Below are 54,252 nucleotides of genomic sequence, written 5' to 3'. Positions count from 1 at the left end.
GACCTGAAGATGGAGTAGCGACCTATAAAAAACGCTGGGAGATTGAAACGGCATTCCGTGCCATGAAATCTTCGGGCTTCAACATCGAGGACACCCACCTGCGTGACAGAGTGCGTATCACACGTCTGTTTGCGATGGTCTGCATGGCTCTTGTATGGGCGTATCTCGTTGGTGAACATAAAGATATATACGTTAAACCGATAAAAATTCTGAAACATGGGCGAAGGGCTAAGTCATTGGTCAAGTATGGTCTTGAGGAAATCTCAAACGTGCTTTTTCGACCGACATACACACCCAAATTCGATGTATTCAAATTTTTGTCATGTACTTTTCAATTTTATTACAATATTCAGATAAAATAATACTATAATAATTGTCTGCAAAGTATTATTTTTGTAGAAAACTTTAAAGATATGAGAAAAACATTACTTGCTGCTCTCATGCTGATGCAGATGGGAGCATGGGCAAAAGTTGACTTGCCAGAAATATTGAGTGATAACATGGTATTGCAGCAACAAACCGAAGTTAAACTTTGGGGAAAAGCCAAGGCAAATGCCGAAGTAAGTATTAGTCCGTCATGGACAAACAGTATATATACTGTAAAAACCGATAATGACGGAAAGTGGTTGGCAGAGATACAGACACCATCGGCAGGCTATACACCATATACCATAACACTTTCAGACGGAGAGGTGACAACTTTGAATAATATATTGATAGGAGAGGTATGGTTCTGTTCAGGACAGTCGAATATGGAAATGCCTCTGGCAGGTTTCTGGAATTGTCCTATAGAAGATGCTAACGAGACTATAGCGACTGCTTCACAATGGAAGGGAATACGTGTCGCTACAATTGAGAAAAACGGTCAGTTAGAACCTGTAGATAGATGCAAAGGAAACTGGAAGGTAAGTAATCCGGCAAACGCACCGGCATTCAGTGCCACCGCATTCAATTTTGCAATGATGATGAACCGTGTGCTGGATATTCCTGTAGGTATAATAAACTGCAGTTGGGGAGGCAGTACAGTAGAAGGATGGTTGCCTCGTGAAATCGTTGCCCAATACAAGGACATCAATCTGAAAAAAGACATCCGCAAGGAAAACGGTCATGACTGGTGGCATTACATGAGTCCCACACTGATGTATAACGGTATGCTCAAACCGCTCCAGAACTACACCATCAAAGGTTTCCTGTGGTATCAGGGAGAATCAAACGTAGGCAAACATAAGACATACCACGAACGCCTGAAAACCATGGTAGAACTATGGAGAAAGGAGTGGGGGCTCGGCGAGTTGCCATTCTATTATGTAGAAATAGCTCCTTTCGGTTCAAGGGAAACAAACGGCAGTGCATTTCTTCGCGAATCACAGTTCAAGGCACAGTCTATAATCTCTAACAGCGGAATGATTTCTACCAACGACCTTGTGGAAGAGTACGAAAAGGACAATATCCATCCCAAGAACAAGACCGATGTAGGTAAACGTCTGGCATACATGGCATTGAAACGCACATACGGCTTTAAGGGAATAGAAGATATGGGACCTGTCTATAAATCAATGGAAGTGAAAGACGGTGCCGCAATTCTTTCCTTCGAAAATGCGAAGGACGGTTTCAACCGTCTGAATGGTATGGAAGGATTCGAGATAGCAGGAGAGGACAAAGTGTTCTATCCGGCAGAAGCGGAAGTCTATAATAATCTTCAGATTAAGGTTAAATCGGACAAGGTAAAGAATCCTGTTGCCGTACGTTATTGTTTCCGCGATTTCAAACCGGGAAACGTAGCTAATCTTCGCGAGCTGCCTATGTATCCGTTCCGTACTGACAACTGGGAATAATACCGGTCGTGATATATAATTTAAACGCTGTTTAAACGGTATTTAAACATCATTCGAATACCGTTTGAACAGCGTTATAATTTTGTCTATTTTCGTCCGAAATCGGCAGGAATCTCTCCCCACTGGTCAGTTTGCCATTTCAGGATAGGAGTGGAGTAGGAGTTGTTCTTAAGCCAGTTCTCGGCCCTTTCTATATACCTGAACAGTTCCTCTGTTTTGGCATTCCTAACAAGGTTAGTCTTGCATTTCTTCTGCTTCACCCACAGCTGTGCATTTCTGCTGTCGGAATATATAGGCATATCCAGACCTTTCTGTTTCAGCAGTGCCAGACCGTGTACAATTGCTAGAAATTCACCTATGTTATTAGTTCCATACATTGGTCCGAAGTGGAATATCTGTTCTCCTGTTCGAAGATACACCCCTCGATACTCCATCATTCCCGGATTTCCGCTACAGGCTGCATCTACGGCTATACATTCGAAGTTGAAATTCTCCGGCAGATTTGCTTTCTGTTTTTTTGCGACGCTTTCTCCGTTTTTTCTCCCCGGAGGAGCCATGAACTCATGAGCAGGAGAAGCAAAGGCGTGCTCTGCTTCCTCCCTCGTATTGAAGGACTTGTAGAGCGCGCCTTTGAAACCTTTTATCTGGAGCTGGCAGTCAGTCCATGAATCATATACTCCCGGATTGACACCTTTCCAGACTGTATAATATTTCTTTCCGGCCATTATTACATTCTTTCAGGTACTTCGATACCAAGAAGTCCCATAGCCAGTTTTACGACCTTTCCTACGTTCTTGCTCAGTGCAAGGCGGAATATCTTTAGAGCCTCGTTTCCTTCGCGCAGGATGCTGAAATCGTGGTAGAACTGATTGTATTCCTTAACCAGGTCGTAAGCATAGTTGGCTATGATAGAAGGATTGTAGTCGCTTCCTGCCTGTGCCACTACGTTTCTGAAGTCGGCAAGCATCTGAATCAGACCTTCTTCCTTAGTGCTTAGTTCGATACTTGTATTCAGAGTTTCAGGAATGCTGATACCTGCTTCGGCAGCCTTTCTCAAGATAGACTGGATACGTGCGTAAGTATATTGGATGAATGGTCCTGTATTACCGTTGAAGTCGATAGATTCCTTAGGATTGAAAGTCATGTTCTTTCTGGCGTCCACCTTAAGGATGAAGTATTTCAATGCTCCAAGACCAACAATACGAGCTATATCGTCAGCTTCTTCCTTGCTCAGTCCGTCAAGTTTTCCAAGTTCTGCGCTTGTTTCCTTTGCAGTTTCAATCATAGCCTCCATCAGGTCGTCGGCATCTACTACAGTACCTTCGCGACTCTTCATCTTACCTTCCGGAAGTTCCACCATACCGTAAGAGAAGTGTACAAGATCCTTACCCCATTCGAAGCCAAGTTTGTCGAGCAGTATTGAAAGAACCTGGAAGTGATAGTTCTGTTCGTTACCCACAACGTAAATCATCTTGTTGATAGGGTAGTCCTGGAAGCGGAGTTTCGCAGTACCTATATCCTGAGTCATATACACAGAAGTACCGTCGCCACGGAGCAGAAGCTTGTGGTCAAGTCCTTCGGCAGTAAGGTCAGCCCATACTGAGCCGTCTTCTTTCTTGTAGAAGAAACCTTTTTCAAGACCTTCCATAACCTTTTCCTTACCTTCCAGATATGTTTCAGATTCGTAGTATATCTTGTCGAAGCTTACGCCCATCATCTTGTAAGTCTCGTCGAAACCGGCATATACCCAGTCGTTCATCATCTTCCAGAGTCCGCGAACTTCAGGGTCGTTAGCTTCCCATTTACGGAGCATTTCGCGTGCTTCAAGCATCAGTGGAGATTCTGCTTCAGCCTTAGCCTTGGCTTCTTCCTCGTTCATGCCTTCGGCCATGAATTTAGCTGTAAGTTCCTTTACCTCAGCTTTATAGTGCTTGTCGAAAGCCACATAGTAGTCGCCAATCAGGTGGTCGCCCTTCTTGCCTGACGATTCAGGAGTCTCACCGTTACCATATTTCAGCCATGCAAGCATGGACTTACAGATATGGATACCGCGGTCGTTCACGATGTTTGTTTTAACAACCTTGTTGCCGTTTGCTGCCATTACGTTTGCCAGGGCGTTACCCAACAGGTTGTTGCGCACGTGTCCTAAGTGAAGCGGCTTATTTGTGTTAGGCGATGAATACTCAATCATTACCAGAGGAGAAGCATCTGTAGCATCCTTGATTCCCCATTTTTCGTCTTTATTGATAGTGTTCAGCAGTTCTACCCAAACGCCCGATGCTATAGTAATATTCAGGAATCCCTTTATGACATTGAAGTCTGCAACTGCAGGTTCGTTATTCTTGAGATATTCTCCGATTTCCTGTGCAGTCTGTTCAGGACCTTTTTTCGACATCTTCAGGAATGGGAACACAACTAAAGTCAGATGACCTTCAAACTCTTTCTTTGTCTTCTGCAATTGTACCATCTTTTCAGGTACTTCCTGTCCGTACAACTGTTTTATACCTTCAAGTACGGCAGCTGTCAGCTTGTTTTCTATATTCATTTATATTGTGGTTTTATTGTTTCTCGGAAAAATTATTGCCACAAAGATAATGTTTTTAGATTAATTGTATAGTATTATGCTTTAAGTTTTTAGGCTGTTACTTCTTTACGTCCTTCTGTTTGTTCTTTTTTCCATTTTACAGGCGACATTCCTGTTATCATCTTGAATTGTTTACTGAAATGAGCCTGGTCGGCATATCCCGTTATTATTGCAACCTGTCCCATAGACATATCCGATGAACTCAGTATAATCTTTTTAGCTTCTGCTATTCGCATACTGTGCACCCATGTATTGAAATTTAAGTTGTATGTATCGTTTATATAGTTTGAAACATACGTTCTGTTTATACCGATAAGCTTACCTAATTTTTCAATACATATATCATGCTTCAGGTATTCCCGATTCTCTACCCAGTTGTTTATCAGAAGTCTGATTTTTATTGAATCCTTTGCTTTCCTTTTCTTGTTCCCTTCACCCATAATCCCTTGAATTTCGCTATTATAATAGATATATACCACCAATATATTTTAGTCCAAAAGTAGCCCATTGTTTACGCATCTACAAACGCGATTTTGGCGATTTGTGACTATTGTGTCCGTTGCGTGTGCTATCAAGTTAAAAATAACACCTAAGTGGTATAAAAAATTCAGCCTGTATAACTGAACTGCGAAATTTATGGATTTGTATTTACTTGGAAGTCACTGAAAACCGTGATTTTAATTGTAAATCAGTGTAGAAAGCATCTTTTCGTCAAAGATTTCATTTGAAATATCCAGAAGTTCTTCCGATGTAATACGCTCTATGCGCTTGTACACTTCTTCCTTTTCTTCATAACGGTTATAATGAAGGAAGCATTTACCCATGTCCAAAGCACAATTTTCGAAATTGTCCGATGCCACTCCAAGCTGGCCTATTATCTGTTTCTTTGCGGCAGAAAGACGGACATCCGTCATACGGCTGTTCCTAAGCTTCCTCAACTCCTTCATTGTAAGCTCTATACACCTGTCCTTGTCATCCTGGTCGCATCCGAAATATATGCTGAAAACCCCTGTATCGGTATAGGATGTGAGATTTGATTCCACATTGTAGACCAGTGCGTTTCTTTCTCTCAGGACAATATTCAGCAGGCTGTTCATTCCCGGTCCTCCAAGGATATTGTTCAGCAGATAAAGCCCGGTTCGCTTGTTGCTGTGCGCATCATAAGCTCTTGTACCAATCATGACGTGCGACTGATGGGTATCACGGTTGATGACAATATTCTGCGGTATATACGGTTGCGGTGCAATACGTCCCGGTATCGCGTCATTAAAGGCCGGCACGTCCTTCGTCAGTTTTTCAATGGTCCTGATTACCTTTCTGAAGTCGATATCACCCATTATGAAGAACACCATATTGCCGGTCATGTATCTGCCACGGGTGAAACGGAGCGCATCTTCTGTACCAAAACTTCTGAGCAGTTCCGGTTTTCCAAGAATGTTTCTTCCAAGAGGATGTTCAGGGAAGATAAGTTCCTCGAAATCATCGAATATCAGTTCGGCGGGACTGTCCTCATAACTCTGAATCTCGTCGATAATCACCTCTACCTCTTTTTCAATCTGGTTTTCAGGGAATGTGCTGTTGAAAACGATATCTGTAAGAAGCTCTGCCGCACGCATGAAATGCTCTTTCAGAAAAGCCGAGTAGACCACGGTTTCCTCCTTGTTGGTATAGGCATTCAGGTCGCCTCCCACATTCTCCATACGGTTCAGAATATGCCACGCCCGACGGTGTGTGGTACCCTTGAACAATAGGTGTTCAACAAAGTGGGCTATTCCCTGTTCGTTATCCTTTTCGTCGCGTGTGCCGGCATTTATGGCATATCCGCAATAAATCACGTCTGTAGGGCTGGGACAGTGTATTATCCTTAGTCCGTTTTCAAGTGTATATGTAGATATCGTTTTCATTTTTAATTTTTTGACGTGTACAAATTTAAGAAAGGTTTTTCTTATACAAAAAGAATGCAGTAACATATTAAGTAAGAAATATGTTACCGCATTGTAAATATCACCGTCAGTTATTCGTTGTTATTGTTCAAGTCCTAATCTTTTTACCGCTCTGTTGATTTAACAAATAGTCTTTTTCGAACGATTTCCCTCAAGAATCATATTATTTATTTGCTATTTGCATCAAATTTTATATAAAGTTCATTCACCTTAGATGATTCTTTCACTGGGATTTTCTTTTGTCGTTTTACTTATCCAAGAGGAGTAATAAAAAATTCCATCTTTTTTCCTTTAGGTGTGGTAAACGTTCCTCTAAAACCTTGATGGACTTTTATCGCAGAAATAGTACAATTGGGAGTACCATCTTCATAATATTCTGTAAGGTTGAGTTCTTCATCAATCAAAGAATAGTGACCAGCCAAAATGATAGAATTTTCAGGTCCTTTGTCATTATAATAATAAATGCCTGTTACTATCTGTATTCCATTTTCATCAGTTTCATCAAAAGACAAAGTAAATGTACACTCATATTTCCCATCTATACATCCATAAAAATCACCCGACTCCAAAGGCTCTCCCATAAAGCTGTCGTCTTCTGTATTTGTAGTATCAAATAATGGAGAATTAGCCTTTTTAACAACATCTGCAGGTATTGATGTTGTTTCTTCCTGAGTTTCATTTGTTATATATTTCCCTATTGCAAGAACAACAAAGACAATAACTGCCAACCATATTTTCCAGTCATTTGTTTTGTTTTTTACAATTTCAACTTGTGTCTTCCCTTTTTTACAAAGTAAGACGAACAACCAAATAAAACCTATTAATGGTACAAACGAAATAAAAAAATACCATCCACTTTTATTTATATCATGTAATCTGCGTACAACAAAAGCAATGTTAGGAATAATTAATATAACAGAAGCTGATGCTGTAATTAAAAATGGACTATCTATTATAAAGTCTATGCACATCAATACAAACATAAGAATTGTATAACATAAATATCCCATCCAGAATTGTTTACGACTAATTTCTCCTTTAAAGTCAGCATAATGCTTGAAAAAAACATCAATAAAATAATAAGTGAAAAAACTGCGAGAATTATCGTCTTGAGCATCATCTGCTGTATTCTCTAAGTGGTCTGATATAGAAATATTTTGTATCACAAGTTCAGACTCAGACTCTACACTTGTATTTTTTTCTTCCACTAATACTTCATGGCAATAAGGGCAGATTTTTGTACCTTTTTCAATCGTTTCAGCACATACCGGACATAAAATACTATTTCCTGACTGTTTTTCTTCCTGCTCCGGTAACAATTCACCACAGTATTTACATTTCTTTGTCGTAGATAAAATTTCTTCGCCACAAAAAGGGCAACGTTTAAAAATTTCCATTATTCAATTTTTTTAATCAGTTTGTTCTTTCTAATCCATTAATATAAAATCGTCCCATTCCACAAAAGGAATGACAATACCTAAAAAACCAAAACATACCATTGTTCCATCTTCTTCAAATTGACGGTTGTAAATTTTTCCAACAGACCACAACCATTTTGATTCTATTATAATAGTATTATTCTTCTTAAACTGTTCAACAATATCTTTATTAGATACTCCACTATCAAAGAATAAAGAAGCTATTTCACTTGTTTCTTCGCCTAATAGCAAATTGGTATAAGAAGTCATCTTGTCTCTAACGCATTCTTGCATATCTTTAATGATAGCATGTTCCATTCGTTTGTCGGAAGGCACTGTGTAATGAATAATTAAAGCAATTCCACCCCAAAATAATACATTAATAAAAACTATTGATAAAATTCCTATAATGATATTAGTGATATTATTCTCCTGTTTTTGTTTTTCTTCTCGTTCTGCTTTCCATTTTTCAAAGTTGGCTTTTTCCTGTTTGATTTTCTTAATATCGGCAGCCTTTTTGGTTTCTTCTGTTAACCATTCGCCGCAATGTTTGCATTTATAGGCTTCCTTGTGAATTTTTTCTCCACAATAAGGACAACATTTAGTCTCTATATCCATAACATAATAAATTAATAATTAAATTTAGAACGCATAGCAGGTTGATGAAATATGAGAGATATAATAGCACAAATAAGTCCCACCCACCAATAATCTGCGTAATTATCAGTCAATAGTCGGCTTGCGATCTGTAATTCTGATTCGTCAAATAGATAAGGCGCAAGAGCAACGCCAACTGTTCCCCATATTAAAGAAATTCCAATACAATAAAGTACTCTTAAAAAATGAATGCTCAGTAAGATAGAAAATACGCCTAAAAATAGAGCATATCCCCACCATTCCAAATCATAAACATAACCTACTAATGCTGTTATTATAATACTTTCAATATAGAGTAAACATCCTGTATCATTGTTCTCTTTTTCCTCTTCTATTGCTGCTTTCACTTCTTCAACACTAGCTCCTCTTTTAGCTTCTTCCTTTTCTTGTTCGGCTTTTTCTTGAAGACGACGTTGCCACGCATCAAACCAATATCCACAATAACGGCACTTCTTAGCTTCTGCATTAACCCATTCTCCACATTGCGGACATTGTTTTTCTAACCATTTACCACAATGTTTACATTTTTTTGCGCTAATTAAAATTTCTTCTCCACAATAAGGGCATGATTTCATTTCTTCCATGTGATCAAACTTTAATTTTGTTTTTCAATATATAATAATACTACAATTTAAAAGTCACAGGTAATGTATATCTAACTCGTACATTTTTATTGTCTATTCTGCCAGGTTTCCATTTAGGCATTGATGATATTAATCGAATGGCTTCTTTGTCAAGATCAGGATCTACAGAACGCATAACTACAGGGTCAACAATAGAACCGTCCTGATTAACAACGAACTTAACGATTACACGTCCTTGGGTGCCATTCTTCTGAGCGATAGTAGGATATTTGATGTTATTTTCGAGGTATTTCATCAATTCGGACATACCGCCTTGGAATTCAGGCATTGTATCAGCTATGTCAAAGACCTCTTGATTTTCAGAATTTTCGTAAACGACTTCATCTGTTTGTTCTGTTAAGGCTTGGGGCTTTTCTTTTTCTTCTTCTTTTTCAACATTCCACCATTCCCATTTGGCGTTATTTCGTTCTATCATACACTCCAGATCATTATAATTATTTTCTATAATCTTATTGAGCATATAACTAATATCGCCTATTACATTTTCAATGTCTCCAGTGGTTAAATCTTCCCGATAAAACTTCTTACAAATGCCATGCTCATAAATCCCATAGAAATAAATAACATCATCTTGTTGTAATGTCCATTTCCCATCACAATATCCGTTTTCGTCAAATTGACCATTTAATGATTTTAAAGTAGTAATATAATTAGATATGTCTTTTTGGAAACTAAAACTTAAATTTTTTCCATTAACATCTCCTACAAATTTCCCATTTTTTATTGTTAGAGAAATAGAACCTAAATTTGACGTATATTTATATAAACCATTCAATATTCCATTCTTGTATGTAACTTTCAAAGTAGGCATAGACTCCATGAAACCTCTCGTTGAATATGTCCATACTCCATCCTTTTTATCTTTTTTGAATTTTCCTATGACTTTATCAATACCATTACTTCCTACATAAATAAAATTTCCTTCATAGATGCGTCCACCTTTCGGGTTGTCTTTGTATGTATAGGTGGCTGTCCCATATTTATACTTGCCAGAATAAGTTTTCAGCGTTTGAGCATTTGTTATTAGAATATTTGAAAACAATATTAATATACAAAGTAATGATTTGTACATAATTTTCTTGTTAGTAATATTGTCTTCTCTTATTTTACAAATAATTCTTATTGGATATTTGCATACTGAAAGGTGTTTAATATTGATTACAGATAATGTAAGCAAATGGTTAACAGGTCGCATAGGGTTGCTATTCATAATATTAATAAAATTTTATATGTCTTTCTCAGTTCCTTAAAAAAGACCATACTCTATGAAATTAAGAAGCGTGGAACTGTAAATCCACTTCCTTGTGAGAAGGCCCTGAGAAAACCTTTAGAGATAGATGTGGAGATAGCAGCCCCACGCATATGCGCGGAGAACCATCATGCCAAATCTTGTCTCTGTGTATAAGTTTCTCAGGCTTTACTCACGCAAGATGAAGACATAACGCTTCTTTATTTTTTTATATGTATTGGAAAGAATTGTTTCTATCCAAATACAAATATAGTGAATTTTTGTAATGATCTTATCTTCAATGATTTTTTTTTATAAAAAAATGACCTGTCGTTTAAGGTAAAATGCTTTGTCGTTTGAATTAAAATGACAAAGCGTTTTAAAAAAACGTATCAGACGTATGAAAAGTGTCAATTTTTATCTCCATATTTGTAAATAAAATTCATTTTATATGGAACGTATAGCTGTATTTTGTTCTGCATCGCAGAGTATTGACGACATTTATGCAGAAAAGGCACGTGAGCTTGGGGCATGGATGGGAGATAACGGTAAAACTCTGGTTTATGGCGGTACCAGTTCAGGGCTGATGGAGGTAATTGCTGCCGAAGCAAAGGCACATGGAGCAATGGTTATGGGAGTTGTACCTACAATAGTTGAGGAACGTGGAAAGACAAGCGATAATTGCGACGTGGTTTTCCGTACGGACAATCTGAGCGACAGAAAGGACGTAATGTTGCGCGAATCCGAAGTGGCCGTAGCGTTGCCGGGCGGGGTAGGAACATTGGACGAGATATTCACCGTGATGGCTTCGGCTACTATCGGCTATCACCACAAACAGGTGATATTATACAATATAAACGGGTTCTGGGACGGTGTTATTGCTTTCCTCGACGGACTGGAGAAACAGAACTTCGCACATTCACCACTGAAGAATTTCTATAAGGTGGCAAACTCGCTTGAAGAACTGGTTAAATTGCTTCAATAAGAATCCGGCAATCAACAACTAAAAACTAATAACTAAAAACCAATAACTTAGAGCTCAAAGATGCGAAAGATTATAGGAATAGGAGAAACCATCCTCGATATACTTTTCAGAGATGGACAACCTCAGGCGGCAGTGCCCGGAGGTTCGGTATATAATGGTATAGTATCACTCGGGAGAATGGGCATGGATGTAACTTTCATAAGCGAAACGGGCAATGACAGGGTAGGGCAGATTATTCTTGAGAATATGCGTGAGAACGGGGTGAGGACTGACAGCGTAAATGTCTTCCCTGACGGGAAATCACCGGTGTCATTGGCTTTCCTGAACGAAAGAAACGATGCGGAGTATATCTTCTACAAGGATTATCCCAAGTTGAGGCTTGATGTGAAGATGCCCGAGATAGAGAAGGATGATGTACTGATGATAGGGTCATATTATGTCATATCGCCTTTGTTGCGCGACAAGGTGAAGGAAGTGATGGATAAGGCTAAGAAAAACGGGGCAATAATATACTATGATGTGAATTTCAGAAGCAATCACGTGACTGAGGCTATTAAGCTGATGCCTACCGTGCTTGAAAACTTCGAATATGCGGATATACTGCGTGGTTCGACTGAGGATTTTCAGAATCTGTTCAAGATAAACGAACCTGACAAGGTTTATAAGAACAACGTTGGTTTCTATTGCAAGAACTTCATCTGTACGGATGCCGACAAGGATATTCATCTGTACACACGTAATTTTGCGAAAACATACGGTATTGCTCCCATAGAAACTGTAAGTACTATAGGGGCAGGGGATAACTTCAATGCCGGTGTAGTGTACGGACTTATAAAGAACAACATAGGCAAAGACGATTTACAGGGGCTTTCGGAAGCCGACTGGGATAAGATAATACGCTGCGGCATTGACTTCAGCGCTGAAGTGTGCCGCAGTGTACATAATTCTGTTTCTAAAGAGTTTGCTGCTGCATACCGCTGACAATCTTCTTTACTTCGTTCTGGAAGGCTATGAAACCGCCTCCCAGAACGCGGTTGCCGTCGTAGAATACGGCCGACTGTCCAGGAGTGATAGCAGATGCCTCGCTGCTGAAATGTACCATCATGCGTCCGTCTTCGAGTAGGGTAGCGGTGCATGGAATAGGCTTGCTTCTGTAGCGTATTCTAACCGAAAGTTCCGGGCATGTCAATATCTCGTTGATATCGGCAGCATTGATATCTTCTACAAGCATATATTCAGTCTTGAGCTGCTCTGCATCGCCCAACATTACAGTGTTCTTTACAGGGTTTATTTTCAGCACATAGGCAGGCTTTCCGAGCGCTATCTCCAGACCTTTGCGCTGACCTATGGTATAATAGGCAAAACCTTTGTGCTGGCCTAATTTAAGGCCCTTGCTGTCGACAAACCATCCCGGACCTATCTTCTCGTCTATGTCCGGACAGTGTTCTTTAAGGAACTCTCTGTAATCCTTGTCGATAAAGCATATCTCCATGCTTTCTCCGCCTTTCGCCTTGGCTTCAAAACCTTTCGATGCAAGGTATTCCCTTACCTCTACCTTAGTCATTCCACCAAGCGGAAACATCATTATGCGGAGTATCTCCTGAGGGAGTTTCCATAGGAAATACGACTGGTCTTTGATACTGTCGTCACCTGTGAGGATGTATCTGTTGCCGTTTCTTTCCTCCATGCGGCAGTAATGCCCTGTGGAAATGTAGGCACAGTTTGTTCTGTCTGCCCATTCACACAGTATTCTTTCCTTGAACAGCGGGTTGCACATCACGCATGGGTTAGGCGTGCGGCCGCGCATATACTCGTCGATAAAATACTTCACTATCACCTGTTTGAACTCCTCGCGCACGTCTGCCACATGATGTTCTATACCAAGACGATTGGCCAATTCGCGTGCTTCAAGAACGAAGTTCGGTTCTTCCTGTTCCGGAGTAGAGAACTGTGATGCAATGTCCCATGTGCGCATGGTTACTCCCACTACTTCGTATCCTTTTTCCTGCAGCATGATGCATGTGGCAGAACTGTCTATTCCGCCGCTCATTCCTACAAGTACTCTCTTTTCTCTTTCTTTCATACTCAGTGTCATTTTGTCTTATATAACAGAATGCATAGTAAAGATGTTTATCCGTATATGCCTGACTATACTTATTTTATGAACTTTTTGGCTACCTTATGATATGTATCGAGGTTTACTCCAAGTTTTTCGCCAAGCTCTATCATATCGAACAGCATTCCCTGTATCTCCGACTGATGTCCTCTTGCGATATCCTTCTGCATCGAGGCTGTGCTGTGAGGGTCAAGCTTGTCTATTACCTTCAGATTGTACTCCACAGGGTCTTCAGGGAAGACTACACCGAGGCGACGGCCTATCTCGGCACTCTCTGTAGACAGTCCTATGAATGTGTCGCGTACCTCTCCTTCGTGCTGCACTTCACCCATAGGTACATCATGGTAAGCACCGGTACAGGCCATGGCAGATATGAATGCCCATTTGATGAATGTGTCGCGGTTGATATCGTCCGAAACATCGACTTTGATACCACATTTACGCAGAGTATCGGCTATTTCTTCCAACCTTTCTGTGACAACTCCCTGTTCAGGACGGGCACCGAACACGAGGCGGAAAATCTTTCCCATCTGAGTAATCTCACCTTCACCCGATACGAAACCTACTATGTAGATACATCCGTCGAGGACTTTCACCGATGGAGCAAGGCGGCCTATTCTCGGACCTGTGCCATAAACATTAAGTATCGGAACGACAAGTGTGTCCGGAGTGGAAGCGCGTTCGAGGACGTCTTTTATAGAGTCTATGGAATATCCCTTAACGCATACGAAGATAACGTCGGCCTTGTCATTGTATTCCTCTGATGTACAGGCTTTCACGTTCAGAAAGTGTTCTCCCTTAAGGTCGGATTTCAGGTGCAAACCGTTCTTGCGGATTGCTTCAAGATGTGCACCGCGTGCTATGCAGGTGACATCCTCACCGTTTAATGCCAAAAAACCGGCGATGCTGCCTCCAACGCCGCCGGTTCCTATGATTAGATATTTCTTTTGCATATCGTAATTACACATTGAATCTGAAGTGCATGATGTCGCCATCCTGAACCACATAGTCCTTACCTTCCACACTCATCTTGCCGGCTTCTTTTACAGCTGTTTCCGAGCCGTACTTGATATAATCTTCATACTTGATTACTTCGGCACGGATAAAGCCTTTCTCAAAGTCTGTGTGGATTACACCTGCGCACTGTGGAGCTTTCCATCCCTTGCGGTATGTCCAGGCTCTTACTTCCTGTACTCCGGCTGTGATATATGTTTCAAGATCAAGCAGCTTGTAGGCAGCTTTGATAAGGCGTGTCACACCAGATTCTTCCAGACCCACTTCATGAAGGAACATCTGACGGTCTTCGTAAGTTTCAAGTTCGGCGATATCTGCCTCAGTTTTTGCTGCTACGATAAGGATTTCTGCGTTTTCGTTTTTTACAGCCTCGCGTACCTGTTCAACGTATTTGTTGCCGTTCACAGCACTTGCTTCGTCTACGTTGCATACATATAGTACAGGCTTGCTTGTTATCAGGAACAGTTCTCTTGCTATCTTCTGTTCGTCTTTTGTTTCAAACTGTACTGTACGTGCTGATTTTCCCTGTTCAAGAGCTTCCTTGTATTGTACAAGTACTTCGTAAGTCTGTTTGGCAACCTTGTCACCGCCTGTTTGTGCCTGTTTCTGGACTTTCTGTATGCGGCTTTCAATAGTTTCAAGGTCTTTCAGCTGAAGTTCTGTATCTATGATTTCCTTATCGCGTACAGGGTCTACACTTCCGTCTACGTGAGTTACGTTTTCGTCATCGAAGCAACGCAAAACGTGAATGATAGCGTCAGTCTCACGTATGTTTGCAAGGAACTTGTTTCCTAATCCTTCACCTTTGCTGGCTCCTTTTACAAGTCCGGCAATATCAACGATTTCAACGGTTGTTGGAACGATACGCTGAGGATTTATAAGTTCTGCCAGTTTGTTCAGACGTTCGTCCGGAACAGTGATAACACCTACGTTAGGTTCGATAGTACAGAAAGGGAAATTGGCTGCCTGAGCCTTTGCATTAGATAAGCAATTGAAAAGTGTCGATTTACCTACGTTTGGCAATCCGACAATACCGCATTGTAGTGCCATAAATATATATAAGTTTTTTATTTTTAGATTTAAAACTTTGCAAAGGTACTTATTTTATTCAAGTTTCGCAAGTATGTGAAACTTTCAGAATTTAAAGCAGTTATTTATTTCAGTTCATAACCATAATAGCACAAAAAAAGAGGCAATCCGAAACCGGATTGCCTCTATGAAAGAGAGATTTATTTTATTTTTTGTCAGCTATTCTTTCTATTTTACTTATCCATTGTAACTGTCATGTCAGGAATAAGGATGAATGCGCCCTTTTTGCTGTTCCATTTGTAATATTCTGTTGTGACGCTCTTGCTGTCGTATGTATAGCAGATTTTCAGGTCGTTTACCCAACAGTTGTCTTCTGCATTCCATTTCTGTGACATATTTTCAGTCATCTGGTTGTTTGCATCATACTTATAATTGTATTTCATATATTTAGTAAGCAGATTGTTGTCCATCTTATAGACAGTTTCTGCAACTTTCACTCCGTTAACTTCTTCAGCATTGTAAATCAGGTTGTTATTCAACTTGGCAGCTGAGATAGTAGCATTAGCAATAAAAACTGTTACAATTACTAACAAGGTTTTGATAAAATTCATAGCTTTCATATTTTTAATATTTTAGGTTTAACTTACAATTTGTTTTTGATTACGATGCAAATATAGATGTTATTTCTATATCTTGTATAGTTTACCCAAAAATTTAGCTTGAAATTAGCAAAATGTTAGCTATTTAACTTTAGTTTACAATTTAATCACATTAATGTGCTTCAAGCCAATTTTGACCCCAACCACAGTCTGCAAGCAAAGGTACTTTCATTTTGTAAGCAGCCTCCATTTCCGACATCACAATTTGCTGTACTTTTTCTTTTTCTTCTCTCAATACGCTGAAATTGAGTTCGTCGTGTACCTGGAGTATCATTTTCGACTTGATGCCCTCGTCCATGAATCTTTTGTATATTCTCACCATAGCTACCTTTATTATATCGGCCGCACTACCCTGAATAGGTGCATTGATTGCATTTCGTTCGGCATATCCTCTTACAACGGCATTTCTTGAATTTATGTCAGGAAGATACCTTTTGCGCTTGAATATTGTCTCTATGTAACCTTTATCCCTTGCAGAACGCACACTCTCTTCCATATAGGCCTTAACTTTAGGATAGTTTTCGAAATATCCATCGATAAGTTCTTTTGCTTCCTTACGCTCTACATTCAGTCGTTCGGCAAGACCGAAGACAGATATACCATATATAATACCGAAGTTTGCAGTCTTGGCCTTGCTTCGCTGCTCTCTGGTCACATCTTCGATGTTTACCTTATATATCTTTGCAGCAGTAGCAGCATGGATATCCTGCTCCTCCCTGAATGCCTCAATCATGTTCTCATCTTCACTCAGGTGTGCCATTATTCTAAGCTCTATCTGTGAATAGTCGGCAGAGAAGAACTCGCAACCGTCGTCCGGGATGAATGCTTTTCTTATCTCCTTTCCGTCATCATCCCTAATAGGGATATTCTGCAGGTTAGGATTGCTTGAGCTTAATCGTCCTGTAGCCGTTACAGTCTGATTGAAAGATGTGTGTATTCTTCCGGTCTTCGGATTGATAAGCTCAGGCAGGGCATCAATGTATGTACTTAGGAGTTTCTTCAATCCTCGATAGTCAAGAATCTTTTCCACTATCTGATGTTTGCCTTTCAGACTTTCAAGAACCTCCTCTGATGTTACATACTGGCCTGTTTTGGTTTTCTTTGCCTTTTCTACAATCTTCAGTCTGTCGAAGAGTACCTCACCGACCTGCTTTGGTGAAGACACGTTGAATTCCATTCCGGCAAGCTTGTAAATTTCTTCTTCTATTTCGCGCATTCTAATGGTGAAATGCTTCGAGGTTTCCTTAAGTGCTTCGGTGTCTATTCTTACTCCGTTTCTTTCGATATAAGCAAGTACCGGAACCAAAGGCATTTCTATTTCTTCAAACAGTTCCTTTACTCCGTTGGTTTCAAGTTCCTTTTCAAGAATATTCTTCAGTTTGAGAGTTACGTCTGCATCCTCGCACGCGTATTTATATATATCAGTAGGAGAGAGGTCGCGCATGTTACGCTGATTCTTTCCCTTGGCACCAATCAGCTCTTCTATTTTTATGGTATCATATTTCAGGTACACTTCTGCCAGATAGTCCATGCCATGATGCAGTTCAGGCTGCAACACATAGTGTGCAATCATGGTATCGAACATTTTTCCTTTTATAGTGATACCATAGTTGCCAAGAACCATCATATCATATTTTATGTTCTGGCCAACCTTTAGAGAATTTTCATTTTCAAAGACAGGCTTGAATTTGTCTACCAACTTTTGTGCTTCTTCTCTGTCTTTCGGTACAGGAACGTAAAAAGCACTGTTTTCTTCGTAACTGAAGCTCATTCCCACCAGTTCTGCACTCATTGCATCGGTGTCAGTCGTCTCTGTATCTAAACTGAGAATATTCTTTGTAAGGATTATTCTTAAAAAATCATCTATTTTCTCCTCTGTATCAATCAGTTGATAGTCGTAGCTGATGTCTTCAAGCCTTCTGAGATTTGAATTTTTCTGTTCAACTGTATTATCATCAGCAAAAAATCCAAAGAGATCGCCTTGAAGAGGCTGCTTTTCCTGTACTGGTTTGGCTGATGTTTTCTTCTCATTCTTGAAAACTCTGTCAAGCAAGGAACGGAACTCCAGTTCTTCAAAAATGCTTCTTAGTTTTTCTTCATCCGGAGTTTCACGTTTCAGTGAGTCCATGTCAAGTTCTACGGGAACATCAATTTTTATAGTGGCGAGGAATTTGGAAAATTTTATCTTTTCGACATTCGATTCTACCTTTGTCTTTATCGCTCCTTTCAACTGGTCTGTATGTTCAAGCAGATTTTCGATACTTCCGAATTCCGAAATAAGTTTTTGTGCTGTTTTCTCTCCGACTCCCGGACATCCCGGTATATTATCTGACGAGTCGCCCATAAGTCCTAACATATCGATTACCTGACTGGTAGATTCTATATTGAATTTGGCCTTTACTTCCTCTATACCCATTATGTCGAATTCCTTGTCGCCATACTTTGGTCTGTACATGAATACATTCTCGCTCACCAACTGGCCATAGTCTTTGTCAGGAGTCATCATATAAGTAGTGATGCCTCTCTTCCCGGCTTCAGTGGCAAGTGTTCCGATAACATCGTCAGCTTCATATCCCGGAACTTCAAGGATAGGAATCCTGTAGGCTCTGATAATATCCTTTATAATAGGTACAGACTGTCTGATAGCCTCAGGCGTTTCTTCTCTCTGGGCTTTGTATTCCTTATATGCCTCGTGTCTGAATGTCGGGCCTGAAGGGTCGAATGCCACACCTATATGGGTAGGCGATTCTTTTTTCAGCACATCTTCAAGTGTATTTACAAAACCTAATATAGCAGATGTGTTGAAGCCTTTTGAGTTGATTCTTGGGCTTTTGATTAATGCATAATAAGCACGGTAGATTAATGCATAAGCATCGAGTAGAAAAAGTTTATCCATATAGTGTGAATTAATAATGAAATTTCATGTAAAAGTACAAAAAAATACCATATTCCCCGTTTTATTATTACTTTTGTACACTAATTTATTCCCGATGGACAGAGTAGATATTATAAAACAGCCTATTATACATGAATTAGAAGCTTTCAGAGAGCTATTTATATCATCATTGAAAAGTGACAATCCACTTCTTGACAATGTTCTTTCATATATAAAGAATAGAAGTGGAAAGATGATGAGGCCCATATTGGTTATGCTTATAGCCAAGACATATGGTATAATTGATGATTCTGTAAGACACGTTGCTCTGTCGCTTGAACTTCTTCATACAGCGAGTCTGGTTCACGATGATGTGGTGGACGAAAGCAGTGAGCGAAGAGGACAGCAGTCTGTAAATGCTGTTTACAATAACAAACTGTCTGTGTTGGTAGGTGATTATATCCTGGCAACCTGTCTGAAACATGCATCCTTGACAGGAAACATCAAGCTTGTGGAATTAGTTTCCAATCTCGGTCAGGAGCTTTCGTTGGGTGAGGTTATTCAGCTCGCCAACTTGTCAAACAAACAATTTTCTGAAGATGATTATTTCAATGTTATACGCAGAAAAACCGCTGCATTGTTTACTGCTGCTGCAGAATGTGGAGCGGTAGCTGTAGGTGCTTCTGAAAAAGACGCGAAAAGCGCAGCTGCTTTTGGAGAGATGCTCGGTATAGCCTTCCAGATAAAGGATGACATATTCGATTATTATGACGACGATGCCATAGGAAAACCTACCGGAAATGATATGGCTGAAGGTAAACTGACTCTCCCTGCTATATACGTCCTGAATAAGATGAAAGATAAGGCTCTCAATGATGTTGCATTACGAATCAGAGGAATGGAGGCTACGAAGGATGAAATAGGCTCTTTTGTTGAAACGGTAAAAAAAGAGGGTGGGATAGAGTATGCTGAAAAGGTAATGCGCGATTATCGCGACAAGGCTCTATCCGTATTGCCGGAGTATATGCCGCAAGATATCAGAGATGCTCTGACGGCTTATATAGATTATGTAATAGACAGGAAAAAATAATAAAAAAGGACGGTCACCCGTCCTTTTTTAATGCCCGTATATCAAGGTTAGAACAACTTGATATCCTCTCCTTGAATTTCAGAAAGCAGAAGATTTGCAATGCGGCTTGTACCGATTCGGAACAGTCCTTCGTTCAGCCATTCTTCACCTAACACCTCTTTTGCTATAGTGTAATACTTCAGTGCATCTTCCACAGTGTTTATTCCTCCGGCAGCCTTAAAACCTATTTTAATGCCTGTTTCGAGGAAGTATTCCTTAATAGCCTTACACATTACGAAAGCCGCTTCCGAAGTTGCTCCTACGCTTTCTTTTCCGGTAGAAGTCTTGATGAAATCCGCACCGGCATACATAGTCAGAATGGCAGCCTTCTTTATGTTTGAAGCACTTCCCAATACACCTGTTTCAAGAATGACTTTCAGTGTCTTTTCTCCGCATACAGCCTTCAGCTCCTCTATCTCATCGCACATCCCTTCATAATCTCCGCTAAGGAATTTGCCTACAGGCATTACGATGTCTATCTCGTCGGCACCTGCATGTATTGCCATGGCTGTTTCAGCTACTTTAACTTCAGTGAATGTCTGTGATGACGGGAAGCCTCCTGAAACGCATGCTATCTTGACGTCGTCCGCTTCAAGAGCATCGTTCACGATTTCTGCCATATTAGGGTAGACACAGATGGCGGCTACGTTTTTCAGGTCAGGATATTTGTCAACAAACTCATTAACTTTCTCTGTGAATTTAAGTATGCTTTCTTCGCTGTCTGTACATTTCAGACTTGTAAGGTCTACGCTGTTTAATAAAAATTTCTTTACATCTTTTGTATTGTTCTCATGAAGATATTTATTCAGAATATTATCCGTAGCGTATGTTATTTCATCGTCCTTTATGGCGGTGTTATACTTGTTCAGTGCCTCTGTATATTTATCGCTTGTAGGCATCTCATGTTCATGCTCGTGGTCATGTTCCTGTTCAAAATCGTAGATGTTTTCTTCGTTGTAACTCATAAGCATTATAGTTTTGGATTGTTTTTATGTCTGTCTTTATCTCTGGAAGTTTTCTTTTCGATGTTCTTCTTGAATGCTTCAGTAAGGTTCACGCCTGTCTGGTTTGCCAGGCAGAGCAGTACCCATAATACATCGGCCATTTCGTCTGCCGGATCCTGGTTTTCGCCTTCTTTGAACGACTGGTCGCCGTATTTTCTTGACATCACTCTGGCCAGTTCTCCAACCTCTTCGGTAAGAACCGCCATATTGGTAAGCTCGCTGAAGTATCTCACTCCGTATTCCTTTATCCAGTTGTCAACTGTTTTCTGGGCTTCATCAAGTGTCATAAACTATTCCTTATTTTTTGAATCTATCCATATTGTAACAGGACCGTTGTTAAGCAGCTCTACTTTCATGTCTGCCCCGAATTCACCTGTGCCAACTTCTTTACCCAATGCCTTGCTTACTTCGCAGCAGAAGTATTCATAGAGTGGGATAGCGGTCTCATGTCCGGCAGCTCTTATGTACGACGGTCTGTTTCCTTTTTTAGTAGAAGCCATCAGGGTGAATTGGCTTACGATTAGAATCTCACCGTTTATGTCCATGATAGATTTGTTCATCACTCCGTTCTCATCGTCGAACACTCTCAGTCCGATAACCTTTTTGCACAGCCAGTCGGCATCCTCTTTCGTGTCAGCTTCCTCTATACCTACAAGTATCATGAAACCTTCCTTTATTGCCGATTTGCACACACCGTTTATGGTTACGGATGCATAGCTTACTCTCTGTATAACTAGTCTCATATTCTGATAAAATTATTCCTTGTTTAATTCCTCTTTTACGGCCTTAGCTGAGGCTTCTCCTACTACTTTGGATAATTCCTCTATGCTGGCTTCCTTTATTCGCCTGACGCTCTTAAAAGCCTTCAGAAGCGCCGTTTTCTTTTTCTCTCCGATACCCTTGATATTATCAAGTGCAGATGCTATCTGGCTCTTGCTTCTCTTGTCGCGATGGAAGGTGATGGCAAACCTGTGTACCTCGTCCTGGATGTTTTCAAGCAGATGGAATAGGGGAGTTCCCTGTTTTATTCCTATGGTCTGAGGTGGAAATCCTGCAAGTACTTCAGATGTCCTGTGGCGGTTGTCTTTTGCCAGTCCAACGATTGGTATATTCAGGTGAAGTTCGTCTTCTATCACTTGTCTTACAACTTCCATCTGGCCTTTACCGCCATCTGTTAGAATAACGTCCGGTAATTCTCCCTGCTCGTCCAATATACGTGTGTATCTTCGTCTGACCACCTCCTGCATTGAAGCGTAATCGTCCGGTCCTTCCACAGTCTTTATTATGTATTTTCTGTAGTCCTTTTTGCTTGGTTTTGCTTTCTTGAAAACCACGCAGGCGGCTACTGCATCCGACCCCTGAATGTTCGAATTGTCGAAACATTCTATGTGGACAGGCATTTTCTCCAGATGAAGCTGCTCCTGGATTTCCTTCATTAGTCTTACGCTTCTTTGTTCCGGATTAAGCTTTTCTGCCTGTTTCAGGCGGTCTACCTTATACTGTTTTACGTTTAGTATGGACAGTTCTAGAAGATGCTTTTTGTCACCTCTCTGCGGTACTGTGAATGTTACACCATTCATCTCCATATCCAGTTCGAACGGAACGATTATTTCCTTCGATTTGCTCTGGTATCTTTCGCGCATTTCCACAATACCCAACTGCAGAAGCTCCTCTTTCGTTTCGTTCATCCGCACTTTATATTCGAATGTGAAGGCCTGGTTGATACATCCGTTCGTGATGTGCAGATAGTTGATATATGCCACACCCTCGTCGGTTTCTATAGAGAATACATCAATATTATGCAGCACAGAACTTACCACCTCGCTCTTCGATCTGTAGCTTTCCACAAGGTCGTATTTCAGCTTTATCTTATGAGCCTCTTCAAACTTAAGTTCGCTTGCCAGCTTCTGCATCTCGTCCATCAGCTTATCGCTTATGATTCGCGTATTGCCTTTCAGAATCTCTTTTATCTCTGCTATCTGCTTCATGTATTCTTCATGGCTTTGAAGTCCTATGCATGGTCCTTTGCAATTCTTGATATGATATTCCAGGCAAACCTTGAACTTACCCTGCGATATGTTTTCCGGCGTAAGAGCCAGATGACAGGTGCGCAGATTGTATAGCTTCTTTATCAGTTCCAATACGGCCATCATCGAAGGAACATGACTGTACGGACCGAAGTATGTACCTTCTTTTCTGATTATCTTCCGTGTCTTGAAAACACGTGGAAAATACTCGTTGCTGATACAGATGGAAGGGTAACTCTTGTCGTCTTTAAGCAGAACGTTGTATCGTGGCTTGTATTTCTTGATAAGGTTATTTTCCAGCAGTAATGCATCCTCTTCAGAATTTACCACGATGTATTTTATATCCGCAATCTTGCTTACCAGAATCCTTGTCTTTGCAGATTGGTGTTCCTTGGCAAAATACGAATATACACGCCTCTTAAGATTCTTTGCCTTGCCCACATAAATGATGGTACCTTCCGTATTCAGGTATTGATAAATCCCCGGACTGTCCGGCAGGTTCAGGACAATTCCCCTAAGATAGTCGCTCGTTTTAAGTTCCTCTTTCGAATCCATTATTGCTGAAAAATGATTTAGAGTTCAAGTATCGTTGTAACATCAACATCAGAAGGGAAGGCCTTTCTTCCGTTAAGGTCTTTCAGCTCTATAACGAAGTTGATGTATGTTTCTTTTGCTCCGGCTTTCTTTACCAGTCTGTGTGTGGCAGCCATGGTTCCACCTGTAGCAAGAAGGTCATCGTGAAGCAGTACCACATCGTCTTCGCTGATGGCATCCTTGTGAAGCTGGATAGTATCAGTTCCGTACTCCTTTTCGTAAGTCTCTTCTATAACCTCTGCAGGAAGTTTTCCCGGTTTGCGGGCCATGATAAATCCGGCACCAAGTCTTGCAGCCAAGGCACCGCCAAGGATAAATCCTCTTGACTCTATGCCTATCACTTTAGTGATGCCTTTATCCTTGTACATCTCGTACAGTTCGTCTATCAGACCGCTAAGGCACTCGCTGTTTTTGAATAGGGTAGTAACGTCGTAGAACAGTATTCCCGGTTTTGGGAAATCAGGAATCTCACGAAGGTTCTTTCTTAAAGTTTCTTTGTTCATTGATTTGGGTTTTATTTGTTCATGCCTTAAAGTTTTACGTTAACCACGCTTTATGCCTTAAGGCGTTTTCCTTTATTTTCAATGCTTTATGGGTGTTCCTTAAATAAATTGTTTCACGTGAAACATAGCTTTTATCGTCCCATTAGTACTAGTAATACATTGATGTCGCTAGGGGAAATACCCGGTATTCGGCTTGCCTGTGCCAATGTTTCAGGGTCTATCTTCTTTAGCTTCTGTCTTGCCTCGGTTGACAGTGACTGGAGAGTATCATAGTCGAACTTGCCTTTTATCTTGATTGATTCCAGACGGTGTATCTTGTCGGCTATCATTCTCTCACGGTCGATGTATCCCTTGTATTTTATCTGTACTTCGGCAGCCTCGATAATATCTTCCTTGCGGTCTTCTATTCTGTCGAGTACAGCCTTGAATGCCGGCACAAGAGGTGCGATATTTTCTATCGTAATCTGTGGGCGGCTTATCAGGTCTATTAGCTTACATCCGTGAGCCAGTCTTGCAGTTCCTAACGCTTCCAGACCATCGTTTATCTTGTCGGCCTTGATAGAGTAGGTCTTGGTGAATTCCACTATCTTCTCTATCTCTTCACGCTTCTTACAGAGGATGCCGTATCTATCCTGTTTTGCAAGTCCGAGCTTATAAGCTTTTTCTGTAAGTCTGAAGTCGGCATCATCCTGTCTCAGCAAGATTCTGTATTCGGCTCTTGAAGTAAACATACGGTATGGTTCGTCCACACCTTTTGTCACAAGGTCGTCTATCAGTACGCCGATATAAGCTTCGTCTCTTCCCAATACGAAAGGCTCTCCGCCATGACAGTTGATATGAGCGTTTATACCTGCAATGATACCCTGACCGCCTGCTTCCTCGTAACCGGTAGTACCGTTCACCTGACCTGCAAAGAACAGGTTCTTGACGATTTTTGATTCGAGCGTATGCTTGAGTTGGGTAGGGTCGAAGTAGTCGTATTCTATTGCATATCCCGAGCGGTAAAGCACTACATCCTTGAAGCAAGGAATCTTCTTCAGGGCCTCAAACTGGATTTCCATAGGTAGGGAAGAGGAGAACCCGTTGAGGTAGAGTTCCTGGGTAGTTTCTCCTTCCGGTTCCAGGAAAAGCTGGTGTTGCGGTTTGTCCGGGAAAGTTACTATTTTCGTTTCTATACTCGGGCAGTAGCGAGGGCCGATACTCTGGATTTGTCCGTTGTAAAGAGGGGAGTCCGCCAGTCCGTTTCTCAGTGTGGCATGAACCTCTTCGTTAGTAAGACAAGTCCAGCATTGAAGTTGTTTAAGCTGTCTTGGCTCGCTTATGAATGAAAATCTGTGGAAATCATTCTCGCCGTCCTGAGTTTCCATCAGGTCGAAGTGTACGCTTCTTGCGTCTATTCTCACCGGTGTACCTGTTTTCATTCTTCCGGCAGTGATGCCATGTCTGGTTATAGACTCAGTAAGATGATAAGAGGCAGGCTCTGCGCAACGTCCTCCGGCGAGCATCTTGCGTCCTATGTGCATAAGTCCGTTGAGGAACGTACCCGCTGTGAGAACAATACATTTGGCATAGAATGTCACACCCCAGCAAGTGGTCAGTCCTTTAACTTCCCCGTTCTCGATTATAAGTTCTTCCACTGTGTCCTGCCATATATGCAGGTTAGGAATGTTCTCAAGAATCTCTCTCCATGCCCATATGAATTTGCCTCTGTCGCACTGCGCGCGAGGGCTCCACATGGCAGGACCTTTCGAGCGGTTCAGCATGCGGAACTGTATGGCAGTCTTGTCTGTCACCAATCCCATGTATCCGCCCAAAGCGTCAATCTCTCTTACTATCTGTCCCTTTGCAATACCACCTACCGCAGGGTTGCAGCTCATCTGTGCAATCTTGTTCATGTCCATTGTTATCAGACATGTCTTGGACCCAAGATTGGCTGCTGCCGCAGCAGCTTCACAACCTGCATGACCGGCACCGATTACAATAACGTCGTACTTAAATTCCATTGAATTATGATGTTTGTTACTGGTTGCAAAATTAGTGAAAATTATCGTTGTTTTTCCCCTTGCAAATATCATTTAACAAAGTAGGGCGAGAATTTCTCGCCCTACCTGTTTTCGTTCTAATTATTTCATTTCCTTAAGCATATCCAGTGCCTTGTTCTCGGCCGCTTCCATTATCTCTCTTTCTCCCGGTCCCTTGTCGTTTATTCCGCACAGGTGCAGGATTCCGTGGATAATAACGCGGTTCAGTTCCGTATCGTATTCCGCACCGAACTGTTCGGCATTCGTCCTTACTGTGTCAAGGCTGATAAACAGGTCGCCTGATATTCGCTTGCCTTCGCAATAGTCGAAAGTGATGATGTCAGTGTAATAATCATGTTGCAGATACTGTCTGTTCACCTCCAGAATCTTCTCGTCCGAGCAGAAGATGTAGGCAATCTCTCCCACGCGCAAACCGTACGAGGCGGCTACTGCCTTTATCCATTCTGTAGTTTCTCTTTTTTTGATGTCGGGCATTTCAACCCCGTCTGTCTGATAAGTTATCATATGTCGTTTTTTTATTTATAGAATCCTTTTTTTTGCGTGTCTGAACGCCTCAAAAAAAACGCCTCGTCATTTCATTCAAAATGCTTCGTCGTTTTTATTAAAATGACGAAGCGTTTTATCCGAAGAATAAATAGCATATAAATATGGCTGAAATTATTCCTGCCAAGTCTGCCAATAATCCGCAAGGAACAGCATGTCTTGTCTTGCTTATTCCTACACTTCCGAAATAAACGGCAAGGATATAGAAAGTGGTATCTGTAGAGCCTTGGAAGATACAAGCCATACGTCCTACGAACGAATCTGCACCGTATGTTGTCATTGCATCAACCATGAGTCCGCGGGCCCCGCTTCCGCTCAATGGCTTCATAATAGCAGTAGGCAGTGCCGCTACAAACTCGCTGTCTATTCCGCACCAGCCGACCAATGTGGCTACTCCGTTGATGATATAATCCATGCTTCCCGAAGCGCGGAACACCCCTATCGCTACAAGTATGGCTACCAGATATGGTATGATTCTTACGGCTGTGGTAAATCCTTCTTTCGCACCCTCAACAAACGCATCGTAAACATTTACTTTCTTGCGTATTCCTGCAAGAATAAAACCGATAATAATCAGAAACAGGAATACATTTGCAGTCGTAGTGGAATATACGTCAATCATCTCTCTTGAAAGCGTGGTGAAAAAATATATTATACCTGCTATGAACAGGCTGGCTCCACCAAGAAACAGCAGTATAGTTCTGTTCAGAAGATTGATTTTCTGATAAACGCTTACTGCGATAATGCCTGCCAGGGTTGAAAAGAACGTAGCAAGCAGTATCGGCACGAACACATCTGTAGGCTGTGCGGCTCCAAGTTGCGCTCTGTAAACCATTATGCTTATCGGAATAATGGTAAGTCCGGAGGTGTTCAGTACGAGGAACATTATCATCGGATTGCTTGCAGTGTCCTTTTTTGTGTTCAGCTCCTGAAGTCCTTCCATAGCTTTCAGTCCTAACGGAGTGGCGGCATTGTCCAGTCCCAGCATATTGGCTGCAAGATTCATGAATATACTTCCTGTCACAGGATGTCCTTTGGGTATATCGGGAAACAGCTTCGTGAACAGCGGACTCAGTACCCTTGAGAACATATTTATCACTCCCCCAAGTTCCCCTATTTTCATAATACCGAGCCATAAAGACAACACCCCTGTCAGTCCCAGTGAGATGTCGAACGCAGTCTTAGCTGAGTCAAAAGTCGAATTGATGATAGCCGGAAAAACGCCTGTGTCGCCCATAAAGACAAGTCTTACTGCTGCCACTACGAATGCGATAAGGAAAAATGCTATCCAGATGTAGTTCAATACCATAAATCGTTTGTAGTTTTTTTTGTTATAAGTCCGTTAGAAAAATCTTTTACAAAAATAAGTATTTTAATCAGAAAAAGATAATTTTGCCGTTACTTAAACTCGCAAACTTAAAAACTTACAAACTCAAAAATATATGTTCAAGTTTAAATATTTACGTTGGACTCTGCTCCTGCTGCTCTTTCTGTTTGTAATTCTCTCGTCGCTGAATGTCGGTGTCGCAGAGTTTTATTCACGTAGTATTTATCCGTCATTGTCATATGTGCTTTCTGCATTATCATCCGTTGTGCCGTTTTCTCTTGATGAGGTAGGTATATTTTTGATGATATTGTCGGTCGTAGTATTTCCGTTTGTATGGCGGATACGCAGAAAACAGAAATGGAAAACGGTTCTATTGCGTGAGGCAGAAATATTTTTATGGATATACGTGTGGTTTTATATCGGTTGGGGAATAAATTATTATCGTGAGAGTTTTTTCACAAGAGCCGGTGTCTCTCCTGCTAAATACGATGAACATCGTTTTAAAGATTTTCTGTATTCATATACCGACAGTCTGAACAGATACTGTTGCAATATTGATACCGTATCTGCAGAGCATGTTCATGAGGAGATAAAATTATCTTACAAAAAAGTGCCTGATGTCTATGGGCTTACCACTCCCCGTTCGTATCAGCATCCAAAGACACTGCTTTTCAATTCCCTTTATTCCGGTTCCGGAGTTCTCGGATTTATGGGACCGTTCTTTGCCGAGTCGCATATCAATATGCAGATTACTCCATTGGAATATCCATTTACATATGCTCACGAACTTTCCCATCTCTTGGGAATAAGCAGCGAGGCGGAAGCAAACCTTTGGGCATACCAGACTTGTCTTCTTTCTTCCGATGCAGAGATTAAGTACAGTGGTTATTTCGGTCTCTTTCCATATGTGCTGATGAATGCGCGAGGTTTGTTGAACGAGGAGGATTATAAAAACTGGATTTCCTTTGTCCGACCGGAAGTGATAAAACAGTATAAGGAGAAGCGCGAGCATTGGTCCTCTCTCTATAGTCCGTTGCTTGGCGAAATTCAGTCGGCAATGTATGAATTCTATCTGAAGGGTAACAGAATTTCGTCCGGACAGAAAAATTATGCCGAGGTTATCGGTCTTTTGTTGTCGTTGCCCGATGAAGGTATAAAAATGCTTGCTGAGAATTGAAAAAATCGGGTATCTGTACGTGGTGACTCTGATTTTTTAATTCTCGCAAGCCTGTCAATAGCTGTATTATATACTATTTTATAGCATTTTATTAATAAAATATTCGTAATACAGCACTATATGTAACATAAGTATTAAGAATGTTTGCGCGTGGCTGTCTTTTTGATATTATCTGTTTGGGGATAATTATTGGCAATCCGGAGAAAAATCCAGATTCAGCCTTCCGGTTGCCCTTAAATACTCGGTTTCATAAATTTTATACTGTGTTTGTGCTTCGATGAGATTGCTTTTCGCCTGTTTCCACTGCGACTGTGCATCGAGCAAGTCAGTAAGCAATGCCATCGAAACATTGTATTTGTTATTGGTAACTCTCAAATTCTCCTCCGCCTGTTTAAGTCCAACTTCTGCTGTCCTGATAAGTTGGAATCCGTCGTAAACATTTTTCAGAGCGCTTTGAGCTTCCAAAGTCATAAGCCGTGAGTTCCTGCTTAATTCCAGTTCTGCATTCTTGAAATCAAGCTTTGCTTTTTTCACTTTCTTCAGATTTGCACCCCACTCGAATATCGGAATATTCAAAGACAACATTACAGCCCCTAACCCATCGCGGAATTCCTGCGAGTACGGCATCATGGTTCCGTTGCCTGCGTCAACCATACTGTTAAGCTTGATATTGCCGTAATATGTATATCCTGCTACAAGTCCTACTGTCGGCAGCATGTTTGCACGCGACATCTGTATCTGCTTTTGAGTAGCATCCATTTGATGCTTGAGTAGATTGAGTTCAGGTCGTCCGTTAATATCCGCTGTCAGAAGTCCCGGCTCATTAACGTGTATCGTTGTGTCGGTAAGTTCAAGTTCTGCATTTGAGTCAATGCCGGTAATTCTGCATAGTGACATGCGGCATAAGTCCTCTCCGTTCTTAGCCTTCTGTATCTGGTATAAAATGTCACTCCTGCTTGCCTCTATCCTCAGAAGCTCATTCTCTGTGCTCAGCCCTGCCCCGACAGCGGTTTTCACTTGAGAATACAGCGACTCCATCTGTTCTTTATAACTGTCCAGCATTTTTACCTTTTGTCTGACGGCAATCAGTGTCCAGTAAGCATTGTCGGCTTCTACCAGCACGTCCATCATTGTCATCCTTTTCTGTTCGGCTGCTATAGACTCTCCCAGTTTTGAGAGTTTCTTTCCTGTCATTATCTTCCCTCCTGCATACAGTGGTTGAGTAAGGGTTATTCCTGCCATATACATTCCTCGCATTCTGAGGTCCATACCCATCATGTCCATATCCGGAAATACGTATGTTCCAGTGGCTGAAGCCTCAAATTTCGGAAGGAAAGCCGAAGTCGCTATTTTATTGTCCAGTTGCGACTGCTGGTATTTATGTTCAGTCTGTTGCAGAGATTCGCTTTGCGCTAAAGCCATTTCCCGGCATGAAGCCAGGCTTAGCTTTATTGTTTCCTGTGCTTTTACGTTTATATTCTGGATAAACATAAAAACAGTTGTTGTAAATAATATTTGAAAAAGTCTGTTTATCATTTTTATAAAGATTGATGTATGTGATTAAGCTTTCTTTATATTGAAAAGTACCGTATAGAAGATAGGCAACAATATCAATGTGATAAGTGTACCTGCTGCCAATCCTCCCATTATGGTGATAGCCATTGAGCTATACATCGGGTCGGTAATGAGAGGTATCATACCTACAATTGTGGTAAGTGATGCCATCAATACCGGGCGAACTCTGGATACGGTAGCTTCGATTACTGCTGTATATGGCAGTTTCTTTTCTTCTGTCTGCAGTCTGTTAATTTCGTCCACAAGTACAATCGCATTCTTGACCATCATACCTATCAGCCCCATCATACCTATAATTGCCATAAATGTCATAGGCTGGTTTGTTATCAATAACGAAGGAACGATACCGCAAAATACGAACGGGAAGCATATCAGAATGAGTATAACCTTTTTCCAACTGTTGAACAGCAACAGAAGTATGGCAAGTATAATGAAGATGGTAATAGGTACATATTTCATTAGGTTGCTGATAGCTTCTCCCTGTATTTCTCCTTCGCCTACCCATCTCATGCTGTATCCTGCCGGTAAGTCAATAGCTTCAATCTCCTCTTTTATTGATTCCACTACTTTTGCCGGTGTGGCTTCGTCAATTTCTGAGTTAGGGTCACATTCTGCCTCTATAACCCTTTGTCCGTTTAGGCGCATAACGATGTCTTCATCCCATTCCATAGTTATTTCTTCAGCGACACGGCTTAGAGGAGTTGCACGGAATATCTTGTCCTGCAGCTCGCTCATCCCTTTCCCTCCTGCAATGGCCGAGTTAAGCTCGTCATTAGACAGATGAAGGTTCATCATGCTCCATACAGGAATATCATTCAAATCGTCTATACGGCTTCCGTCTTCGTTTCTGACAAGCATGTTTACCACGATAGTCTTGTCCTGATCATTGATTGCCCCTACAGGCATTCCGTCTGTGGCAGCCATAAGGGCATTGGCAATATCACTTCTTCCTACTCCTGAACGCAGCGCATCCTGTTGTAAATATTTTGTGACGTACGATTTACCGTATGGCTTCCAGTTGTTTTGTACGGAATACGGGTCAACGTACTCGCATTTTCTCATTATATCCTCTGCCTTGCTGCTCAATTCTTTCAGCACGGCAGGGTCCGGTCCGGCGAATTCCACCTCTACAGTATGTGATGTGGAGATTGAGAAATTATACTTCCTGCAACGTAAGTATGCGTCAGGATATTTTTCTCTCAATTCACGTCTTACTTCGGGTATCTGTTTCACTACCGTATTATAGTCTTTGCAGTCGATAATCAGTTCACCGTAACAGTCGCCTCCGGATGTCATCGGTCTGACAAGACAATAATGTGCAGGTGCGCTTCCCTGACTGACAGCAATTCTTTCTATATCCTTGCGTTCGGACAACAGATTGCTCATCTCCAGAAGTTTGTTCCGTACCACATCCGGACTGGTGGCGGAAGGGAAAAAGCATTCCACTACATACTGTTTATAGTCGAAATCAGGGAAAAACAGATTTTTGACTTTGTTCATTCCGGCAAAACACAATATAAGTATTGCAAATGCAACTCCTATGGCCGTTTTTTTGTATTCTATAAGTCGTGATATAGTGCCACGTACAAACTTGTGTACAGGTGAATTCATTACTGTTTTATTACCATTTTCGGCAGTATGTTCCCTTGCCGGCAACCATATCTTTGCGCATACAGGTACTTGCACAAGAGCCAGTATCCAGCTTGCCAGAAGGCTTACGCATAATACCAGGAACAGGTCGCCTGAATACTCTCCTGCCGAGTCAGGCGACAGATAGACACACAGAAATGTGGACGCAGCAATGATGGTGGCACCGAGCAGTGGCATGGCTGTGTTCTGCCCTATTCTGTAGAGGTAGTTCTTTGGCGCAAGTCCTCGTTTTTTGTCAATAAGAATACCGTCCATTATAACCACAGCATTGTCCACAAGCATACCCATAGCCACTATGAATGCTCCCAATGATATTCGTTGAAGTGTGGTTCCGCATACCAACAGTATAGGGAAAGATACGGCTACTGTAAGTATCAGACCGAATCCGATAATAAGACCGCTACGGAACCCCATAGTGAATATCAGTACCAGTATTACTATGGCTACTGATTCCACCAGATTCCACATGAAAGAAGAAATGGCATCCTCCACTTTATCAGGCTGGAAAAATATCTTCTCTGTGTTCATTCCCACCGGGATATTCTTCATTACTTCATCAAGACGCTTATCGACAGCCTTTCCTACGTCAGGTACTATGGCCGACGATTCCATTGCTATACAGATTGCGAGCGCCGGCTTGCCGTTGACGAAGAAACCGTTCCTTTGAGGCTCGGAGTATGTCCTTTCTATTTTGGCTATATCTCCTAATCTTAAAGTTTTGCCGTCAGTAGTCTGTATCAGAAGATTCCTGATGTCGTTTTCATCCTTGCTTTCCGAGTCCACATAAATAGGAATAAGCTCGTTTCCGCTCTGATATTTTCCGGCATTTACAGTCTTGAATGCTCCCTGCAAAGTGGACATGATTTGTGTAGGTATCACTCCGTTTCTTGAAATCTGTTCTTTTGACAGAGTGATATTTATTACCTCGTCACGGTTTCCTACAATATTTATTCGTTTAACGCCTTTTACGCCGGACAGTTCACGCTTTATCATTTTGGCGTATTTGTACATTTCAGGATAATCATATCCGTCGGCGGTAAATGCGTAGAAGATACCGTAAACGTCCATCATGTCGTCTATCACTATAGGGTCATAACATCCCTGTGGAAGTCTGGATGATGCATCGTTTACCTTGCGGCGTAGCAGGTCGAAATGCTGTTCCAGATCTTTGGTAAGGACGGTCATCTGGAATTCCACCGTAAACATTGCCATTCCGTTTCTGCATTCGGTCTTTATCTTGTTTACGTCAGGCAGTGCCCGCAATTCCTCTTCCATCATCAGAGCTACTTTAAACTCCGTTTCGTGTGCGCTTGCTCCCGGATATGGTACTATGACCATAGCCTGCTTTGCTGAGACTGCCGGGTCTTCAAGCTTAGGCATCTGGATGAAGGAAAGTATTCCGGCAATTATTATAGCTGTTACGAACGACCAGAATTGCATTGGCCGTTTCATAAAGTATTCTGTAATTCTTATCATATCAGTCCTCCGACATTACTTTTTTCAGGTTGCTCTATGACAGTTACTTTCTCTCCTTCCTGTAGTGAGTTTACACCTGCACGTACAATCTTTTCTGTTCCGTCAAGGCCTTTTGTTACTACAACCTGTTCTCCTGAAAAGTTATTATCAATGGTTATAATTCTTTTCTCTATTGTGGAATCCTCTTTCAGTACCCATACACATGAGTTGTCACTGCTCTTGAATATCGAACAGGCAGGAATCTTAAATCCATCCTTACTGTCATTCCCTTCATTTATAGTCAGACGTACCTCAATGTTCATTCCGGGAGTAATCTGTCTTTCCGGTTTTTCTCTGAATTTAATGATTAGCTGATATAACTGGTTTCCGTCGGCTTTTGGTGACAGGCTTAAAAAGTCCATAGGATATGTCCGTGATTCTTTTTCCGATGAAACCATACAGTCGTAGCTTGCTACATTGTCAATATTTTTAAAAGTATTTGACGGCAAATCCGTTTTTACTTCCAGGTGCGATACGTCCAGGAAAGTAAACATTGCGGTACCTGCATCAACCATCTCAGCAGGTGAGAAATTTACCGATTGTATGTATCCGTCTTCCGGTGCATACAGTCTGGTATATTCCAGTTTGTTTTTGTTTACCTGCAACTGCACTCCAAGTTGTCTGAATCCGGCAGATGCCTTTTCATAATCATTTGCAGAAACACTTTTCTGTTCAAACAGCTTTCTTGTTCTTGCCACTTCGTCTTTCAGCTGGTCGTATTGTATCTGCAATGCTTCTACACCGAGTTTATAATCCTCGTCGTCAAGTTCGGCAAGTAACTCACCTTTGCTTACATAATCCCCTTCTTTTACGTGAATACTTTTTATCTGTCCGGCAGTTTTAAATCCCAGACTTATTTCATGTGCCTCACGTACAATTCCTGGATAACTTTTGGTTGTTGTTTTACATGATGGCACAGGAGTCGTTATTTCAACACTGTGAATAGGTAAAGATGTTTTTTTCTGTTCGCTGCATGAACACAACAGGCATAGCAGTAATGCCGGCAGACATAGTAATTTTCTTCTTTTCATTATCAATATGCTTTTTATGTTTATAATATGCTTTTTAATGATGCAAAATTGAGTATTTATTTATTCTCTTGCATTATCAAAAAGAACAGTAAATTGGTCTGAAGGATTGAAACATTATGCGTTCACGCTTATTTTTCATATATTTGTTCTTCAAAAGGTACAATATGATTTTAATATGAAGAGTGATAATATTATTTTGCCCCTGAATTTAAGTGATTTGTCGGTACAGCCCGGAGCGCTACATATCGACAATAAGTTCATACTTATTGATAATTTTGATGATATGGGTAATGAGGAAAACACCAAAGGATTGTCATTTGTCAATTACCCTATGAAATTATCTTTTACAATATCTATTCTTATACTTTCCGGAGGAATAAGGGTGAAAATCAATCTGGAAGATTTTGAGGCGCGAGCTGGCGATGCCATTACTGTATTTAAAGGTAATATAGGTGAATTTTGCAGTCTGCTGCCCGATACACGTATGGCTGTAATAGCTTTTTCCGATGATTTTTTCAATGTGGTGAAAAATATTGACACGGCACTTTCCATACAGCAGCATATTTATACCAATCCGGTATTGCATCTTGACAGAGGATTCATTGATGAGGCTTTGGATATATACAAAAGGATGAAATCGAAACTGGCTGAGACCGATAATTTATTTCGCGAAGGTGCTTTGCACGGCTATACCCAGGTTTTGATGTACAACGCCTATAATTATTTCACCAAAATGAAGAATAATGTTGAGGATTCTGCTGAGTATAATAGAAATCAGGAAATCTATAAACGTTTTATGCAGGCAGTACAGAAGAATTATATGAAGGAACGCAGTATAACATTTTATGCTGATGTATTATGTATTTCCCCAAAATATCTTTCTCAGGTTATTAAGAATGTTACTGGAAGACTGGCCGGTGGGTGGATAACGGATTATGTGATTTTGGAGGCAAAAGCATTGTTGAAAAGCAATAAATATACGGTACAGGAGGTGTGTGATATGCTTAATTTTGCCAATCAGTCTTTCTTCGGGAAGTATTTTAAGAGGAAAACAGGTATGTCTCCAAAGGCTTATATGAAGAGTTAAAAATAACGGACAGAATTGTTTTTACGCAATCCTGTCCGTTTCATTATTTTCTGTTCTGTATATGTTATGGCATGAATGCATCCATTATTTCTGTTGGTCTGCCATCCTCTGTAAATGCGCCGAGACGGTATTTGTTAGGTTTGCATTCAGGTTCCCAATAGAATACACCTTTGCAAATGCCATCAGTGCTTTCAATACATTTTGTGATTAACTTTCTCAGCAGTTTGTAACCTTTATTCAGTGTTTCCTTGTTGGCTAAGTTGCCATTATCGTCCGCACATTCCATTCCGGTCTCTACTATCATCACATCACAATTATATCTCTCGTTTACGAGTCTTATATTCTCAATACAATCGTTTATGGTCTTTTCCGGAGTATATTCCGGTTTTTCCATCATTGTCCAGTAAGGATAGATAGACATTCCTATCATGTCCCATTTGCCACCGTTTGCCTTCAGTTCATCGAAGAACCAGCGATACAGTTCTTTGTCGTATCCATTGTCGAGATGCACAATAACTGTAGAACCCGAAAAAACTGATTTTACAGCGTCATATCCGGAGTTAATAAGCTCTGCCAGGTTTTTCCGGTTCATTCTGAATTTTACAGCAGTTGATTTGCTTCCCGACTCTTTTACATCACATTCGCGGATATCATATGAAGCACCGCTTGTTTCCGGATTCTCATCCCAAAGCATACCCGGACGTATCTCATTGCCTACCTGTACCCATTTAGGAGTGATTCCTTCTGCTTTCAACGCTTCAAGAACATCTTTAGTATGGTCTGCCATTGCTGTCTTCAGTTTGTCAAAGCTGAGATTTTTCCATGCCGCAGGCTTATGCTGTTGCCCCGGGTCTGCCCACCAGTCACTGTAATGGAAATCCACCATCAGTTCCATTCCGTTTTCCTTCGCGCGGCGTGCCAGCTTAAGCATATCTTCCTTGCTGCTCCAACCTTCTTTAGGATTAACCCATACACGAAGACGGATAGCATTAAGACCAAGTTCTTTCATCAGTGAAGTACATTCCTTTTCCTCTCCTTTTTTATTGTAGAATTTGTGGCCCTGTGATTCCATTTCTGTAACCCAGCTGATGTCTGCACCCTTATAGAAAGGCTCATAATCTTCTTTTTCTGCCGAATATTCCGTTACAGGTATTTCAAACTCTCCTGTCTTCAATCCCTTGGCCGACGCGCGAAGACGAATCTTGCCGAGTTTCTCTCCTGCTTGTAGTATCACTGTCAGCATTCCGTTGAATGCATGCATCTCCGGTTTGTGGAACAAGTCAAGGCATGTAGGGTCACCATTGGCTGAGGCTCTGTACTTGCCGGCACCATCAACACGGAAGTTCACTAAACGTCCGTCTGTAGGACAGAGATTGCCATCCTTGTCTTCAATACGAAGAGTAACGTAAGCTAAATCTTTACCATCGGCTTTAAGACTTGTGTAGTCTGAAACAAGTTTTATACGGTAAGGCTTTCCTGCGGTATGTAAGGATTTTTCAGCGGCTTTACTACCGTTGCTGTTGTAAGCAATGACTTTTAATTCTCCCGGCTGATATTTCACATTATGCCACATCAGACGGTAGCGGTTCACTACTGTAGAGTCATTCTTTGTCCTTATTCCCTGGCTAACCCCGTTTACGAACAGTTCAGCCGAAGGATAATTGGTATATACGAATACAGGCACGTCCTTTCCTTCATGTCCTTCCCAGTTCCAGTGTGGCAGTATATGCAGAGTTTCAGCATCCTTGTTCCATACACTTTTGTAGAGATAATATCGGTCTTTAGGAATAGACGCAAGGTCAATTATACCGAACATGGAGCTATGGTTAGGCCATGCATCGGTGTCGTATGGGCTTGGTTCGCCAAGATAGTCGAATCCGGTCCATACGAACTGTCCTATAGTCCATTCATGGTCTTCTGCAAGTGCGAAATCTATATCAGGAATGTTTGACCATGAACAGTATTCAAGGTCGTACGAAGAAGACTGGTGGTCATCGTATTTGGCGTCTGCCTTGCTTTCAGCCGGTAATTTATATACTCCTCTTGAACTAACGGTTGAAGATGTCTCAGAGCCTAAAACTATGTTTTGAGGCAGTCTTTCATACGCTTCTTCATAGCGATGTGCACGATAGTTGAATCCCGGGATATCAAGCATAGCTGCAAATCCATTGTTCAGTACACAGCTCACCTGGTCCATACCGCATGTAACAGGGCGTGTAGGGTCTTCCCTATGACAAATATCCTGTAGGAATTTTGCTACTTTATAACCCTCAGGACTACACTGTGTAGGCACTTCATTACCGATACTCCACATCACGACACATGCATTGTTACGATACTGTCTGAGCATGTTTACCATATCTTTTTCAGCCCATTCGTTGAAGAAACGATGATAGCCGTTGTCGCATTTTGCTATGTCCCATTCATCAAAAGGCTCAATCATCATCATAAAGCCCATTTCATCACATAGCCTTACAAGTTCCGGAGCAGGCATATTATGAGCAGTTCTGATAGCATCGCATCCCATATCTTTTAAAAGTCTCAGTTGATGACGCAGAGCAGATACATTTACGGCTGCTCCAAGCGGACCTAAGTCATGGTGATTGCATACTCCCTGAAACTTACGGTGTTTCCCGTTAAGGAAGAAACCCTTGTCGGCTATATACTCTATTGTTCGTATTCCAAATGTTGTGGAATATGTGTCCTGCAGAGTTCCGTCTGCGTAAATCTCTGAAACAGCCTTGTAGAGATTAGGTTCTTCAGGTGACCATAACAATGGATCGTTCACAACAAAATTCTGTGTGAACGGCTGTCCGTGATTTATAAATCCCTGGTTGTTCTTGACGGCAACTACCTTGCCTTCAGGGGAATATATTCTGGTGATTACTGTCAGTTTCTTTTTATCAGCATTTTTAATCTCTGTGCGAAGATTTACAGAAGCGTAATCCTTTCCTACATGAGGTGTAGTAATCTGTGTACCCCATACCGGAACATGTATCTTTTCTGTAGTTATTACATGCACATTTCTGTAAAGTCCGGCACCCGGATACCATCTTGAAGACTGAGGCCTGTTTTCAAGGCGTACGGCAAGAATGTTGTTTTTACCATCCTTGTTAATGAGGCTTGTAACGTCGCAGTGGAATGAGTTATATCCCAAAGGCCAGAAACACGCTTCCTGTCCGTTGACATATACACGAGCCTCACTCATTGCTCCATCGAATACAAGGGTAGTCTGTTTGTCCTTATCTACGTTGAATGTGGCCCTATACCATCCCACACCTACGTATGGCAGTCCTCCTGTACGTCCTGTCTTTACAGAAGCCTGTGTTTCAAAGTTCTGGGTAATGGCTACATTCTGCAAGTCATTGTTTCTGTCGAACGGACCGAATATAGCCCAGTCATGAGGAACTGTTACATTTTCCCATTTGCTGTCATTATAGTCAGATTTCTCTGCTCCTGATGCCTCATCTTTAAAGAATTTCCATCCCTTTTCGAGGGTCTCAATGTTTCTTTGGGCATATGCATTTCCGGAGAATGTTGATACAAGAAAAAGTAATGCAGTGATTAATTTTGTCAGTTTCATTAAGTAAAAGGTTTATTTGGTTATAAAACAGGGTATATGTACGGTAATAACATATACCCTGTAAAAATAATGTTTTTATTTATCTTTTAAAAGCATTCAATGAACTCATAGGGTAGCCTTCATCATTGAACATGCCTTTCTGGTAACCTTCCCATCCGGCATAGCATTGTGGTTCCCATGCGAACACTCCCAGGCATCCTTCAACTGCTTTAGCTTTCGTGATAAAATCTGTATAGAATGCTTCTGCTTCTTCGTAGTTCCATGGAATACCTATTTCACACATCATTACTTTAGTGTTGTATTTGCTTATTAGTGCTTGCATATTGGCTATGCAGTCATCATTCATCTTTTTCCAATCTTTTTTAGCCTCATTATCTCCATCCGGTTCCGGATAAAGTGACATTCCAATAATATCCCACTTAGCGCCATTTTCTTTTAATCCATCGAAAATCCAGTTATATCTGTTGGGATTATTACCTTCATCAATATGTATAATAACTTGTGCGTCTGGATATATTTCTTTTACAGCATTATATCCGCTTTTTACAAGTTCTGCAAAGTTTGCTGTATTCCCGTTTGATGCTTTTCCATCGTTCCAAAGCATACCAGTACGTGTTTCATTTCCAACTTGTACCCATTCTACATCAATTCCTTTATCTTTAAGTGCAGATAATACGTCTTTTGTATGTTCTGATACCGCATTTTTAAGTTCGTCAAAACTATAATTTTGCCATGCTGCCGGCTTTGTCTGATTTCCCGGATCAGCCCACGTATCACTATAGTGGAAGTCAATCATCAGTCTGTATCCTAGATTATGTGCTCTCCATGCTTTGATGATTACATCTTCTTTTGAGCACCATCCTTCTTCAGGGTCAACCCAGACACGCAGTCTTATGGCATTCATTCCGAGTTCACGAAGCAGTTCCATACATTCACGTTCTCTACCTTTTGAATCGTAGAATTTTCTGCCTGATGCTTCCATTTCTGTAAGCCAGCTTACGTCTGCTCCTCTTGCAAATCCAGTCATGTCATAACCACCTGTAGGATCATCTGTTCCTTCTGTTTCAGGAAATGTAGGTTTTTCCTCATTGTTACATGATGTTGTCATGGCTCCGCAAGCTATTGCCAATGCCATGAATATGTATTTAAGTTTTTTCATGATTTTATTCAGTTTATTCGGTTATTTCTTCTGGAAAATCTTCTTGATTATCTGTATAGTTCCATATTCCTTCACTTAAATTTACTGTAATGGTTACGTTTACCGTATTACCGCCATTAAACCACATATCCCATTTATCTTCAGATGATGAGAGTTTAGTGTTGTCGTTGGGGTCACAACCGTACCATACGGAGTTTGTTCTATCAATAATCTGGAAATCAAGTTTATCACCTGAATATGTACCAGTATAGATGCCTTTATCTTTATTTACCAGATTTAATGTCGTTAGAGCTACTTCACTGCCATCATCATTGTAATGTACTACATCAAGAGTCTGAGAATACGATGACGGTATGTCTGTACCTCCAGCTTCAACATATACTTTTCTTTCATTAGGATTTATTAAATCCAGTTTTATAGTACATTCTCCAGCCTCTGGTATTGTTACAGAAATATTTCCTGCGTTGTCAGCAAGTACAAGATTATTGTTTTCATTTGCAAATGCAACGTTTACAGGAATGCCTGCGCCGTCGTTTGTTCCGGTCTCTACATTCCATTGATCACCGTTTCCGGAGATTGTAATGGTCTTTTCTCCTGCCTCAGTAGCGGTGAATGATGCTATCCATAAATTGTTTTCCTTGTCCAAAGTCAGGTTGATAGGGTTTTCACCTAGTCCTGATATAGCTAGAGAAGATATATAAAGTGCATCCCAAGTAGCTTCCTTTGTATTGACATTTACGTAGTAGCAACCAGTCGTTCCCGGGAACCACATATTTTGTCTGTTGTTTCCTGCGTCACTTGTTATGTGGAAAGCTCCTTCATCACCAGCTGTTCCCCACATCAATCCGTTTCCTTCCTTAAGGAAGTAATGATACCATCCGTATGGAGTAAACATGAAACCACTGTATATCCCATTAGCCTCTGGAGAATATAAGATTACACCTGTTTCTCCCAGGTTAGCATTGTCATTGTTAGACTCAACAACTATTCCCGTGTTCATATCTATAACATACGGTGTAATAGCAACTCTTACCACATTACTATAGGCATAAGGTATGTTTTCGCCTGTTGTGCTTCCGAGGCGGAAGAATACATTATTCGCTTCACCGACCTTTGCTCCAAGTTCGTTTACAATAGAGTTAAGTTCACCACCATTGTAAGCTATAGAGTTAGATGTAGTTTCATTTTTGTAAACCTGTCCGGAGAAATCCTCTGACAGTGAAATCTCCATATAGTTTTTTGCTTTTGCAGCTGTTCCTACAGTTGTGTCGCTTATCTGTACATCCTGTTCTTTCCACGCAAACGATAGAACAATTTTTTGTGACATTTCAGATGTTAGAACGACATTGTCTGTAGTAGCTATGAGTTCACCTGAACCTAAACTCTGGAGATAAATTTTGTCTCCATCCTTCTCGCAAGATATTAATGCAAAGATTGATGCGAGGGTTATAAATATTTTATTTAAAGTTTTCATTTTATCCATTACTGTTTAAGGTTAATACTCTTCATTCTTCAGATTTGGATTGGCTGTCAGTTCTGCCGATGGAATAGGATAGTAATTGTATTTACTGTCAACAGAAGTGCCGTTGCTTGATCCTCCTTTGAACTCCCACATATATTCTGCAGTAGTAAAGCGGTTGAAACGTATAAGGTCTGTACGTCTGCTGCATTCCCAGTAAAGCTCACGGGCACGTTCATCAAGGAAGAACTGGAAATTATTTTCTTTAAGGTCTGTTTCTGTTACGTCCTGACTGTTATTGCCGAAAGCACGTCCTCTCAATTCGTTTACATATCCCACTGCAATAGCTATATTTCCATTTCCTCCACGTGCAGTTGCTTCAGCATACATCAGATACACATCTGCTAATCTGAATAATGGATAGTCTGTATTTACCCCTCCTATATCTGTATTTGAGGCTGCTTCTCCATTGTCGTTCAGATTTGTCCATTTTTCAACAAGCCATCCGGTTGAAGCATCTTCCAGAGAGGTTGCTTCTTGTGTCTGTCCGTCTGTGTAGAAACATCCTCTGCTGTCACCGTCTTCAAATAGGCCTGAAACAGCCTGACATATTCTCATTGACCCCCATCCTTTAGTCACTCCGTAATCAGCAGGTTTCTGTGTAGCTGATGTTTGGCTTATAGCCCCGCATACCATATATGTTGATGAACCCCAAGAAATGGTGGTATTTGCATCAACAGGAAGAGTAAAAATTATTTCGTTTGTACGCAGATGATTGTCTGCATTGAAAAGTTTCTTGTAGTCAGATTCCAGTGAATATCCCTGTCCTATAGCACTCTGGCATGCTGCAACGCATTCGTTATATCTTGTTTCGCCAATATAAGTCTTGGCATTCAGATATAGCTTTGCAAGCAGTGTATATGCAGCACCTTTAGATGCACGACCATAAGGACATTCGTCTTTGCTCAGAAGGTCATTTTCTATCGCTTTAAGTTCAGATTCGATATATCCGAACATATCCTTTGCCATATAGCGTGGAGGAATATAGCTTCCCACAGGGTCGTTTTCTGTTACGAAAGGAATGTTTCTGAATAAGTCCATTGCATGGTAGTAGAAAAGGGCACGCATGAAACGGGCTTCTGCACGATAATGTACTATTTCGTTGCGTTCACTTTCTGTGAAACCACTTATCTTCTCGTCTGTTGCATTACGCAGAAACTCGTTGCAGAGAGCAATGTTATAGTATATACGATAGTACATATCTGCTACCCATGGGTCGTTTGCATCCCATGACAGATTACTGATATCAGTCAGATTTTCACCGCTGAGCCATGTATATGCCACTTCATCTGTTCCTACTTCCTGAAGATTGAAATAGCATCGCATATAATCTTCACCACGGTTACTTGAAAGGTCCGGATTTCCGTCTTTCTCCTGGCCTTTGGTTACCATTGATACATATATTTTCCCCAACACGCTTTTATAGTTCTGCAGGCTGGTATATACACTTTCTGAAGTAATTTCTTCATGCGGATACTGGTCAAGGTCGCCTACACACGATGTAGCAAACATTGCGGCAGTACACATTGACAATATGTAGATATATTTTTTCATGATTCTGTATTTTTATAATTAGAAATTAAGACCAATGTTTAAAGAGAATGTTCTTGGACGAGGATAGAACGTATTGTCCATTCCGTTCGGTACTTCCGGGTCCACTCCGCTGTATTTTGTTATGCAGAATACGTTCTGTACCATTGCGCTTACATTCAGATTGCATGTATTGAATATCTTTCCGAAATTGTATCCCAAAGTAAGGTTGTCCATTTTCAGGAACGATGCATTCTCTACATAATAGTCTGACAAATGCTGGCGTGTCTGGAAACCTGTTTCAAGATAACTTGCCGACAGATTGTTGAGCTGTGCTGCATTGTAGCTCATTGTTTCCATAGCTCCGGTGTTCATAGCCATTACGTTATATACATAGTTGCCTATGTTTGCTCTGAAACTCATTCCGAGGTTCCAGTTCTTCCAGTTGAGTGATGTGCTCAGTCCCATGATATAGTCTGGGGCAGGAGAGTGATAACGGTATAAGTCGTCCGAGTTTATCACACCGTCCTTGTTGAGATCCGCATATGCTCCTTCGATAGGCTTTCCGGTCTTTTCATCGTAAAGCTGTTTGTAAACGTAGAACATGTAAGGTTCATATCCTTCTGTGAGTGTCTGGAACTGGTATCCGTCTATTGAAGGACCTACAGGAGTATTTGTCACTTCTCCTCCTTCTACGATAGAAAGATTTTTAACCTTCATTTTCTGCCATGTCATATTGAAACTGATATCCCAGCTGAAATCCTTTGTCTTTATAGGAGTGGCATTCAGTGAGAATTCTATACCCTGGCTGTCAACATTACCTACGTTTGTAGTGATAGTCTTGTCGAATGTAGAACCTGCTGCCGCCGGAACAGTGGCGATAAGGTCTTTAGTCTGACGAGTATAATAATCGAAACTACCTGTGATACGGTCTTCAAGGAATCCGAAATCGAAACCATAGTTCCATGAAGTTGTAGTCTCCCATTTCAGGTCTGATACATACGATTCAGGGCGATAAGTATAAATATATTCATCTCCCATTATAGCCTGTGTGCCATCCTGGCTCAGTGTATATACCGGAAGATAGTTGTAGTTGCCTATACCGTCCTGCTGCCCTGTGACACCATAGCTGGCACGCAGTTTCAATGTGCTCAGCACATTCTGGTTCTTCATGAACTCTTCTTCTGAGATTCTCCATCCCAGAGCTACTGAAGGGAATGTACCCCATCTCTGTTCTTTTGCAAAACGTGAAGTGGCATCACGGCGTACAGTAGCTGTGAGCATATATTTTGAGCCGAATGAATAATTCAAACGTCCATAATATGACAGAAGAACGTGTCTTTCGTCTGTAGCCTTATACGAAGTCTGTATTTCGCCTGCCGCATTCATGCTTGCCGAAGCCGGATTTATTGATTTCCAGTACTGATAGTCGTAACCTACAGTCGCGTCGAAACTGCTGTTCAGTGACTCTACCATCTTGTTATAGTTGGCATAGATTGTAAGAAGTCTGTTTTCATTCTTCTGCGGGCCGTATGGGTAGTAGTAACCGCCTGTAGTATAATATTGGGCAGCTTCAGGATTAACATAGTCTGAGCCTTCGCCCTGTGCATAGTCGTAACCTAATGTAGCATGGAGTTTCAATTCAGGAAGGAAATGCATACGATAGTCAACATCGAAGTTACCGATGAAACGTATGACCTTACTGTGCGCATCGCGCTGTTCCAATAATCCGAGAGGATTCAATACACCACCTGTTACAGGATTTCCGTCGCTTGCAAGTCCTTCAGTATATCCTCCGAATGCGTCATTTCCTGAATAAACCGGTATGGTAGGATTCATTGTAGAGGCTCCCCATATTGCACTTGTGTTTGCAAACTGGTTTTTGTTCATTGAAGCCTTGGCATTGATGTTGAATTTCAGATGGTCGTCAAAGAATGACGGCGACAATGACAAGCTACCTGTTACTCTGTTTGCATTGTCAGTCTTGAGCAGACCGTCCTGATTGTAATATCCCACAGAAACACGTACAGGAAGGTTAGGAAGAACCTTGCCGGACAGACTAAGATTATTATCAGTACCGAATGCATTATGATAAATATAGTCGTTCCAGTCAGTTCTTTCAGAACCCAACAAAGCCTGTTGTGCAGCTGTTCCCTTAGTCTTCACTACATTTACAAAATCGTCATAGCTCAGCATATCAGCCATGCGTGTACGTGTCTGAATAGAGTTTGTTGTACTGAATGTCACTTTCAACTTGTCCGAAGCACCTTTCTTGGTTGTTATAATGATAACACCGTTTGAGGCACGCGAACCGTAGATTGCTGTAGATGAAGCATCCTTAAGGATTGTCATGCTCTCGATGTCGTTAGGATTGATGAGGCTGAGGAAGTTTCCGTCATTACCGCTGATACCTCCCTGCTCCAAAGGTACACCGTCGAGTACGATAAGCGGGTCGTTGCTGGCATTAAGTGAAGCGCCTCCACGTACACGTATTGTGCTTCCGGCAGTAGGCGAACCACTGTTTGACATAATCTGTACTCCGGAAATCTTACCGTTGATAAGCTGTTCAGGAGAGCTTACCAGACCTGTGTTGAAATCTTCGCTTGAAACGTTGGTTACAGAACCGGTAAGGTCACTCTTTCTTTGAGTACCATATCCGATAACAACCACATCGCTAAGCATCTGTGTGTCCGGTACAAGCTTTATGCTCATAGTCTTCTGGTCGGAGCCTAACACCTGAGTATTGTATCCTATATAAGAAAACTGGATATTGCTTCCCTTAGGAATTTCAAGAGTAAACTTACCGTCGAAGTCAGTAATAGTACCTATAGTAGTACCTACTGCAAGAACACTTGCCCCGATAAGCGGCTCGTTGTTTTCGTCTAAAACTGTACCTGTGATAATTACATTTCCCGGCTGTTGCGCGAGGACTGCGAAAGTATTTCCGGCCCAAATTACCGATAGTAAGAATACTTTCAGAAAAGATTTAATGTTGCCTTTCATATTATGCATTAATTTTTTGTCAGCACAAATATATGAAACACAAGAAAAGCACAGGGAAAAATATTGGACATATAAAGACATAAATAGGACAATCGCGCATTTTGTCCTATTTATTTCCTTTTTCCTGCCATTACATTACTGTCCGGTGTCCGATATATATTGTTTAGGAGTCTTTCCGAAAATACTCTGGAAGCATTTCGAGAAATAAGAAGGGTTGGAATATCCCACCATATACATAACCTCCGCTATAGTGAATTTTTTCTGTTGCAGCAGCATAGCCGCCTTTTTCATTCTTATTGATTTTATGTATTCCACAGGCGACATTCCTGTAAGCTGCTTTATCTTCCTGTATATCTGTTTGCTTCCCGTACCGGACAGTTCACACAATCCGTTTACATTGAGATTGCTGTCTGCCATATGGTCTTCAATAATCTGTGTGATGTTTATCAGAAACTTCTCGTCAGACGATGTGCTGTCCTCCACCGGTTTCGGGGAACCGATAGTTTCAATTCTGGCCTGTGCCTCAAAAGTTTCCTTCTTGTGTATGAGCATCTCTATTTTTCCAATCAGTATTTCCGCATTGAAAGGCTTCTGTATGAAAGCATCTATCTGCAGCTTTATACTGTTCTTTATGGTTTCCGTGTCATCCTTTGCAGAAAGCATAATTATCGGAATAGTGACCGTAGGCATATTCTTTTTCAGAATCCTGCACATTTCCAGTCCGTTCATCACCGGCATCATATAGTCCGTTATTATAAGGTCCGGTTTTACGGTTTCCACTATGCTCAGCCCTTCCTTACCGTTCGATGCATATACGCATCTGAATTTACCTGCCAGTATATGCTTTATCATTTCGTACGCATCCCTGTTGTCGTCCACTACGAGTATTACCTGCAACTGTGAGTCGGCATCGTCAATATTCTCATTTTTATCAGAGTCTGTACTGTTCAGTTCTCTGTCCACAGGGAATGTCAGCGTAAAGGTCGTTTCACCGTTGGCAGACGATGCTTCCACGCTTCCCTTATGCAGTTCCGTATATGTCTTGACTAAATAAAGCCCTATTCCTGTTCCCTCAAAATGGTTCTTTGTGGCCGACGACTGGAAAAATCTCTGGAAAATATACGGCAGTTCATTCTCCGGTATTCCTATTCCATTGTCCGAGACCCTTATGTTCACCCTGCTGTTTTCCTCGCTATAGTCTATTGACACAGATATGTTTCCTTCCGAAGGAGTATATTTTATAGCATTTGTCAGCAGATTGCTCACTATGGATTCCAGTTTTATGACATCCATATCCACAAACAGCTTGTCTGCATTCGATGTAAAATTCCAGTTATGCCTGTTTACACTTTCTTCATCCCTTAATTTCAGATATATCTCTCGGGTAAACGATACGAGTTCTATTCTGGAGGTTATGAGTATATGCTCACTGTCCTCCATTCTGTTCATTTCTATCAGTTTATGTATCTTGGCATTCAGATTTACCGCATTTCTGTACACTATATCCAGCATTTCCTTCTGTTCCGGGTCCTTTACGTCGAGCAGCAGTTTGCTTACAGGTGTAACTATCATTCCCACAGGACTTTTCAGGTCATGCGAGAGGTTCGACATAAACTTTATCTTTTGTCTGGTCTGTTCCAGTATCTTCTTCTTTTCCAGTTTCTCCAGATACAGCCTGTTCTTGACAATAAAGAAATTTATTACCCAGCAGACTAATCCAACAGTCAGCAGAAAATATATAACTTTGGCTGCTACAGACAGATACCATGGCGGCAGAATATTTATTGAAGCTATTCTGTATCCGGCATCATCGTTCTCGCTATGTTTGACATATAGCTCAAACTTGCCGTAAGGCATATTATTATAGACTATTATATTTGAATTGCTGTTCACGTAATGCCATTCGGAATCTATTTCAGGCATCATATACATGAATCCGCTTCTTTGTGACTCGTTATATCTGAAATCGGAAAACTCAAATACAAGGTTATTCTCCGTATGGTCGAGCGTAAAACTATTGTTCTCTATAATACCTTTCGATATATAGTTGTTGTTGGCGGACAATGCTGTCAGATATATCCGTGGAGCGTAGTCTGTGGTATGTATTATTTCAGGCTCGCAGAAACCTATACCATCATAACTGCCCATATAAACCTTCCCTGCAGGCTTGTCATAATATATACTACTGAATATCTTATCGTTGATATTTATTCTTTTTATTTCGGTTGTTTGCCTGTTTATATAGTACAGACCTTTGGCAGATGCTACCCATATGTTGTCTTCCACCTCTACCAGATGCAATATATTATTATCCTTCCAGTCCGTATCAATCCTTGTCATGTTTCCGGAGTACGGGTCTATCTTCGATACGCTGATGTTGGTACTTACCCATACCATACCGTCCGAATCGCAAATAAGAAATTCCGGAAACTCGTCATTCTCCGTACATACCGAGTAGTTATATATCTTTTTGTTGTTTCTGCTTATCCTCTGTATCTCTTTAGTGTTATACATCAGGACCCACGCATCTCCGTTTTTGTCTATCAGTGCCTGTTTCACGAACATGCTTTTCAATCCGTTGTCGGTCGAAAAATTCCTGTCTGCAATACATATTCCTGATTCCGAAGCCTTTAATTTGTCCTTGTTTACTACAAACAGCCCTCCCAGGCAACTGCTTATCCAAAGGTTATTGTCATTGTCCTCCGAAATATAATAAGCCCAGTTGGAATTGCATGTATGCGTAGAATCCATAATAGTATAATGCACGAACTGCCTGGACCTTTCGTCATACCGTTCTATGCTGCCGTCTGTGGCAATCCACAGATTCTGCGAGCTGTCCTCGAATATGTGTCTTATTCTGTTATGAGATAACTCCGAACCCTTCTTCCCGACCTTGAACCATCTGCTGTTGGCCGTATCCTTATGTTTTTCGGTAAGCAGTAGTCCGTCGGTACCTCCAAACCAGTTTCTGCCTCTACTGTCCGTAAGAATGGTGTAAAACATATTACCGTCGTTGGTATTGCTCAGCTCCCATACAGGTATGAATGTGTACTGTCTGTTATTGTCAGTAAATGAAATGCCATTGTCGGTTCCCAACCATATATTCTGTTTGTTGTCGGTAGTTATACACCATATTATATTGTTCGGTATGGAATTGCTGTTTCTTGAATCGTGCAGATAATGTCTTTGCGTATTTCCATCGGCCGAATAGATATATAGTCCATTGTCTGTTCCGATAAGAAGATTCTTTTCCGAGTCATAGTTCAGCGACTTTATTGAGTTGTCGGCAAAGTATGGCACAAGCTCTGCACTCTGCTTTTGCACATCATAGCAAAACAGATTACCCTCAGTGCCAATCCATATACACTGCCTGCCCTTGTCCTCGAAAAGGACATTTACAAATATGTTCTTCCATTTATTGTCAGACGGGATATTTATAATCCTTACATCATTGTTTTTATCTATACTGCACAATCCATTATAAGTACCTACATACACCGTACCGTTTTCAGACCTTATAATCGAATAGACAGCCTTATGAGGCAGTTTTTCTGAAGGGAATTCATAAACTTCAGCCGTTTCAGTGTTATATCTGAACAATCCGTTCAGCGTACCTATCCACAGTTCGTTGCCGGACATTGCCAGACATCTTATATCCTTAATATTCTCCGTAGCCGGATTATGGTATTTCCCCAATCTCATGTCATATGAAATCAGCCCGTTGTCAGTGCCTAAGAATATAGAGTCCGAACAAATCAGTCCGCAATATATCCTTATTTCATAATATCCCTTGTCCTGTCTGTGCTGAAAAAAGGAATATCCGTCGTAGCTGTAAAGCCCCTTGTTTGTTCCCAACCACATCATACCGGTGGAATCCTGCATTATGCAGCCTATTACAGATGCATCCGTATTGGTATGCATCCTGTTGAACTGCATATATGGGGATGACTGTCCGTAAAGTGCTGATATAGCAACGGTTATGAATATTATAACTGCGGTAAGGATATTTCTCATCGATATGTGTCTTTATGTATGGATAATAGTTACAAACACAAAAATAGAAAATATATTTCGTATTTTTGCAGTTTACCACTACATTCTGTATGTTTGCCACTATATCAGCAAGGTCAGTTTTCATAAAATGTTTTTATCACTAACTTTGTATCAGACAACAGAAGTTAAACATCTAAATTTATACGATTATGAAAACAAGATTAATGACATTGGTAGTTATGATGGTTGTTTCTATGGGCAGCTTCGGTTTAATGGCACAGAATACACCTGACGCTCCAGCACAGAAATGTGCTAAACAGAGACCTACACCGGAACAGATGATGGACAGACATGTGAAGATGATGGAGAAGAAACTCCTGATGGATGATGCCACAGCTGCAAAGTTCACTCCGCTGTACAAGGAATATCTTCAGGCCATGAAAGATTGCCGTCCGGCTGTGAACAAGGAACTGAAAAAGGCTGAAATGACTGATGCCGAAATAGAAAAAGCTATTCAGGACAGGTTTGATGCAAGACAGAAAGCTCTTGACGTACAGAAAAAGTATTTCAAGAAGTTCAAGGAAGTGCTTAATGCCAAGCAGTTGGAGAAGGTTTTCCAGCAGCCATGTATGGGCGGCAAGATGAAACCGGGAAAGCACGGCCATAAGATGATGAAACACTCTGACAGACAGGGATGTATGAATCGTCCTGACTGCGGAAAATGTCCTATGCAGAAGAACTGATTTTTGAACGGGAAAACATGGGTAAAAAAATGACCCGTCGTTTTAACTAAAATGCTTCGTCGTTTGATTCAAAACGACGAGGCATTTTTTTTTAATATATTTCGAGAAATAATTTCATTGCCCGATTAGGTATTTTATCCGATATATCCGTATATATTTATATCAGAAAACAAATAACGAAAATATTATACAATGAAAAAGCGACTATTGTCATTAGCATTAGGTTTGGTAGTGTGTGTTCTGTCGTTTGGGAATAACGGTCATCCACGATACTTTACAACAGAATCCGGCAAGAAAGAAACCCTTAATCTCATAAAGAAAGAGAAATGGGCGAAAGATGTGTTCGACGGCCTTACATCAAGAGTAGAGAAATATTCATCAAAAGGTCCTGAGTGGCTTAGTTCCAGACTCCAGATGTACTGGAACACGCACTCTACAGATGTATATATCAAGGGAGAATACTATGACCATGCGGGGGGCGAAAAAGCACCTGCACCTACGGTGATGTATAACGGTTCACGCGGAAACTCTACCGTTTACCGCCGTCCGAAATTAGAAGATATTGAGCCTTATGCTGAAGACCGCAGAGGTATGTACCTTGCCAATACTTCATTGAAAGGTGAACCTATGGAATGGGCACCGATAAGCAAAACCGGACGAATAGTAGAAAGCATAAACAAAGAGATTGTAGGTATAGCCTGCGATGCGGCATTCCTGTGGTGGCTCACCGGCAAGGATGAATACGCCTCAATGGCAGCATCTGTATTCGACACCTATATGACAGGTATTTATTATCGTAATGTACCTGTAGACCTTAACCACGGACATCAGCAGACCTTGGTCGGAATGACTACATTCGAGGTTATCCACGAAGCTATAATAAAGACTCTGGTACCACTATACGACTTCCTGTATCCGTATCTCTACAAGACAAGACCGGAAAAAATACAGATATATGCCTCAGCCTTCAAGAAATGGGCCGAGAATATCATTGCTAACGGGGTGCCTCACAACAACTGGAACCTTATGCAGGCACGTTTCGTCATGGATATAGCACTGATTCTTGAAGATAATTCCCTTTACGCCGACGGAAAAGGACGTGAATACTATATAGACTATATCATCAACCGCTCATCAATCCGCCAATGGTCGCTCAAGCAGCTTGCGGAGTACGGCTACGATTCCAATACCGGTATCTGGGCCGAATGTCCGGGCTACAGCAGTGTGGTGGTGGGCGATTATGCACAGTTTGTCAGTCTGTTCGACCGCAACTTAGGCCATGACCTTACGAAAGATATTCCCGTGATTAGCAAGGCTGTGTCCGCCATGCCACAGTACCTCTTTCCTAACATGATGCAGGTAGGCTTTGGCGATACACATCCTTCATATCTGCGTACAGACATATTCAAATATATGGTAGCCAACGCTCAGCAGCACGGCAAGAAAGACGAAGAAGAACATTTCACACGGATGCTGAAACTTTTCGACCCCAATGCCGAAAAGCTGTCCGACGGACAGGCAAAAATGCCGGTTGCCGTATCTTCATTCTTCTCGGACAAACCGCTGAAACTCAATCCTAAAACCAAGGCAGGTACAATAGACGACTATGTCACACCTTCATTCTATTCTCCTAACGTAAGCTGGCTGGTTCAGCGCAACGGAATGAACAGGGAAAACAGTCTTATGATTTCACTTAACGGAAGCGACGGCAATCATATGCACGCCAACGGTATAAGCATGGAACTTTACGGAAAGGGCTATCCGCTTGCACCTGATGCAGGAATAGGTACTATGGGATATTCCGGACTCGACTATCTGGAATATTACAGCCAGTTCCCATCGCATAACACAGTGTGCGTGGACGGTATCTCCTCATACCCCGTAATGAAGAGCAACCATGCCTTCAAGCTTAGGAACATGTATCCTGCATCGGCAGCAAAAGTACCTTATCAGCCTGTAAGCTACAGTGAGGTGTATTTCCGCGAGCCTGAATCAAACTCAGACCAGACCCGTCTGAACGGTATAATAAACACATCCGACTCTACAGGATATTATGTTGACATATTCCGTAGCAAAAAGGTAGAGGGTAGCGACAAGATGCACGACTATTTCTATCACAACATGGGACAGGTTATGACACTCAAGGCTGCCGACGGAACAGACCTCAACCTGCAACCTACGCAGGAACTTGCCTTTGCCGGAGCACATCTGTATGCCTATTCATATATCTACGATAAGAAAAGTGCACAGACAGACAAAAATATCAAGGCTGAATATACAATAAACATGCCCGACAAGAACGACATAACCATGAATATGTGGATGAAGGGCGAGAAAGACAGAGAGGTATTCTCAGCATTAAGTCCTATGACAGAAGGTATCAGCCGTATAAAGGATATGCCGTACGATATAAAGAAACAGCCTACACTGACATTCGTTGCACGTCAGAAAGGCGAGGCATGGACACGTCCGTTTGTAAGCATTTTTCAACCTGTAACCAAGTCATCTCCTTCGGCTATAAGTTCAGTGGA

Annotated in this window: 37 protein-coding genes and 3 pseudogenes (1 of these 40 running past the window's edge); 9 read left to right on the top strand and 31 right to left on the bottom strand. The window is 41.3% G+C overall.

Features of this window, described 5'->3' with window-relative positions; all coding sequences use genetic code 11:
• Both QZ379_RS00605 and QZ379_RS00600 read left to right on the top strand, forming a co-directional pair.
• A partial coding sequence (locus tag QZ379_RS00605) for a transposase (RefSeq protein ID WP_291556951.1) occupies positions 1 to 362 on the top strand: 362 nt, incomplete at its 5' end.
• A 51-nt stretch (positions 363 to 413) separates the two neighbouring features.
• Complete coding sequence (locus tag QZ379_RS00600; RefSeq protein ID WP_291556948.1) at positions 414 to 1,835, top strand: sialate O-acetylesterase; 1,422 nt, start codon at positions 414 to 416, stop codon at positions 1,833 to 1,835.
• Between the two features lie 86 nt (positions 1,836 to 1,921).
• Here QZ379_RS00600 and QZ379_RS00595 read toward each other — a convergent pair whose 3' ends face one another.
• The 8 genes and pseudogenes from QZ379_RS00595 to QZ379_RS00560 form a co-directional block, all read right to left on the bottom strand.
• On the bottom strand, positions 1,922 to 2,560 hold the full coding sequence (locus QZ379_RS00595) for a viroplasmin family protein (RefSeq protein WP_291556945.1): 639 nt from the start codon (positions 2,558 to 2,560) through the stop codon (positions 1,922 to 1,924).
• A 2-nt stretch (positions 2,561 to 2,562) separates the two neighbouring features.
• The gene (gene argS, locus QZ379_RS00590) at positions 2,563 to 4,380 is read right to left on the bottom strand and encodes an arginine--tRNA ligase (RefSeq protein WP_291556942.1); all 1,818 of its coding nucleotides are present in this window, start codon (positions 4,378 to 4,380) and stop codon (positions 2,563 to 2,565) included.
• Between the two features lie 89 nt (positions 4,381 to 4,469).
• Positions 4,470 to 4,859 carry an AraC family transcriptional regulator gene (locus QZ379_RS00585; RefSeq protein ID WP_291556938.1) on the bottom strand — a complete coding sequence of 130 codons (390 nt, stop codon included), beginning with the start codon at positions 4,857 to 4,859 and terminating at the stop codon, positions 4,470 to 4,472.
• Between the two features lie 237 nt (positions 4,860 to 5,096).
• The gene (locus tag QZ379_RS00580; protein WP_291556935.1) at positions 5,097 to 6,323 is read right to left on the bottom strand and encodes a pitrilysin family protein; all 1,227 of its coding nucleotides are present in this window, start codon (positions 6,321 to 6,323) and stop codon (positions 5,097 to 5,099) included.
• A 290-nt stretch (positions 6,324 to 6,613) separates the two neighbouring features.
• Positions 6,614 to 7,759, bottom strand: coding sequence for a zinc-ribbon domain-containing protein (locus tag QZ379_RS00575; protein ID WP_291556932.1), 1,146 nt, complete (start codon positions 7,757 to 7,759; stop codon positions 6,614 to 6,616).
• A 30-nt stretch (positions 7,760 to 7,789) separates the two neighbouring features.
• A complete protein-coding gene (locus tag QZ379_RS00570; RefSeq protein ID WP_291556929.1) occupies positions 7,790 to 8,398 on the bottom strand; it encodes a hypothetical protein in 609 nt (202 codons plus the stop codon).
• A gap of 11 nt (positions 8,399 to 8,409) precedes the next feature.
• Positions 8,410 to 9,021, bottom strand: coding sequence for a zinc ribbon domain-containing protein (locus tag QZ379_RS00565; protein ID WP_291556926.1), 612 nt, complete (start codon positions 9,019 to 9,021; stop codon positions 8,410 to 8,412).
• 40 nt (positions 9,022 to 9,061) lie between these two features.
• Positions 9,062 to 9,403: pseudogene (locus tag QZ379_RS00560) on the bottom strand (energy transducer TonB); the annotation flags it as partial.
• 1,357 nt (positions 9,404 to 10,760) lie between these two features.
• On the opposite strand from QZ379_RS00560, the gene QZ379_RS00555 reads away from it, so the two are divergent.
• Together QZ379_RS00555 and QZ379_RS00550 are read left to right on the top strand one after the other, a co-directional pair.
• A complete protein-coding gene (locus QZ379_RS00555; protein ID WP_291556922.1) occupies positions 10,761 to 11,294 on the top strand; it encodes a TIGR00730 family Rossman fold protein in 534 nt (177 codons plus the stop codon).
• A gap of 60 nt (positions 11,295 to 11,354) precedes the next feature.
• Positions 11,355 to 12,275, top strand: coding sequence for a carbohydrate kinase (locus QZ379_RS00550; RefSeq protein ID WP_291556919.1), 921 nt, complete (start codon positions 11,355 to 11,357; stop codon positions 12,273 to 12,275).
• On the opposite strand, the gene mnmA is transcribed toward QZ379_RS00550, so the two are convergent.
• The 5 genes from mnmA to polA all read right to left on the bottom strand — a co-directional run bounded on the left by mnmA (position 12,247) and on the right by polA (position 19,008).
• Positions 12,247 to 13,377 (bottom strand): tRNA 2-thiouridine(34) synthase MnmA, encoded by a 1,131-nt coding sequence (gene mnmA / locus QZ379_RS00545; protein ID WP_291556916.1) that lies wholly within the window; start codon positions 13,375 to 13,377, stop codon positions 12,247 to 12,249. The genes QZ379_RS00550 and mnmA overlap by 29 nt on opposite strands.
• Before the next feature lie 71 nt (positions 13,378 to 13,448).
• Entirely contained in the window at positions 13,449 to 14,363 is a 915-nt protein-coding gene (locus tag QZ379_RS00540; RefSeq protein WP_291556914.1) for a ketopantoate reductase family protein, read from the bottom strand.
• 7 nt (positions 14,364 to 14,370) lie between these two features.
• Positions 14,371 to 15,474 (bottom strand): redox-regulated ATPase YchF, encoded by a 1,104-nt coding sequence (ychF, locus tag QZ379_RS00535; protein ID WP_291556911.1) that lies wholly within the window; start codon positions 15,472 to 15,474, stop codon positions 14,371 to 14,373.
• A gap of 212 nt (positions 15,475 to 15,686) precedes the next feature.
• Positions 15,687 to 16,073 (bottom strand): DUF3836 domain-containing protein, encoded by a 387-nt coding sequence (locus QZ379_RS00530; protein ID WP_291556908.1) that lies wholly within the window; start codon positions 16,071 to 16,073, stop codon positions 15,687 to 15,689.
• A gap of 151 nt (positions 16,074 to 16,224) precedes the next feature.
• Positions 16,225 to 19,008 carry a DNA polymerase I gene (gene polA, locus QZ379_RS00525; protein ID WP_291556905.1) on the bottom strand — a complete coding sequence of 928 codons (2,784 nt, stop codon included), beginning with the start codon at positions 19,006 to 19,008 and terminating at the stop codon, positions 16,225 to 16,227.
• A gap of 94 nt (positions 19,009 to 19,102) precedes the next feature.
• Between polA and QZ379_RS00520 the strand changes: the two genes are divergently transcribed.
• Positions 19,103 to 20,077: a polyprenyl synthetase family protein gene (locus QZ379_RS00520; protein ID WP_291556903.1), complete on the top strand. Its 975-nt coding sequence runs from the start codon at positions 19,103 to 19,105 to the stop codon at positions 20,075 to 20,077.
• A 47-nt stretch (positions 20,078 to 20,124) separates the two neighbouring features.
• Here QZ379_RS00520 and deoC read toward each other — a convergent pair whose 3' ends face one another.
• The 8 genes from deoC to QZ379_RS00480 form a co-directional block, all read right to left on the bottom strand.
• Positions 20,125 to 21,015: a deoxyribose-phosphate aldolase gene (gene deoC / locus QZ379_RS00515; protein WP_291556967.1), complete on the bottom strand. Its 891-nt coding sequence runs from the start codon at positions 21,013 to 21,015 to the stop codon at positions 20,125 to 20,127.
• Positions 21,016 to 21,086: 71 nt separating this feature from the next.
• Positions 21,087 to 21,407: a nucleotide pyrophosphohydrolase gene (locus QZ379_RS00510; RefSeq protein WP_154044736.1), complete on the bottom strand. Its 321-nt coding sequence runs from the start codon at positions 21,405 to 21,407 to the stop codon at positions 21,087 to 21,089.
• 3 nt (positions 21,408 to 21,410) lie between these two features.
• Positions 21,411 to 21,863, bottom strand: coding sequence for a D-aminoacyl-tRNA deacylase (gene dtd, locus QZ379_RS00505; RefSeq protein WP_291556895.1), 453 nt, complete (start codon positions 21,861 to 21,863; stop codon positions 21,411 to 21,413).
• Positions 21,864 to 21,875: 12 nt separating this feature from the next.
• Positions 21,876 to 23,702, bottom strand: a complete 1,827-nt coding sequence (uvrC, locus tag QZ379_RS00500; RefSeq protein WP_291556892.1) for an excinuclease ABC subunit UvrC — start codon at positions 23,700 to 23,702, stop codon at positions 21,876 to 21,878.
• 17 nt (positions 23,703 to 23,719) lie between these two features.
• The gene (locus QZ379_RS00495; protein ID WP_291556889.1) at positions 23,720 to 24,244 is read right to left on the bottom strand and encodes an adenine phosphoribosyltransferase; all 525 of its coding nucleotides are present in this window, start codon (positions 24,242 to 24,244) and stop codon (positions 23,720 to 23,722) included.
• A gap of 131 nt (positions 24,245 to 24,375) precedes the next feature.
• Positions 24,376 to 26,247, bottom strand: a complete 1,872-nt coding sequence (gene mnmG, locus QZ379_RS00490; protein WP_291556886.1) for a tRNA uridine-5-carboxymethylaminomethyl(34) synthesis enzyme MnmG — start codon at positions 26,245 to 26,247, stop codon at positions 24,376 to 24,378.
• Positions 26,248 to 26,367: 120 nt separating this feature from the next.
• Positions 26,368 to 26,790 (bottom strand): rRNA maturation RNase YbeY, encoded by a 423-nt coding sequence (gene ybeY / locus QZ379_RS00485; protein WP_291556883.1) that lies wholly within the window; start codon positions 26,788 to 26,790, stop codon positions 26,368 to 26,370.
• 115 nt (positions 26,791 to 26,905) lie between these two features.
• On the bottom strand, positions 26,906 to 28,138 hold the full coding sequence (locus tag QZ379_RS00480; RefSeq protein WP_291556880.1) for a nucleoside recognition domain-containing protein: 1,233 nt from the start codon (positions 28,136 to 28,138) through the stop codon (positions 26,906 to 26,908).
• 133 nt (positions 28,139 to 28,271) lie between these two features.
• Between QZ379_RS00480 and QZ379_RS00475 the strand changes: the two genes are divergently transcribed.
• Positions 28,272 to 29,333 carry a DUF3810 domain-containing protein gene (locus QZ379_RS00475; protein ID WP_291556877.1) on the top strand — a complete coding sequence of 354 codons (1,062 nt, stop codon included), beginning with the start codon at positions 28,272 to 28,274 and terminating at the stop codon, positions 29,331 to 29,333.
• 186 nt (positions 29,334 to 29,519) lie between these two features.
• Here QZ379_RS00475 and QZ379_RS00470 read toward each other — a convergent pair whose 3' ends face one another.
• From QZ379_RS00470 to QZ379_RS00460, 3 genes are all read right to left on the bottom strand, one after another.
• Positions 29,520 to 30,824 carry a TolC family protein gene (locus QZ379_RS00470; protein ID WP_291556874.1) on the bottom strand — a complete coding sequence of 435 codons (1,305 nt, stop codon included), beginning with the start codon at positions 30,822 to 30,824 and terminating at the stop codon, positions 29,520 to 29,522.
• 69 nt (positions 30,825 to 30,893) lie between these two features.
• Positions 30,894 to 34,010, bottom strand: coding sequence for an efflux RND transporter permease subunit (locus QZ379_RS00465; RefSeq protein ID WP_291556871.1), 3,117 nt, complete (start codon positions 34,008 to 34,010; stop codon positions 30,894 to 30,896).
• A 20-nt stretch (positions 34,011 to 34,030) separates the two neighbouring features.
• A complete protein-coding gene (locus QZ379_RS00460; protein WP_291556868.1) occupies positions 34,031 to 35,104 on the bottom strand; it encodes an efflux RND transporter periplasmic adaptor subunit in 1,074 nt (357 codons plus the stop codon).
• A 175-nt stretch (positions 35,105 to 35,279) separates the two neighbouring features.
• On the opposite strand from QZ379_RS00460, the gene QZ379_RS00455 reads away from it, so the two are divergent.
• Positions 35,280 to 36,191 (top strand): AraC family transcriptional regulator, encoded by a 912-nt coding sequence (locus QZ379_RS00455; protein ID WP_291556865.1) that lies wholly within the window; start codon positions 35,280 to 35,282, stop codon positions 36,189 to 36,191.
• Between the two features lie 64 nt (positions 36,192 to 36,255).
• On the opposite strand, the pseudogene QZ379_RS00450 reads toward QZ379_RS00455, so the two are convergent.
• The 7 genes and pseudogenes from QZ379_RS00450 to QZ379_RS00420 form a co-directional block, all read right to left on the bottom strand.
• A pseudogene (locus tag QZ379_RS00450) lies at positions 36,256 to 37,284 on the bottom strand (glycosyl hydrolase 53 family protein); the annotation flags it as partial.
• A gap of 69 nt (positions 37,285 to 37,353) precedes the next feature.
• Positions 37,354 to 39,774 (bottom strand): annotated as a pseudogene (locus tag QZ379_RS00445) (glycoside hydrolase family 2 TIM barrel-domain containing protein); the annotation flags it as partial.
• 79 nt (positions 39,775 to 39,853) lie between these two features.
• Positions 39,854 to 40,933, bottom strand: coding sequence for a glycosyl hydrolase 53 family protein (locus QZ379_RS00440; RefSeq protein ID WP_291556864.1), 1,080 nt, complete (start codon positions 40,931 to 40,933; stop codon positions 39,854 to 39,856).
• Positions 40,934 to 40,946: 13 nt separating this feature from the next.
• The gene (locus QZ379_RS00435; RefSeq protein ID WP_291556861.1) at positions 40,947 to 42,407 is read right to left on the bottom strand and encodes a DUF5114 domain-containing protein; all 1,461 of its coding nucleotides are present in this window, start codon (positions 42,405 to 42,407) and stop codon (positions 40,947 to 40,949) included.
• Between the two features lie 21 nt (positions 42,408 to 42,428).
• The gene (locus tag QZ379_RS00430; protein ID WP_291556858.1) at positions 42,429 to 44,006 is read right to left on the bottom strand and encodes a RagB/SusD family nutrient uptake outer membrane protein; all 1,578 of its coding nucleotides are present in this window, start codon (positions 44,004 to 44,006) and stop codon (positions 42,429 to 42,431) included.
• 18 nt (positions 44,007 to 44,024) lie between these two features.
• The gene (locus QZ379_RS00425; protein ID WP_291556855.1) at positions 44,025 to 46,985 is read right to left on the bottom strand and encodes a TonB-dependent receptor; all 2,961 of its coding nucleotides are present in this window, start codon (positions 46,983 to 46,985) and stop codon (positions 44,025 to 44,027) included.
• Positions 46,986 to 47,120: 135 nt separating this feature from the next.
• Positions 47,121 to 50,999, bottom strand: a complete 3,879-nt coding sequence (locus tag QZ379_RS00420; RefSeq protein ID WP_291556852.1) for an ATP-binding protein — start codon at positions 50,997 to 50,999, stop codon at positions 47,121 to 47,123.
• Between the two features lie 188 nt (positions 51,000 to 51,187).
• Between QZ379_RS00420 and QZ379_RS00415 the strand changes: the two genes are divergently transcribed.
• Both QZ379_RS00415 and QZ379_RS00410 read left to right on the top strand, forming a co-directional pair.
• Positions 51,188 to 51,721, top strand: a complete 534-nt coding sequence (locus QZ379_RS00415; RefSeq protein ID WP_291556848.1) for a hypothetical protein — start codon at positions 51,188 to 51,190, stop codon at positions 51,719 to 51,721.
• A gap of 192 nt (positions 51,722 to 51,913) precedes the next feature.
• Positions 51,914 to 54,252, top strand: the 5' portion of a protein-coding gene (locus QZ379_RS00410; RefSeq protein ID WP_291556845.1) for a heparinase II/III family protein. The gene runs 373 nt beyond the window's last position; the window shows 2,339 of its 2,712 coding nt (coding positions 1–2,339); it begins with the start codon at positions 51,914 to 51,916; its stop codon lies beyond the right edge, outside the window.

It is taken from the genome of Bacteroides sp. (assembly GCF_019417265.1).
Classification (GTDB): Bacteria; Bacteroidota; Bacteroidia; order Bacteroidales; family Bacteroidaceae; genus Phocaeicola.
This window is presented reverse-complemented; position numbering and strand designations above follow the sequence as displayed.

What these genes read in the sequence shown, in the direction of transcription:
- QZ379_RS00600 (WP_291556948.1), top strand. Translation starts at nt 414, where the DNA reads ATGAGAAAAACATTACTTGCTGCTCTCATGCTGATGCAGATGGGAGCA.
- QZ379_RS00595 (WP_291556945.1), bottom strand. Translation starts at nt 2,560, where the DNA reads ATGGCCGGAAAGAAATATTATACAGTCTGGAAAGGTGTCAATCCGGGA.
- argS (WP_291556942.1), bottom strand. Translation starts at nt 4,380, where the DNA reads ATGAATATAGAAAACAAGCTGACAGCTGCCGTACTTGAAGGTATAAAA.
- QZ379_RS00585 (WP_291556938.1), bottom strand. Translation starts at nt 4,859, where the DNA reads ATGGGTGAAGGGAACAAGAAAAGGAAAGCAAAGGATTCAATAAAAATC.
- QZ379_RS00580 (WP_291556935.1), bottom strand. Translation starts at nt 6,323, where the DNA reads ATGAAAACGATATCTACATATACACTTGAAAACGGACTAAGGATAATA.
- QZ379_RS00575 (WP_291556932.1), bottom strand. Translation starts at nt 7,759, where the DNA reads ATGGAAATTTTTAAACGTTGCCCTTTTTGTGGCGAAGAAATTTTATCT.
- QZ379_RS00570 (WP_291556929.1), bottom strand. Translation starts at nt 8,398, where the DNA reads ATGGATATAGAGACTAAATGTTGTCCTTATTGTGGAGAAAAAATTCAC.
- QZ379_RS00565 (WP_291556926.1), bottom strand. Translation starts at nt 9,021, where the DNA reads ATGGAAGAAATGAAATCATGCCCTTATTGTGGAGAAGAAATTTTAATT.
- QZ379_RS00555 (WP_291556922.1), top strand. Translation starts at nt 10,761, where the DNA reads ATGGAACGTATAGCTGTATTTTGTTCTGCATCGCAGAGTATTGACGAC.
- QZ379_RS00550 (WP_291556919.1), top strand. Translation starts at nt 11,355, where the DNA reads ATGCGAAAGATTATAGGAATAGGAGAAACCATCCTCGATATACTTTTC.
- mnmA (WP_291556916.1), bottom strand. Translation starts at nt 13,377, where the DNA reads ATGAAAGAAAGAGAAAAGAGAGTACTTGTAGGAATGAGCGGCGGAATA.
- QZ379_RS00540 (WP_291556914.1), bottom strand. Translation starts at nt 14,363, where the DNA reads ATGCAAAAGAAATATCTAATCATAGGAACCGGCGGCGTTGGAGGCAGC.
- ychF (WP_291556911.1), bottom strand. Translation starts at nt 15,474, where the DNA reads ATGGCACTACAATGCGGTATTGTCGGATTGCCAAACGTAGGTAAATCG.
- QZ379_RS00530 (WP_291556908.1), bottom strand. Translation starts at nt 16,073, where the DNA reads ATGAAAGCTATGAATTTTATCAAAACCTTGTTAGTAATTGTAACAGTT.
- polA (WP_291556905.1), bottom strand. Translation starts at nt 19,008, where the DNA reads ATGGATAAACTTTTTCTACTCGATGCTTATGCATTAATCTACCGTGCT.
- QZ379_RS00520 (WP_291556903.1), top strand. Translation starts at nt 19,103, where the DNA reads ATGGACAGAGTAGATATTATAAAACAGCCTATTATACATGAATTAGAA.
- deoC (WP_291556967.1), bottom strand. Translation starts at nt 21,015, where the DNA reads ATGCCTACAAGCGATAAATATACAGAGGCACTGAACAAGTATAACACC.
- QZ379_RS00510 (WP_154044736.1), bottom strand. Translation starts at nt 21,407, where the DNA reads ATGACACTTGATGAAGCCCAGAAAACAGTTGACAACTGGATAAAGGAA.
- dtd (WP_291556895.1), bottom strand. Translation starts at nt 21,863, where the DNA reads ATGAGACTAGTTATACAGAGAGTAAGCTATGCATCCGTAACCATAAAC.
- uvrC (WP_291556892.1), bottom strand. Translation starts at nt 23,702, where the DNA reads ATGGATTCGAAAGAGGAACTTAAAACGAGCGACTATCTTAGGGGAATT.
- QZ379_RS00495 (WP_291556889.1), bottom strand. Translation starts at nt 24,244, where the DNA reads ATGAACAAAGAAACTTTAAGAAAGAACCTTCGTGAGATTCCTGATTTC.
- mnmG (WP_291556886.1), bottom strand. Translation starts at nt 26,247, where the DNA reads ATGGAATTTAAGTACGACGTTATTGTAATCGGTGCCGGTCATGCAGGT.
- ybeY (WP_291556883.1), bottom strand. Translation starts at nt 26,790, where the DNA reads ATGATAACTTATCAGACAGACGGGGTTGAAATGCCCGACATCAAAAAA.
- QZ379_RS00480 (WP_291556880.1), bottom strand. Translation starts at nt 28,138, where the DNA reads ATGGTATTGAACTACATCTGGATAGCATTTTTCCTTATCGCATTCGTA.
- QZ379_RS00475 (WP_291556877.1), top strand. Translation starts at nt 28,272, where the DNA reads ATGTTCAAGTTTAAATATTTACGTTGGACTCTGCTCCTGCTGCTCTTT.
- QZ379_RS00470 (WP_291556874.1), bottom strand. Translation starts at nt 30,824, where the DNA reads ATGTTTATCCAGAATATAAACGTAAAAGCACAGGAAACAATAAAGCTA.
- QZ379_RS00465 (WP_291556871.1), bottom strand. Translation starts at nt 34,010, where the DNA reads ATGAAACGGCCAATGCAATTCTGGTCGTTCGTAACAGCTATAATAATT.
- QZ379_RS00460 (WP_291556868.1), bottom strand. Translation starts at nt 35,104, where the DNA reads ATGAAAAGAAGAAAATTACTATGTCTGCCGGCATTACTGCTATGCCTG.
- QZ379_RS00455 (WP_291556865.1), top strand. Translation starts at nt 35,280, where the DNA reads ATGAAGAGTGATAATATTATTTTGCCCCTGAATTTAAGTGATTTGTCG.
- QZ379_RS00440 (WP_291556864.1), bottom strand. Translation starts at nt 40,933, where the DNA reads ATGAAAAAACTTAAATACATATTCATGGCATTGGCAATAGCTTGCGGA.
- QZ379_RS00435 (WP_291556861.1), bottom strand. Translation starts at nt 42,407, where the DNA reads ATGAAAACTTTAAATAAAATATTTATAACCCTCGCATCAATCTTTGCA.
- QZ379_RS00430 (WP_291556858.1), bottom strand. Translation starts at nt 44,006, where the DNA reads ATGAAAAAATATATCTACATATTGTCAATGTGTACTGCCGCAATGTTT.
- QZ379_RS00425 (WP_291556855.1), bottom strand. Translation starts at nt 46,985, where the DNA reads ATGAAAGGCAACATTAAATCTTTTCTGAAAGTATTCTTACTATCGGTA.
- QZ379_RS00420 (WP_291556852.1), bottom strand. Translation starts at nt 50,999, where the DNA reads ATGAGAAATATCCTTACCGCAGTTATAATATTCATAACCGTTGCTATA.
- QZ379_RS00415 (WP_291556848.1), top strand. Translation starts at nt 51,188, where the DNA reads ATGAAAACAAGATTAATGACATTGGTAGTTATGATGGTTGTTTCTATG.